The sequence below is a fragment of the Candidatus Woesearchaeota archaeon genome (assembly GCA_020854775.1).
GTDB lineage: Archaea > Nanobdellota > Nanobdellia > Woesearchaeales > 21-14-0-10-32-9 > 21-14-0-10-32-9.
Genome location: JAHKLZ010000019.1, coordinates 1 through 57671 on the forward strand (window position 1 = coordinate 1; position 57671 = coordinate 57671).

A 57671-nucleotide genomic window follows, 5' to 3' on the forward strand; every position below is an offset into this window, starting at 1 on the left:
AAATTATTTCATTTAACATAGATTAAGTCTACTTCGTTGTGGTGTTCGTGTTTTGTTTTGGGGAAAGTTTTATATTGTGTTTTGTTTTGTGTTTGATGAAAGGTTTATTGGTGTTTGGGGATAGTATAACTCTTGGTAGGGGTGTTGCTCCTTGTAGGGGTTGGGCTGGGTTTTTGAAGGATTATTTTGAGGCTCAGGATATTCATAATGTTCTTTATAACTTGGGTGTTCCTGGTGATTCTTCTCGTGACTTGTTGGGTAGGTTCGGGATTGAGGCTGAGGCTCGTGTTAAATATATTCGTGAGTCTGATAAGTACATAATATTAATTGGTATTGGTGTGAATGATTCTAGGGGTATGGGTTCTCCTGATGATTTTTGTGTTTCTTTGGATGAGTATTTTTTGAATGTTAAGAAAATTGTTGGGTTGGCTAAGTCTTTTACGAAGGATGTTGTTCTTGTTAGTTTGGTTCCTGTTGATGAATCCTTGATGCCTTTTGAGAACACTTTTTTTAGTAATGAGGTTATTAAAAAATATAATGAATCTCTTTTAAGTATTTCTGAGGAGTTAGGTGTTTTGTATTGTGATGTTTTTAATGAATTTGTTAATAGGGATTATTCTGTTTTGTTATTTGATGGTGTTCATCCTAACAAAGATGGTTATGAATTTATGTATTCTGTGATTAAGAATTTCTTGGTGGAACACAAATTAATTAATTAGTCTTATTTGTCTTTGGTGTTTTAAGAAATATTTATTTTGCTACTATGAGTGTGCTTGTTAGTCTTACTTCTTCTTTGTTTCTTACTTTTTCTAGTACGAATCTTGCTACTGATTCTGGTTCTGGTGCTTTTACTTTTATTATTAAGTCCCATTCCCCGAATAATATGTGTGCTTCTTGTACTTCTTCTAAGTCTCGGAATTCTTCGACTATGTCTTCTACTCCTGATTCATCTAGTGCTACTAATATGTATGCATACATGAAAAACCACCTCGCTTCGTTATTAATAATTCTTTTTGAATTATAAAGTTTATCTAATTATTATGTTTTTTTTTGGTTTTTTTCAAAATGTTTTTATAATATCGCGAATTCCTTTTTTTTTGTGAGGTTGATAACATGATGATAGGAAAAAAAGTTGATGATTTCTCTGCGGAAGTTTTTCATAATGACGAAATTAAAAAGATTAAATTATCTGATTATAAAGGTAAGTGGTTGGTTTTATTGTTTTATCCTGCGGATTTCACTTTTGTTTGTCCTACTGAGTTAGAGGAGGCTGCTGATTCTTATGAGGATTTTAAGAAGGAGAACGCTGAGATTCTTAGTGTTAGTACTGATACTGCTTTTGTTCATAAGGCGTGGCATGATAATTCTCCTGCTATAAAGAAGATTAAGTATCCTATGATTGCTGATCCTACTGGTAATATTTGTAGGCAGTTTAATACTTATTTGGCTGAGGAAGGATTATCTCTTAGGGGGAGTTTCATCATTGATCCTGATGGTATTTTGAGAGCGATGGATGTTCATGATAATAGTATTGGTAGGAATATTCAGGAAATTCTTAGGAAGCTTCAAGCTTCTAAGTTTGTTAGTGAGAATCAGGGCTTGGTTTGTCCTGCGAGTTGGAAGCCTGGTTCTAAGACTTTGAAGCCTGGCATGGATTTGGTTGGTAAATTATGAAACAAAGAATGGCTGTTGTTACTGGTGGTGAGCAAGGTCTTGGTTTTGCTCTCTCGGAGTTATTGTTAAGTGAAGGATTTAAAGTTTTTAGTTTTGATTTAAAGAAGTCTTCGAGTAGGGATAACAAGTTTTTTTTGAAAGTGGATGTTTCTGATGAGAAACAAGTTATTGGTGCTTTTAAAAAAATTAGTAGCGTTGATGTCTTGATAAATAACGCAGGGATTATGCGTCGTTCTTCTACTTTTAATTCTTCGGTTAAAGATTTTGATTTATTATTTGATGTGAATGTTAAGGGTGCGTGGTTAGTGACGAAGCATGCTTTGCATAAGTTGAATAAGAACGCTCGAGTATTAATGATTTCTTCAAGGCATTCTTCTCTTCCTAATAATCCTGGTTTGTATGGGTTGTCTAAGAAGACTCTTGAATTATTAGGAGAGTTGTTAGAAAAGGAGCCTTTGGTTTTAAAGAATAATGTCGTTGTGAAAACCGCGATTCTTGGTCCTTTTAAGACTAAGCTCTCTATGGTTGGTTATACTAAGGATGAGTATGCTAGTCGTAAGAATTTGCTTGATAAAGAAGTTGTTGCTGAAAAGGTTTTTAGATTAATTTTTTCTAAGAAGAAAAAACTGGTTTATAAGAATGGTTTGAAAAAATAAAAGGTCCTGCTTTTTATTATTGGTGAGGGTTTTAGCAGGACCGTCATAGCTGTGTTCTTATAGGGTATTCTTGTTTTCCGGATAGGAATTCTTCTCTTTTCAGATCTTCCATTATGAAGAACTCTTTTTTTTGTAATGGCTCGAATGCTTCGAGGCTCTTCATGAATTCGTCCATCTCGTTCATGTTTTTAAATATTGTTTCGACGAGGAAGTCGTATCCGTTATTAATTCTGTATATTGTGTTTACCTTCGTATTTTTTATTAAGAATCGTTGTAGTTCTTCTTTGTTATTTTTGCTCGCACTTATTAATATTTGGTTTCTGATTTCGTATCCGAGTTTTCTGAAGTCTATTATGGCTGTGCTTTTCTTAATTAGTTGTCTTGTTTCGTAATCTTTTAGTTTATCGAATATTGTGCTTACAGGTATCTTGGTGAGCTTGCTTAGTTTTGTTAGGCTTATTCTGGCGTTGCTTCGGAAGTGGCTTAATAAAATCATTTCTTTTTCTTTTAACACTTTTTTTCAACCTCCTTGGTTAGTTTTTGTGTTTCTCACCTTTTTTGTGTTTACTCAAATTATTTTGATATTGAAACATATAATCATTTTTTCTGAAACTTAAACCGTTGTTTCAACGATTTTCTGAAACAAATTCGTTTTTTCATCTTAATAATAGAAGTAGTATACTTTTTACTATATTATTTAGTCATAACTTGATTTTTTTCTGAAACAAATCTTAGTTTCCTAGTTTCCTAAAGAATGCGAGAAACGCTGTGTGTGAGAAATCTTTTGTTACAGGCCTTGAAACCTTTTCTGAGATGCTCCAATCTCGTTCTATTATTTCGTTGATTTCTTCTAAGAAAAAGTTTTTTGGTTTGTTAATTGTTACTTCTCTTATTTGCATAACGTTAGGAGAATAAACAACTAAGTATCCGCCTATTTTAAGAACTTTAATAGCGGTTTCCCAAGCTTTCCAAGGTTCTGGTACGTCTAACGTGAAAACATCGTATTTTTCTTGAGAAAAATGTTCTGGTTCGTATATGTCTTTAAGTTCTGCTTCTACGTTGTTAAGATTTAATTTTTTTATGTTTTTATTAACAATGTCTAAGTTTTTTTGGGAAACATCGAATGTATGCACTTCTTTTGCTATTTTTCCTAAGAAACAACATAATCCTCCGCTTCCAGCACCTGCATCGATTATTATTGATTCCTTGTTTATGCCTGTCTTCGTAATTATTGGGCCTATGTCTTTCTTTGTTATTGTTTGCGCGCCCCTAGTCATCTTTGAATATTCATCATTAAAATCTGATTGTATTAAGTAAACATCGTGTTTATTCACTTTGATAAAGCCTTCTTTTGTCAAATCTTCTTTTGTTAGTATTCCTGCTCCGAAATTGAAGTCTTTATCAGTATTTACGACGTGTTTTTCAAAAGAATCAAGATTTCTTTTTCTGCCTTTATCGTCTTCAAAGGAGTATGGTAATTTGTATATTGTTTTCTTAGTCATTTTGGTTAAGTAATTCTGTGAGTTTTATAAAATTTTATAAATAAAACAGGATTTCAGGAATTTAAGGGCCGGTAGCCTAGCCTGGATAGGGCGACAGCCTTCTAAGCTGTAGATCGGGGGTTCGAATCCCTCCCGGCTCATTTTTTTTAAGTTTTGCGTAAAAAAATTAGTTTGGGAGGTTTCTCAAGTTTTTTTTTGGATTTGAGTTTATCTCCCGGCTCATTTTTTTTAAGTTTTGTTTTTTAAATTATAAGAATCCTCGAACAATCACAAGTGGTGTATTTGCATCTCCACTTCCTGTAACTAAATCGGCGAGTGATGCAACTAAGTTTTCTATTTTTCTTGGTGTCGTGCCTTGTGCTGCGAATCCGTTCTTATTTTGTTTTTCAACAAACATCCTTTTTTCATCTTCGATAATGCTTTCAATTTCTTCTCTTGTTTTTCCTTCATTGTATAATTTTTGCATGAGATATTTTGTTTTTACGCCGAGTCTGTTTCTATTTTTTATATTAGATGTGCATCCAAAAGCGGACACTGGGTCTGCGAGCTCATATATTCCTGATTCTGGATCTTTATACGCGCCATCCCCATTTATTATAACTTCTATGTTTTTTCCGAATTTTTCTTTAACCATCATTTTTATTTCTTCACATATTAAATCCGCGCTATGTGGGCATAATTTTAATTGTTCAGTTACAGGATCTAAAATGTTCGAACCGAGAAGTCCCCATTCAGAATATACTTTTTGTTTAGGATCTGAACAAATATCTCTTAGTGTAATAACATTAGTGTAGCCTTTGCTTTTTATAGCTTCAACAAATTCATTTCGAACATGAACATTACTAACTAATATTCCGTCAGGATTTTTATTAACTATATAATTAGTGGAATTTGCAAGATATATTTCAACATCACATCCTTCTTCTCTAACGATTTTTTCATAAAAATCAATATAATCCATTCCAGTCTCAGGATGGTATAATCTATTATTACCTAGCTCTTTCGTCGTTATAATATCATCATAAGTCTTATTTAACTTTTTTAGTGTGTTTTTTGTTGTGATTGGATTTCCTTGTTCATCATCAATAAATTTTAGTTGTATTATTACTTTTCCTTTTGGTACTGCTTTTGCTATTGCTTTTAATATCATTGAAAATCTATTTCTTGAAAGAATAGGATGAACTATGCCTATAGTCGAATCTTTTTTTAAATTTAATTTTTGTCTTATCTCTAAAGATACATCTTCAAGTTTTACAACGTTTTGTTGCGTAATTGCGACTACTGCTTCAGTCACACATAAAATATCTGTATCTTTAATCATATCAGGATTTTTTTCAATAGTTCTTTTCACAACATCTAGAATATTATCGTCAAAAGTTATTATTCCTGTTTTCACACCGAACGCTACTACACCTACATTATCTGTTATGTGCATATCATTTCCCCCGTCGTTATTAATTGCTTAACAACCCGATTATTATTTTATTATTATTTTAAAAACTTTTCTTTTATTATCTCAGCAGACTTATACATTTATAATTAATGCTTATTTTCTAATTTTTATCATGAAGAAATTATTGTTTGTTTATCCTCCGTTTTGTACTCCGGCGAGTCCGCCTTATTCTATTACTAATCTTTATTCTTTGTTTAAAGATTGTGTTGATGTGTCTGTTCTTGATTTAAACGTTGAGTTTCATAACACTTTTTTTCTTGATTACAAAGATTATTTTAAAAAAAAGGAGTGGGTTGATTATAATGATGTGTCTAAGAAGTGTAGGGAGGATTTTGCTGATTGTTATTTTAGGAATCATGAATTAATTCTTGCTAATAAGGATCCTCAAGGTTTTGAAGAATTACTAGGTTTAATACTTGAGAAGAAACCTGATTTTGTCGCGTTTAGTATTGTTTATTCCAGTCAAGTTTTTTATGCTTTTGCTTTGATAAAGAAGTTGAAAGAGCTTAATATTAAGACTGTTGTTGGTGGCCCCGCGGTTAGTGATAAATTGAAGGAAACGTCTGATTTGTTTTTTAATAACGAAGAGGATTTGGCTAATTATTTGAATGTTAATATCAAAAAGTCTTTTTTGGATTTTTCTATTTTTGATTTGGATAAGTACTTTGTTCCTGAGACTGTACTTCCTTTAAAGACGAGTTCTACTTGTTATTATAAGGGGTGCGCGTTTTGTTCTCATTATTCTAATGATAAGTACGTTGAGTATGATTTGTTGTTTTTGGATAAAACGTTAAGTAATAATTCTGCTAAGAATTATTTTTTGATTGATGATATGATTCATTCTAAGCGTTTATTGGATTTGGCGAAGCTGTTTAAGAAACACGGTGTTAATTGGGCTTGTCAATTAAAACCCACTAAGGATTTTTCAAAAGAAATACTTCAAGAGTTGAAGAGTTCTGGTTTGAAATTCGTTATGTGGGGTGTTGAGTCTGGTAGTAACAAGGTTTTGAAAGCGATGAATAAATTTTTAACTAAAGAGGAATCTTCCTTGATTCTTAAGAATTCTAAAGAATCAGGCGTTATTAATAGTGTTTTTATCATGTTTGGTTTTCCTACTGAAACCAAGCAGGATTTTCTTGAAACCATTGATTTTTTGAAAGAAAATAAGGATTATGTTGACTTAGTTTCTACTTCTGTTTTTGGTCTTCAACGTGGAACCTTAGTTTATAAGAATCCTGAACGATTTAGCATAACTAAGATATTTGAGGAAAAAAGAACTTTGCTTGGTTCAAAAATATCTTATGAGGTTTCTGAGGGTTTATCTACTGTTGAAGCTATGAGGCTTAGAAAGTCTCATCTTAAGTTTATTGAGTCTGTTAATAAGCTTCCTAGGAAGTTGAGTTTTTTTAGGGAGCACATGTTTTTTTATTAGTTTTTCAAAACATTTATTAAGTTCTTTTTTTGTTTTCTTTTTTTATGAGTGATGTTCCCAGGGTGGGTGTTGCAGTTATTCTTATTAAGGATGATTTGGTTCTTGTTGGTAAGCGTTTGAATTCTCATGGTTCTGGTTGTTGGGGTTTTCCTGGTGGTCACTTGGAGTTTAATGAATCAATTCATGACTGTGCTGTTAGGGAGGTTTTTGAGGAGACTGGTTTGGAAGTTAAGAATGTTAGGGATTTTGTTTTTACTAATGATTTTTTTGTTGATGTCAGAAAACATTTTGTTACTCTTTTTGTTCTTGCTGATTATGTTTCTGGCACTCCTAAGGTTTTGGAGCCTGATAAGTGCGAGGAGTGGTGTTGGTTTTCTTGGGATGATTTGCCTAAGCCTCTTTTTTTACCTATTGAGAATCTTTTAAAGAAAAATGTTAATCCTTTTAATTAATTTTTTTTTGGGGTTAATTAGTTGTTTTGAAGAAACATTTATATAAATATGTTGCTTGCTTATAATGGTTGGGGGTGTTTTTATGAAGTTAATTGTTCCTATGGCGCGTAAAAAAATCAAGGATACTTCTAAATTTATGCCTCCTAGTCCTTTGCTTTGTTTAAGTGGTAAGCCTGTTCTTGTTAGGGTTCTTGAAGTTGTTAAATCTTTAAAGATTTCTGAGGTTATTTTCATTGTTGATAAAGATGATGTTGATCTTAAGAGGATTGTTTCTAAGAATTTTAAGTTTAAAACAAAGTATATTCTTCAAAGAGATCAGAAAGGTGTTGCTCACGCGATTTATGGTGCTAAAAAGTTTGTTGGTGATGAGCCTTGTTTGATTTTGTTTGCTGATTCTATTGTTAAGGCTGATTTGAAATCTTTAGATAAGGTTAAGGCTGATGCGGTTATTTGGACTAAGCAAGTTCATGATCCTAGGGACTTCGGCGTTGTTTTTATTCATAATGGCTCGGTTTCTAGGTTGATTGAGAAGCCTGATTCTCCTGTTTCTGATTTGGCTATGGTTGGTTTGTATTATTTTAAGAAATCTGATCAATTATTTGAGGCTATTGCTTATTTGATTAAGAATAAGATTTTAACTAAAGGTGCTTATCAATTAACGGATGCTCTTCAAATAATGATTAATAAGGGTAACGTGATAGTTAATAGGAATGTTGTTTCTTGGCTTGATTGTGGGTCTAAGAAAAGATTGTTGGATGCTAATAAGTTTTTGTTGAAAGGTAATAAGTTTTCTTCTAATTCTAAGGATTCTGTTTTTATTAATCCTGTTTTTATTGGTAAGGGCGCGGTTATTTCTGGTTCGGTTATTGGGCCTAATGTGTCTGTGGGTATGAATGCTAAGATTCATAATTCTGTTGTTAGTAATTCTGTGATTTGTGAGGATTCTGTTATTGATAGTAATATTTTGGTTGAAAGTTTTATTGGTCGTGGTTCTAAGATTTATGGTTCTTCTAAAATAGTTAATGTGAGGGATCGTGGAGTTGTGCGTGATGAATGAATCTTGTTCTTTTTATACGTGTGAGCAAGGTAGTTATTTTATTCATTCTTTGAAGGATTTCTCAGCTTATCAAGGGTGGTGTGTGTTTTTTGATAAGAATTGGGATTTGTTTAAAGTTATTGATTTGATTTCTTCTGATTTTAATGTTTTTTTTTCTGATAAGACTTTGTTGTTGGAGCGTGATTCTTCTGCTGATTTCTTTGTTGATTTAGATTTTAGGTTTGTTCATGATTTTGATTCTAAGGGTAGAATTTATGAGGTTTATGAGAAAAATGATTCTTTAATTGTTAAGTACACTAAGTTCTTTGATGATTCTTTATCAGAAGTTGTTTTTTCTAGGTTCTTAGCTATTAAGGGTTTGGGTTCTTATGATTTGTTAAAGAATTGGATTAAGAAATTTTATTCGTATGATGCTGAGCGTGGTTCTTTGTCTGAATTGTTTGTTTTTCGTTTGCTTCGTTCTAATTCTAAAAAGATTAGTTTTGGTTTTGGTTTAAATGAGGAAGAAGCAATTGTTAATTCTTTGGTTAAGCCCGTTGTTAAAAAAAGAAACGATTTATTTGTGGATAATAATGTTCAGAAGAAATTATTTGATGAGTACAAGCAAGCTTTGTTATCTGTTGATAATGCTTTTTCTTCTTGTGTGAAAAATGTTAATCATGAGTTCATGATTTTTGCGGGTTATCCTTGGTTCTTCCAAGTTTGGGGTAGGGATGAATGTATTTCTTTGGTTGGTTTGTTTTCTCAGAAAAAGTTTGATGTTGCTAAGAAAATCATGATTAGGAATCTTAGAAGTGTTAATAAGGGGATTTTGCCTAATCGTCTTCCTGAGAGTGTTCTTGGGAGTGCGGATGCTACGGGTTGGTTATTTCAGAGAATATTTTTGTTTTTGAAAATTTCTAAGAATAAGGATTTTGGTTTTTCTGATAAGGAATTGTTGTTGGTTGAGGAGAAGCTTGATGAATTCATTGCTTATTGTAGGAATAATTCTTCTAATGGTTTGGTTTTGAATGGTCCTAAGGAGACTTGGATGGATACTGATGTTGGTGTTGATTCTAGGGAGGGTGCTAGGGTTGAGATTCAGGCTTTGTTTTTGTCTGCTCTTGAATTAAAGAAGTATCTTAGGAGTTTGGTTGGTGATTCTGATTCTGTTTTTAAGTTTAGGAACAAGATTCGTAATAGGAAAACTTTGATTAGAAAACAATTAATTAAAGATAAGGTTATTCGTGATGGTATTAATGATGGTTCTTTGGATTTGTCTGTTAGACCTAATGTTTTTCTTGCGTATTATATTTATCCTGGTTTGGCTATGAAGCATCAGTGGTCTGAGACTTTTGATTTTGTTCTTAAGGAATCTTGGCTTGATTGGGGTGGTGTGTCTAGTATTGGTAAGAATCATGATTTGTTTGTTGATACTTATTCTGGGATGAATAATGAGAGTTATCATCATGGTGATTCTTGGTTTTTTATTAATAACGTTGTTGCTTTGGTTCTTTATGATTTTGATGCTAAGAAGTACAGGAACAAGATTTTGAAGATTAGAAAGGCTAGTGTTCATGAATTGTTGTATTCTGGGTTTGTTGGTTTTTGTGCTGAGGTTAGTTCTGCTAAGAAACTTGAATCTAAGGGTTGTTTGTCTCAGGCTTGGAGTTCTGCTACTTTGTTAGAATTGTTGTTAAAAACTAAGAATATTAGAATTTGACTAAGTCTCCTATATTTGCGTGATGATTAGTTCGTATGTTGTCTATGCTGTATACTTTTTTTTCTTCTTTGTTGTATAATTTTACGTCTATTATTTTTCCTGGTGTTAGTTTTTGTTTTAGTTGTTCTGCTTGGTTTTGGTAACTTTCTGCGTGTCCTAATAGTATTTTGAATTTGTTTGTTGTGTTAAAGTATAATGTGTCTTGTTTTCCGTTGATTATGTCTTTCACGTATAGTTCTGTTAAATCTTTGTTTGAGAATTTTCCTCCTATAACTTCGACTCTCGTTGTGGGTCTTGAAATGTGATATCCTGTGTTTAGTAGTAGTGCTAGAGCTATTGTTAGAAGTATTTTTCCTGAGTAACTTTTTTCTTTTTCTTCTTGTTTCTCAGTAGTTATTGGTTCGCTTATTAATTCAGAAATTTCCGAGCTCATAAGCACCCTTAATGAATATTACTATATAAATATTTCTATTTTTTAAGAAGTTTTGTTATGAATTTAAGCACTAAAAAGTAATTTTTGGTTTTAAAAGATGCTTTAAATGATTTTATGGTTATTTTTTTTGTTTTTAAAATGATGAAAAAGGCTTATTAAACTTTTATTTTTTCAAAATAAGCTTTTTTAAACTTTTTATGCTTTTTTTATGTTTACTGATTAAATATTCTAGTATACATTTTTTTACTTTTTGTTTTTTGTTGTATTTGTTTATTTTCTTGTTTTTTTGTATTTGTTAAACAAAGTTTTTTATACGCGCAGTTTTTTCTTTGTGTTAAAATGCATGTATTAACAACTAATTTTAAAGGAATACACAACATAGGTCTTTATGGTTTTGCTAATGACAAATTCGCGTTACTTGGTAAAGAAATTCCTGATGATGTGTCTGAAGAAATAGGCAAAGTCTTAAAAGTGCCTGTTCATAAAATTTCTATTGCGGGAACTTCTTTGATAGGTGTTTTTGTTGCGGGAAACAATAACAGAATAATTGTGCCTAGTATAATTTTTGATGAAGAAAAAAATGCTTTGAAAGAAGCAGGTATTGATTTTGAAGTTTTTGAAACTAAATTGACTTGTCTTGGTAATAACATGATAGTTGGTGAAAATAAAGCTATTGTTAGTAAAGAATTCAGTGAAGCTGAAGAAAAAAGAATTGCTAAAGCTTTAGAAGTAGAAACTCTAAGAGAAAAGCTTGGTGGTATTTTTTCTATTGGTAGCTTAGTTGTTCTTAATTTGGCTAAGAAAAAATCTTTGATGAGTAATGATTTTGATAGGGAAGATCAGAAATTAATCGAGAAAACTTTTGACGTGGTGGCTACGCCTGGCTCTGTTAACATGGGTAGTCCTTATGTTAGGGCGGGCATTATTTGTAATGGTAATGGTTTCATTGTTGGTTCTAATTCGGGAGGTCCTGAGATTACTAACGCGGATGAAGCCCTTGGTTTTTTGGAGTAAAAAATGAATCAGCAAGAGTATCAACAATTAGTTGAGGAAATTAATTATTATCAGGATTTGCTTAATCAAGTAGAAGCCAGTCTTAACAATCTTAAAAAAACTAGGGAAGACTTAGAGGAATTTAAAAAAGAACAAAGCAAACAAGTTCTTGCACCTATTGCTACTGGTGTTTATGTTGAAGCTGAATTAAAGAATAAGGATTTGTTTGTTAATGTTGGTTCAGGTATTGTTTCTAAGAAATCCGTTGATGAGGCTATTGATATAATTAATAGGCAAGAGCAAGAAATTCTTGTTGATCAAGATAAAGTTATTAAGAAAATCGAAGAGTGTTATGGTTTTTTGCAAAAAAAGGGTGATTGATTTTGTTTGGTTTTTTAAAGCGTAAACTTGGTGACGTTGTTAAAAAATTTTCTAAGGAAGTAGAAGATGAATCTGAAGTAATTGAAGTAGTTGATGAACTTAAAAGTGATGAAGTTGTTGCTCAGGATTCTAAGGATGTTAAGAAAAAAGGTGTTGTTAAGGATTCTTCTAATGTTAAATCAAAGAAAAAAGTTTCTAAGCCAATAGTTGAGAAAGATGTTGTTAAAGAAAAGGTTGAAGAAGATGTCGTTGAAGAAGTAAGTGAATCAGCTGATTCAATTGATGAATCAGTCCAAGAAAAAAGTGTTGAAGAAATTAAAAGTGATGATGTTGTTGAAAAAGAAGTTGTTGATGTTGAATCTTCTAAGAAAGGTTTTTTTTCTAAGTTCAAAGAGACTTTTACTAAGATTAAGTTGTCTGATGAAAAATTTGAGGAATTATTTTGGGATTTAGAAGTTGCTCTTTTAGAGAATAATGTCGCGTTAGAAGTTATTCAGAAAATCAAGGATGATTTGAAGAATGATTTGACTCAGGATAAGATTTCTAGGAAGAATGTTCAAGATACTATTCTTGATTCGCTTAGGAATTCCATAAAAGAAGTTTTGTCTGTTGAAAAAATTGATTTTTTGAAAAAAGTAAATAGTAAGAAGCCTTTTGTTATAGCGGTCATTGGTGTTAATGGTTCGGGTAAGACTACTACTATTGCTAAGCTTTGTTATTATTTGAAAAAGAATAATAAGTCTTTAGTGCTCGCGGCTGCTGATACTTTTAGGGCTGCTGCTATTCAGCAAATTGAGCATCATGCTCAGAATCTTGATGTTAAATTAATTAAGCATGATTATAATTCTGATCCTTCCGCTGTGGCTTTTGATGCGATTAGGCACGCTGAAGCTAAGAATCTTGACGTCGTCGTGATTGATACAGCGGGTAGACTTCATAGTAATGATAATTTGATGAATGAGTTGAAGAAGCTTGTTCGTGTTAATAAGCCTGATCTTAAGTTGTTTGTTGGGGAAAGTATTACTGGTAATGATTGTGTTGAGCAAGCTCGTAAGTATGATGAAATTATTGGTATTGATGCTATTGTTCTTAGTAAAGCTGATATTGATGAGAAAGGTGGCGCGGCTCTTAGTATTAGTTATGTGACTAAGAAGCCTGTTTTGTTTATTGGTACTGGTCAGAATTATGAGGATTTGGAGATTTATGATGAACAAAAAATTCTTAGTAATCTCGGAATTTAGTTGTTTTGATTCTTATTTTGCTTAAATAAACCATAAAATTTATATTGTATTATTTTTTTCAAGGTGTATAGTCCAAAATTTTTTTGATTAAGATTTTTGGGGGTCAGAGGTGATCTTTTGAAAAAAGTTAAATACGCAAAGAAAAAAAATAGTTCTGTAAAAGTAAGTGAACATAAGCACAGCGGTGTTTGTTGTGGTCATTCTGTTTGGATGATTGCTTCAGTTGCTTTAGGTGTTTTGTTTGTGGCTTCTTTGATTCTTGGCTTGACTGGTGTTCTTTCAAGTAAGGAGTCTGGTTTGTCTCAGTCAAGAGCTGAAGCTAAGGCTAACGAATACGTTAATTTGTTGTCTAATCCTGAAATGCCTCTTAATATAGTTGGTGTTGAGAAAGATAGTGGTTTATTCAGAATTGATTTAACAGTGCAAGGTCAGCGTTTAGCTTGGTATATGTCTCCTGATGGTTCTTTGTTCATTCCGGATGTTTTCTCTTTGGATGATATAAGAATGATTGTGGGTCAGCAACAATTACAAGAGCAACAAGCTCAACCTCAACTTGCTAGTTATTCTAATGAGGAAGTTGAATCTTTAGTTTCTTGTTTGGCTGATAAAGACTTCGTTATTTATGGTGCTGACTGGTGTGGTTATACTAATCAAGTATCTTCTTTATTTGGTGGTGCTGATATTAGTAGTATTTACGTTGAATGTACCGTTGAGGATGCTTTGTGTAATGAGAATGAAATAACGGGTTATCCTACTATTAAGATTGGTGGTCAAGTAGTGAATGTTCAACGTTCTCTTGCTGGTTTCGCTGAAGCTACTGGTTGCGCAATTTAATTCTTTTTTTTTCTTTTTTTTCGTATTTTTTCTGGTGACTTAATCAAAAACCTTATTAATGAGTTTTTATTCTTTTTTTGTTATGGTTACGTATTCTCATTCTAGGCTTTCTACTTATGAGCAATGTACTTTGAGGTATAAATATGCTTATATTGATAAAATAAAAACAGAAGTGAGTACTACTGTTGAGGCTTTTATGGGTGATATGGTTCATCAGTCTTTAGAGAAGCTTTACAAAGATTTGAAGTTTGAAAAATTAAATTCTTTGCAGGACTTGTTAGATTTTTTTGATGATCTATGGGTTAGTAATTGGTCTGATGACATAATAATTGTTAAAGAGGATTATTCTCAGGAGAATTATCGTGAGTTGGGTAAGCGCATGATTTCTGATTATTATAATAAGTTTGTTCCTTTTAATCAGGCTAGGACTATTGGTTTGGAAACTCAGAATTATTTGGATTTGAGTGATGATTATAAGATTCATGTTCGTATTGATAGGTTGGCTAGTCCTAAGGAAGGTGTTTATGAGATTCATGATTTTAAGACTAATTCTAATCTTAAGACTCAGGAGGAATTGGATCAGGATAGGCAACTTGCTATTTATGCTTTAGGTGTTAAGAGTATGTATCCTGACGCGAAGGAAATTATTCTTGTTTGGCACTTTTTGGCTTTTAATAAGGAGATGCGTAGTAGTAGGACTGATTTGGAGTTGGAAAATCTTAGGTGTGAAACGATTGATTTGATTAAGAAGATTGAGTCTGAGACTGTTTTTGTTCCTAAACCTTCTGGTTTGTGTGATTATTGTCAGTTTAAAAGTATTTGTCCTGAGTGGAGTCACTTGTTTGAGGAAGATGAAATTAAGAAAGAAGAAGGTTCTAAGTTAGTTGATGAGTATGGAGAATTAAAAAAGCAGGAGAAGGAGTTACAAAAAAGAATTGAGGATGTGAATAAAAAAATTATGGCTTATGCTGATAAGTATGATTTTAAAAGAGTTCACGGTGATAAGTATTCGGTTCTTATTTGGTCTAAGGAAGCGATGAAGTTCCCGGGTAAGGATGATGAGCTTCGTTCTAAGTTTAAGGATGCTTTGAAGGCTCTTAATTTGTTGGAGAAGTATTCTGATGTTAGTAATTGGGATTTGGAAAAAGATTTTGAGTATTTGAATGAGATTGAGAAGCAAGTTCTTTCTCATTTTGGTAATAAGCAAAGAATTTCTAGGTTGTATGTTTCTGATAAGAAATAATTCATAGAGTTTTTAGTGTTTTGTTTTCTGAGCTTACTATTCTTATTCCTGTTCCTATTCTTAGTATCGCTGATATTATTGCCATGTGTTCTTTTCCTGTTCCTGATGATAAATTTATTGCTACGTCGTTGAAGCCTATTTCTTTTTTTAGTTCTGTGAGTCCTATGACTATTTTATCTCTTAGTATTTCTATGGGTTCGCTTAGTTCTATTTCTATGAACTTTATTTCTTTGTTGGTTTTGTAGTTTTCTTTTCCGAACTTGTTAGTTATTAAGTATATTTTTTTCCATTCTTCTGAGTTTATTAATTCTTTTACGTTATTCCAAGTTCCTTTTCCTGTTGTTAGGCAAGCTACTAATATTCCCATTCTTGTTATTTGTGAATTTGTTTTATTTAATAAATATTGTTAGTTTTTTTTTTCAAACATTTTAAATAGTGTTTTTGTTTTCTTTTTCTTTATGAAGGTCAGAATTGGTGGTCAAGCAGTTGTTGAAGGAGTAATGATGCGTTCTGATAACTTTATCAGTACGGCGGTTAGAACTGAGAAAGGCGAGGTTAAAAAAAGGACTAGGCGGTTCAATTCTTTGACTGAGAAACATAGATTTCTTGGTTTGCCTTTTGTTCGTGGCGTATTTATGCTCTTCGAATTGATGGGTATTGGTTTAAAAGAGATTTCTTGGTCTGCTGAGCAAGCAGGTGAGGATGAGCCTCTTACTAAGAAGGAAATGTTTTTTACTTTTGCTTTGTCTTTATTATTGGTTTTATCTATTTTTAAGTTGCTTCCTTGGTTCTTGGCTAATTTCTTTACTGGTTCTTCTTCTCTTGTCGGGGTTAATGTTGTTGATGGTATTTTAAAATTGCTTATTTTCATTATTTATTTGTTTTTGATTTCTTTACTTCCTGATGTTAAGCGTTTATATGAGTATCATGGCGCGGAGCATAAGGTTGTTGCTTGTTATGAGTCTGGTTTGAAGCTTACGCCTAGTAACGCGAATAAGTTTTCTAGGCTTCATCCTAGGTGTGGTACTACTTTTGTTTTCGTTGTTTTTTTGATTGGTATTCTTGTTTATTTGTTGATTCCTCTTAATACTGGTTTTTGGGGTAATTATTTTATTAGGATTATGTTGTTGCCTTTGATTGCGGGTATTTCTTATGAGTTGTTAAGGCTTGAGGGTAAGTATTATTGTAAGAGTAGAATTGTTAGGATTTTGATGTGGCCGGGTATTCAGTTTCAACGTTTAACTACTAGGAATCCTTCTTTGAAGCAGTTGAGCGTTGCGATTACTTCTCTTAATGAATGTATTAAGTCTGAGAATTCTTTGAAGAGCAAGAAGTCTTTGAAGAAAAAATCTTAATTTTTTTGTTTTTTTAATTGTCGGTCTAATTCGTCTCTGTATATGTATTCTTCGTATTTTGTGTTGTCTATTCTTTTATCTAATTTGTCTAGTAGTGGCTTTTTTACTATTTCTTTGAAGTCTTTGCTTATTTCTTTTTTTAATTTCTCTGTTTTTATTATTAATTCTTTTACTTGGTTTATTGTTTGTTTTTGTTCTTCTAAGTCTTGCTTTGTAATTTTTTTGAAGTCTTTTATTCTTATTTCTTTTTCTTCGAAGTCTTTATCTAATAGGTTTACTTGGTCTACTAAGAAATTGTGTCTTTCTATTAGTATTTTTAATTGTTCTATTTTTTTTTCTCTTTCTGGATTACTAGGATATTTTTTGGGTGGTTGTTTTTGTTCTTCGTTTTGTTCTGTTTTTTGTTGTTCTGGTTCCATTTAGGGTTTATTGATTTTCTCTGATATAAAAACGTTGTTTATAAACTTTTGAATGGTGACAAATCTTTTTATACTCTTTAATAAGTTATATTTTAAAGACTTTTTTGATTTTTTTTTTAGTTACATTTATAAAGAAAAAGATAAATCAAGTTTTTGTTATAGTACGATTGATTTTTTCGAAAAAAAAGGGTGGTGAGTATAGTGGACGAGATTATTCCTCCGAAGCCTCCAGAGGGGCAAGATGAGAATTTAACTGATGTTAACGAAGTAAAAGAAGAAGGTTCTTCTGAGGGTGATTCTAAGCCTAAAAAAGGATTGTTTGGAAGATTATTTGGTTCTAAAAAAGAAGATGATAAAAGTTCTGAGAAACTAGTTGAGTCTAAGAAACAAGAAGAAGTTGTTAAAGATGAAAGTTCTGATGATAAGTCTGATGTTTCTATTCCTGATGAGTCTAAGGATTCTGAGGATGATTTGTTTTCAGAAAGTGAGTCTGATAAAGAAATAAAAATTGAGGGTTCTGAGGATGATTTGTTTAAGGGTCCTAGCGAAGTCTTAGAAGGGGATGATGTTTCTGAGTCTTCTGATGTTATTGTTAAGCAAGAGGATCTTGAGAATATTCGTGCTGCTCTTGGTGTTTATGAAAAATCTAATAAGTCTGTTAGGGAAAAATTTGAGGATGATCCTGATAGTTTTTCTGATGATAAATCTGGTGAAGCTAATGATGAGGGTCATGATTGGCTTGGTGAAGCTAATAATGATGATTCTTTGTTTACTGCTGAGTCTACTGAGAAGTCTAAGGCTGAGGTTGTTAAGAAGCCTGTTAAGAAAGTAGAGAAGAAAGTTGAAAAACCTAAAGAGTCTAAGAAAGACGTTGAGAAGTCTAAGGCTGAGGTTGTTAAGAAGGTTGAGAAAAAGGTTGAGAAGAAAGTTGTTAAGCCTGTTAAAAAAATCACTCCTAAAAAAGTCGCTAAACCAGTTAAGAAAGCAAGTGGTGATGATTTGCCTGTTTTTGATTCTAAGAAGATTAAATCTTCAAAGTCTAGTGTTAAGATTTCTAAGGAAATCGTTAAGGACGCGGATTATTCTTTTGATAATTTGAGGAATTTGTCTGAGAAAAGAATTGAAAAACTAATTAAGACTGCTGCATCTAAGAAGAAGAGTGATTTCTTAGATAAGAAGAGAGAAAAATTATTGTTGATGAATTTTGAGAAGCAAGTTAAACAAATTGTTTCTAAGAATATTAACTTGGTTGCTAAAGAAGAAAAGAAGTTCTTAGGTGTTATTGATAAGAAGTCTGTTGAGCTTGATAAAAAGGTTGATGTTGCTGATAAGAAGCTTAATGATTTGTTGAAGAAGGAAGAATCTGTTAAAGTTAGCATTGTTAAGCTTAATAAGGATTTGTCTGATTTGAACAAGAATATTTCTTCTAAGAAAGTTGATGTTCAGAAGCTTGATAAAGTTGTTGCTTCAAGGAAGGATGAGTTGAAGAAGCTTGATGTTAAAAAAGTTGATTTGAATAAACAATTAACTGCTTTGGATAACGCGTTAAAAACTGCTAAGGTTAATAATAAGAAGGCTTTGGATGAGTTGAAGAAGGATTTTGCTAATAAGAAGTTATCTTTAGAGAAAGAACATAAGAGTCTTTTATCTAAGCTTGTTGGTGCTAAGAAGGATTTAACTTTAACTATTAAGAAGATGGAAGATGTTAAGAAGGAAACTAAGGATGCTTTGACTAAGTTAGCTTTGAAGGAGAGAACTGTTGATGAGAAGTCTTTGAATCTTCAAAAGTTGATTGAGGAAGAGAAGAGGGTTCTTGATTTGTTGAAGGAGTCTGAGGAGGGTCATGCTTATGATTCTGATTTTGATGATGAAGCAGATGAAGGTTTTGATTCTGATGAATTTGATTCTCATGAATTAGATGGTTTGATTACTAAGTGTGATGACTTGGTTAGTGAGGGCTTGATTGATGAGGCTAAGCTTTTGTATAATGATATTAGGCAGGCTTTTTTATCTGTTGAGTTATCATTTGATGAAAAGGAGGATTTGAAGTTAAGGATTAAGGAGCTCTATGATAAGATTTTGAGTTCTTCTTAATTCTTTTTTTTTGGGGGGTGTTTTTTTTTGTCTGGGTCTGATGATAAGAATTTTTATTTGTTGAATGGAATGGTTCTTTCTAGTTTGAAGGATTTGGAAGATGAAATAAAAAGGAATATTGGTGGGTCTAATGTTGAGAATTTTGAGCATCATGTTTTGTCTGGTAGGAATGATTATGCTAGTTGGGTTAGACATGTTTTTCATAAAAAAGAGTTAGCGAATAAGTTGGATAAGTGTTTTTCTCCTGTTGATTTTTTAAAGGTTCTAAGTAAGAATACTGCTAATAAGGGTGTTGTTAAAAAAGTTGTTAAGAAGTCTGTTAAGAAATCTGAGAAGAAGGTTGAGAAGCGTGTTGTTAAGTCTGTTAAAAAAACTGTTAAGAAGCCTGTTAATAAGGTTGATGATATTTCTGATAGTAGGAAAGTTCTTGAAAATGTTAAGAAATTAGTTCATAAAAGAAAGAATAATAAATTTGTTAAGAAGAAAAAAGTTGTTCAGGGTCATTCTCAAGTTGTTTTGTTGAATGAGAAAATTGAGGCTTGTAAAGAATTAGCAACTCTTGGCTTGATGAAAGAATCTATGTTGTTGTATAATGAGTTAAGAAAGCAATTCGTTAAGATGAAGCTTGCTCCTTCTGAGAACGAAGCGTTTAGGAAAGATATTAAGGATTTGTATTTTTTTATTAAAGAAAGGTCTTAGTTGCAAGTTATGTATCCTTCTTTTGTTGTTGTTATTTTTTTATTTAGAAATTTTTCTGCTACGTATATGTTTGATTCTAAGTGTCTTGATAAATGTTTGTCTATAGGTATCGTTTTTATTCTTCCTTTTGTTATTGCTAAGAAAGGTATTACTTGATCAGCGAAGAACTCGTCTATTGGTATGTCTTGTTCAATCAGTTTTTTGAATTCGCTTACTACTTCTTCACTCATTGTTTCTTTCATTTTAGGAGATACTCTGTATGTTCCTGTTCTGAATATTTTTCCTTCTTCTTGTTCAAATATTCCATATAATAAAAGGCCTGAACCCGTACTTTCTGCTTCTGCGTATGTTCTCGTTATGTTTATTGGAACTTTAAAATCTGTTAGTTGTGATATTACGTTGTTTGCTTCTTCGTCTGCGAAGTTTAGTTCTTCTAAGTCTTTTGATGCGTTGCTCGCTCCTTTTATTGTTATTAATCTTCCTGGCTTATCAAGTATTAAGGGGTCTAATTTGAGGTTTTTGAATCCTTCTATTTTCAGTGTTATTTCCCCTCTTCCTTTTGGGTAATACCCTCTTTTTAGTAATTTGCATTCGAATCTTCCTTGATTCTCGAAGAATGGCAAGAATACTTCTTTGAAGTAATCATATCCTGGGCTCCATGCTACGTCGGTTCCTCCTTTTATGTTAAAAGAAAATTTTTTTCCTGATAATATGCATGGTAAGAATATTGATTGTATAACTAAGAATATTGAGCCTGCGCTTCCTATGTCTACGTTCACGTTTTTTGAACTTATTTCTCCTGGGTAAAATTCTAATTCGTACGCGCCTCTTTTTAGACCTACGACTTTCGCGTTGCATATTTCTTTTGCTAGAATAACTGAGGTTAGTCCTTGACTGTTTAGTCCTGGTTTCTTTCTTTGTCGTCTTATATTAGTGATTCTGAAGGGTTGTTTTGTGTGTATGCTTAGTGCGAGGCTCATTCGGAGTATGCTTCCTCCTCCTTCTGCGTGTGATCCGTCTATTTCTATCATTGTTACTTAGAACTTATTTATTATTTATCAATATTATTAATTTTTTTGTTTATGTATTGCATTATGAATGTATTATTTTTCTTTGTTTTGCGTTATTTTGTTTTTTATTATTCTTTTTATTCTTCTTTTTAATTTATAATTTTTTAAGTGTTTCTTAGAATTTATTATTAATAAAATTGTTAATATTAATAGGGTGGTGGTTATTGCTATTATTTGTGTTATCTTTTGTTTTTTGTTTTCTACGTGGAATGATTCTTTTGTTGTTACTTCTCTTTCGTTTGGTAAAATCATTTTTGCGTGCAATACGTATTTTCCGGGTTCGCTGTCTTTGGGTATTTTGAAGGTTCTTACGAAGTTTGCTTGTGTTTCTATTGCTACAGTTTCTTGTTTAGTATATATTATTTCATTTGATGGATTCGTTATTTGGAATTGTAGTATGACATCTATTCTTCCTGTGCTTGCCAGGTTTAATAATTTTATACTTGTTAGGAGTTCTTCTCCCGTGTTTATTTTTTTGTAATTTTCTGGTATTGTTAAGTCTATGTTTGAAGATACGTATTCTTGTGCGTGCACTGTTATGCTTAGTAGCAAGGTCATCAGGATTATTAGTATTGTTTTGTTTTTTTTTCATTTTTTTACTTCGTCGAAAAAGTTGAATATTTTGTTTAGGAGTTCTTCTCCTTTTGTTTTTGGACTTAACGCAATGATTTCTGTGTCTTTGGTGTTTTGTTCGGTTATTTCTTTTATTAGTCTTGCTACTTTGTTTTCGTTATTGTAAATTAGTAAGGTTGATAATGTATCTATTATTAAGTATTTTTTTCCAGGTATGTTTTTTAGAAAATAGTTTATTGCTGTGCTTAGTGTTTCTGTTTCTGTTGGGTGTATCACTATTTTGTCTTGTGTTTGTTCTGTTGATACGCAGTCTATGAAGAATAATCTTTGTGTGTTTATATTTTCTTTTTTTAGCGATGATTCTAATGATTCGTGTGGTTTATTCAAAGAAACGTATAAGCCGTATTCGTTTTTTCGTTGTTTTATTTGCTTATTTGTCTCTGTTTGTATTTTTTCTACGGGCAGGATTATTAGTTCAGAGGTCATCTTAATTTCTTTGTCCTATACGGTTTATATATTTTGTTTTTTTGTTTTTTCATGCTAGCATCTTATTGACTCTGTTTATCAAGTCTGTTTTTGTGAACGGTTTAGTTATGTATTCTGAAACGCCTGATTTCATTAAATCATTTTTTCGTTCTACGGATACGGGTATAGCGCTTAAGAATGCATATTTTGCTTTTATTTTTGATTTTTTTAAGTGTTCAAAGATGTCCCATCCTGACATGTCTGGTAACATTATATCTAGTAATATGCAGTCAAAATTGTGTTTTTTGGCTTCTGTTAGTCCTTCTTGTCCTGTGGGTTTCGTCGTCACGTCGAATCCTGCTTTTGTCAGGATTATTTTTACTGCTTCAGCAGTGTCTTGGTTGTCTTCTACGTACAATATTTTTTTCATTTTTTTGTACCTCCTTTAGGTGTTTTTTTTGTTTTTTTTGATCATTTTTTTTATTCTGTCGTCGAATTTCTCAAATGGATCAGGCAAGTTCTCTTTTGTGGTTTCTGTTTTTTTTATGGTTGTTTTTATTGGTAATGTAAAGATAAATTTTGTTCCTTTTCCATATGTGCTTTCAACTCTTATTGTTCCTCCGTGCGCTTCTATTATTTTTTTGGTTATTGCTAAGCCCAGTCCTGTTCCTCCGTATCGTCTTGATATTGACGCATCTACTTGGTAGAATTTCTGGAATAAATTATTTATTTTGTCTTTGGGTATGCCTATGCCTGTGTCTTCCACGCTTATTTCTACGTTTTTATCTTGTTTCTTTGTTCTTATGGTTATTGTTCCTTTTTCTGTGAATTTTACGGCGTTTGTTAACAAATTGTTTAGAATTTGGTTTAATCTTGTGTCGTCCACGTCTATTATTCCTTCGTATCCTAGTTCTAGTTTTAATTTTAGGTCTTTTTGTTTTACTAGTATTTCTAGTTCTTTGGTTGTATTGATTATTAGTTCTTTCAATAAAATAGGGGAGGTTGTTAATTCGAATTTTCCTGATTCCATCCTTGATATTTCTAATAAATTGTTAATTAATATTTTTAGTTGGTCACTGTTTCTTTTTATTGCGTCTAAGCTTTTTAGTTCTTGTTCGTTTAAGCTTGAGTTATAATCACTTATTACTTCTAGGTGTGCATTCATCGCTGTCAGAGGAGTTTTTAATTCGTGTGATACTATGTTTAAAAATTCTGTTTTTGATTTATCTAATTCTTTTAGTTCTTCGTTCGCGTTTTCTAGGTCTTTGTTTAATTTTTTGAAATCGGTTAATATGTGTAGTATTGCTTTCTTTGTTTTTTCTTCCTTTTCTACTTTATTACTTAATTCTTTTGTGTTTTCAATTATTTCTTTTCTTAGGTGTCTTGTTAAAAAAATATTAAGTATTATTCCTAGTATTAATATGAGTAATATGCTTATTATTGCGAATATTTTTTGAAAATTCATGTATTTATTTATGTCGTTTAGTGTTGTCTCTTTGTGTTCTATATTTATGAATTTCCAATCTTTATTTTTTATGTTAAATTCTTTTATTATTGTTATTGATTCTTCTGTTTTTACATTATCTAAGGAGTTTTGTAGTTGTTCATAAGTTTGTTTATATACTAATATGTCTTGTATGTTTTTTCCTATTTCTTCTTTTTGATTTGAATAAATAATTACGTTGTTTGAATCTACTAAGTATAATTCTTCGTATAATTTTTCTGTGCCTTCAAGGAATAATTCTGATATTTTATCTAGGTTTATTAAATAAGCAATTGTTCCATCATATTCTCCATTTCTTATTACAGGTGCGTGTAGAGTTATTCCTTGGAATCCTTCTACTGCTTCAAAAGAATCGCTTAGCACAGGTTCTAACGTGTTTTTTATTTCTTTCATGTGCTCTTGATAACTTATATCTGCTCCTATTGATCCTTTATCTAAAGGATACATGTTAACTATGTGTCCTGTTTTATTTATTCTATAAGATGCGTAGCTTATTTCTTTATTTCTTTGATGAGAAAAATATAATATGTTTTGTGTTTGTTCAGAACCGGGTTCTTCATTAGTTATTATTGCTGATACTACTTCTAGATCAATTATTAAGTATTCTAGTTGTTGTTTTATTATTTTAACGTTTTTTTCTAGTAATATGTTGTTGAATTCTATTTTGTTTTCTATGGTTAAATCTTTTATGTTCTCTGTTGATTGCCAAGAGCTGTATATGAATAGAACAGATATTATTAAGAAAAATAGTACTCCTATGATTATTGTTGATTTTTGTTTAAACATCATTATTTTTAAGGATATTAAGATTAACCATAAGCTGTAATTTAGTATTATTAAGGAGAATATTAATAAGGGGAAGTCTATTAAGTTAAATGAGTAGATTGTTCCGTTTATTATTATGATTGTTATTATGATTGTTAGTAAATTTATTAACATGTTTTTTTCTTGTTTGGTTATTTTTATTCTTTGTTTTAGCATTAGGTAAATCATTGTTGAAATATATGTTGTTAGGACTATTATTAATAGCGGGTAAAGTGTGCCTGTTATTTCTTGTATGTTGTGTTTATGCACTATTACGTCTGATATGTATTTGTTTGAGAAAAGTATTATGGTGATTGCTGTTACGTGTATTAAGTACAGCGCTTTCTTAAAATATTTGTTTATTGCTATTCTCAGTACTTTGAATAATAAGAATATTAGTGTTAGTAAGAGTGTTAAGCTTAATACATGTAATAGTCTTGCTAAAAATAAGGGTTTTATTAAAAAAGTGGGTGAATAAAATATTTCCATTAGTAAGAATATAAATAAAATGAATGATGTGATGTAATATGTTAAATATTTTTTTGTGTATTCTTTGTCTTTTTTTATTGGTTTCGATGTTAGGAATATGTATTGTGAGAATATGACTATTATTAATATTAATATGTATATTATGTCTTGGTATGTTATGCTTATGAACTTTGTTTTTTGTTCTTTTGTTTCTGTAGTAGGTATCCATTCCTTTTTTATTGTTTGGTATGTTCCGTCAGATATTATTTTTGATAGTCCTTCATTTAGTAAGAATAGTAGTTCTCTGTTTCCTTTTTGTACTGCGAATGTAAAGTCTTGTCTGAAATCATAGAGTGTGAATGCTTTTTCTATGTTTTCTATTTCTAGTTCTTTTAATAGTTGTTGTCCTACTAATTCTTGTATTATGATTGCGTCGTGTTTTCCTTGGTTTAGTAATTGGAATGCTTCTGCGAATGTTTCTGTGCACGTTATTTTATTTGATATTTTTTCTCTTTTTGCGTATTCTTCTGCGTTGTCTTTGCACATGACTAGTACTTCTTTGTTTTTTAGGTCTTCTAAATTGTTGATTTTTTGATTTGTTCTTGTGAATACTGCTCCGTACAACGTGATGTAGGGTACTGTGAAGTCATATATTTGTTCTCTTTCAGGTGTTCTTCCTACTAGGGGTAGTACTTGTATTTTTCCTTCTGCTAAATCTTGTTTTATTTCGTTCCATGGTCCTGCGTAGAAACTTACTTCTAATCCTAAAGAATTCATGGTTGCTTTTAGCAGTTCCACAGAAAATCCTGTGATTGAGCCATCTTCATTAATAACTGAGAAAGGGGGATAATCATATTCTGTTGCTGATTTTATTATTTTTTGTTTATGTGTTTCTTGTTCTTCATCTAAGTATATTGTTACTGAGACTGCTAATCCTGCGTCGTCAACTGTTTTTGTTTGTATGATTTTATTATACATGTACTTTGAACGTTTTTCTCCGTTTGGTTCTATCCATTCATAGTATCCTTTAGCGTCTCGTTTTCCGCTTATTGTATGTTTGGCTATTTCCCAGAATCCAGGAGATGTTTCTTTTAATACATTATAATCTATTCCTTCATATTCAGGGTTATGGTGAAAAATGTTTATCATTGTGTCGTAATCGTAGAGTACTGTGTATCCTTCACCTATTGTTTTTTGTACGGCTATTTCTCTGAATTTTTCATCTTTTTTTAGTTCTTCTAACGTTTTAGTATTAGTTTCTAAGTACATTTCTATTTGTTTTGTTACTTCGTCTACTTTTTGTTCTAACACATTTTTTATTCTATTAGAAAAATCATTTATTGAGTAGTGTTCAACGTATTTTGTTCCTGTTTCTTCATCAACATAATTTGTTACAACTATTAACAATTTTTTTCCGTCTTTGGTTTGTTGTTGTATGCAAGTCATGTACAAAAATTTATTTGTTAATTTATTGTCTTCTTCGTACCACTTATAGAATCCGTAAACGTCTTTACATGTTCCTAGTACTTCTTGAAACAAAGCCCATATATCTGGGAGATCTTCTTTTAATACAGATAAGTTTTTGTTTATGAGATTTTTTTGGGGGTGAAAATATATTTGTCCTGTTTCGGCATCTAGCATAGTTGTGTATCCTGTTTCTCCTACTTGTTGTACGGCTATGCTTTGAAATACTTCGTTTTCTTGTAATTCCTTTATTGTTTCAGGATTATTTTTTAAGTATTCATTTATTTCATAAGCTATGGTTTTGGCTTTAAGTTTTAATTCGAGTTCTTGTAAATCTTCTATTTCTAGTTCTTGTTCTTCTTGTATTTTGAAAGTCGAAGCAGATATTTTGTTAGAACTTTGTTCTTCTATTAAGATTATAGGTATTAATATTATTAAGAAGATTATGCTTAGTGATAACAATCTTTTTTGAGTTTTTTGTTTCATCATTTTTATTTTTTTAATTGTTTTTTTAGTTCTTTGTTTTCTTTTTCTAGTTCTATCATTTTTAATTCTCTGTCAACAGTAGCGTCTTTAAAATCTTCTAATTCTTTTATGTGTTTTTTTAGTTCGTATTCGTATTCTTTTAAGTTGGTGATGTCGTATTTCATAGCTATGTAATTTATTATGTTTTTTTCTTCATCGAATAAAGGAGTTATTGTTACCCTTTCAATGTATTCTTCTCCGTTTTTTCTTTTATTAGTTATTTCTCCTTGCCATATTTTTCCTTCAGATATTGTTCGCCACATTTCTTCGTAGAATTCTTTTGATTGTTTGCCTGATTTGAGTATTTTAGGATTTTTTCCTAGCACTTCTTTAAGGGCGTATCCTGTAATTTTTTCGAAATAAGGATTTACGTATTCTATGCTTCCATTCACTTTAGTTATAACTATGCTTTCTGAAGCTTTTTCTACCATGCTCAAGAATTTTCTTTGTAAATAAATCATGTCTTTTTTTATTTTTTTATCTTGTTCAAGATTCTTTACGAATATTATTCCTTTCCACTTCTTTGGATTTTTTTCTAGTATTCCGCAACTTATTTCTGAAAGAAATGTAGTTTTATTTTTTGTTATGAATTCTAGTTGTTGTTTTTCTGCTTCTGTTTCTAAACAAGTTTTTCTTAAGAATTTGTAAAATGTTTTTTTGTTTTTTAAATTCAGTATTTTTGTTAAGAATATGTTTTTTTCTTTTAATTCATTTTCTTCGTATTTTAACCATTTTATTAGTCTGTTGTTTAATTCTAGGATTTTTCCTTTTCCATTTATGAGAATTATTCCTTCAGGGGAATTGTTAAAAATGTTTTCGAATTTTTTTTCGCTTGCTTCTAATGATTCTTCTGTTATTTTTTTCTCTATTAAATTAGATAAGAACTCAGTTATTAGTTTCAGTATGAATATTTGTTCTTTTGTGAATTCATGTTTTTTATTAACTGAGTCTAGTCCTAGGAATCCGTATATTTCTTCATATTTGTTTATTATTGGAACGCATATTAATGATTTTATTTGTTGTTTTTTGAATATTTTTTTTTCTTTTCTTGCTTGCAGAGGTAATTTGTCAACATCTTTTATGTTTGTTGGTTGTTTTGTTTTTATTTTTTTGAGCCACCAGGGCATGGTGCTTGTTTTTATATTTTGTAATTTGTTTATTTGTGGTTTTGTTTGTTTATTGTACCATTCGTGAGTATTTGTCATATAAGTCATGTCTTTGTTGAATCTGAAAATGTAGCTTCTGTCCATGTTTAGGCTTTTTCCTAGATTTGTTAATGTTGTGTTTATTGTTTTATCAAAATCTTTTAGTGTTGTTTTTACGTACTTAGAAGTTATGTTAATAGCTGTTTTTTGTAGTTCTATTTGTTTTTTCTTTTCTTCTTCGCTTTTTTTTAGTTGTTCTTGTGTTTTGTGTTTTTCTGTTTCATCTATTATTGTGCATATCATTCCGTCATATTTTTTGTTTTTTGTTTTTGGTATTAGCCATCCTGTTTGGTAAGTTTCTTTTTTTGGGGTTATAACAAGCGCTTCATAGTATTGTGGTTTTAGTGTTTTTTTTGCTTTTTTGTAGTAGGGTAAGAATTCTTTTGTTGTTTTTTCAGGAAAATCTTTTATTATATGTAGTCCTATTGCTTTTGTTGTTGTTACATCGCTTATTTTTTCCATTCCTTCGCTAAAAAAAATTATTTTGTCTTCTTTATTTGTTACCCATATTCCTTCTTTTAGTGTGGAAATTGTTTCTTCGTAGAATTGTTTTGTTTTCTCAAGTTCTTGTTTTGTTTTTTCTTGTTCTGTTATGTCTTGATTTACTACTATCGCGCCTAATAATTTTTTTTTATTCATTATTGGTGCTGTGTAATTTGATATTATTTTAGTTTTACCATCGAACGCGTCTATTTCTATTAATTCGTTTGTGATTGTTTTTTTTTGTGTTATTGTTTTGTATAATGCCCATTCTTTTGGTTTTATTTCTTTTCCTGTGGGGTGATGTCTTGCTTTGAAAACTCCGTATTCTGATGGTGGAACTTTTGGTTCGGCTCCCCATATTTTTATGCCTGCAGGATTTCCTTTTATTAGTTTTCCTTTTTCGTCTGCGTACCACAAACCCAGAGGTATTATTTCGAATATTTTGTTTAGCGTTTTATCTGTTAATTCATAACTTTTTAGTTTCTCATCTTCATTCAGGTTTTTTTTGGTTTTTTTCATTTTTTTACTACGGCTTTTTTTGTGGTAAATTTATGTATCTAAAGAAATTTAGTAATATTAAGGTAATGGTTATTGTAAGTGCTAAGAATATATTTAGTAGTATAGTTCTTGTTTTATTATTTATTAATTTATTATCTTGTTCTACGACGAATTCTATTTTTGCTTGTGCGGGTTCTGTTTGTCCTTCATATTCTAAGTTAACAAAAACTGTGTAAGTTCCTGGTTCTAAGTGTTCTGTGTTTATGCTTTTTAAGAATTCGCTTTGGGTTTCTATCATTAATGATTCTTTTTCTTCATAAATGATGTAGTTCTGAGAATTTTTTATTGTGTATTCAACTCTTGCTTCTACTTGTCCTGGTAATCCTAGGTTTATTAATCCAAGTATTAAATCTAAGTTTTTACCTTGTTTTACTAATTTATTTACTGATTCTAAGTATATATCAAACAATACTGGTTTTATTTCTGTTTCGTTTGTTTTGTTTGTTTCTTCAATGATTTCTTCTTCAATGATTTGAGTTTCTTCAATTTGTCTGTTTATTCCTCTTGAAACTGATACGGCTGATCCGCTACTCGTAGGTGTTATTGTGCAAGATTCTGCTTCTGAAGGTCTTGGTCCGGCTTCACAGCTTGGTTCTTTTTTTTCACAACTTCTTGTTTTTAATCCTCCTTCGCATGAGCTCCAAGAAGTACATTGCCAATCAGTTAAACAAATGGTTTCTTCAATTTCTTCATTAATGATGTATTTGTATACTTTATTATTTCTAGTAGTTGTATCAGGAAGTGTTCCTCCTGCTAAATAAATTGTTCCATTAACAGAAGTTACGCTTACTTCACCCATGCGTTGAGGTAGTATGCTGTTTATTGTCCAGGAATCTTTGTTAATATTGTATTTGAATACATAATTAACGATTTCCCAGTCTTCATCCCAGCCTCCTAGTGTGAATACGTTGTTATTCGCGCTTGTTACTCCGTGATACGCTAAGCCTCGTGGCATGTCAGGACCTTGTTTCCAAGAATTATTTTCTATGTTGTATATGAATAATGTTGATTCGGGTAATCCATCACCTTCGTTGTAATTAACACCTCCTACTATGTATATGCTATTATTTTCTCCGATTACTGCTCCTGCTACTCCGTAGTATCCTTCTCTTGATATGGGTAAGTCTGCGCCTTTACTCCAAGAATCAGTTTCTATGTCGTATATGTGTGTGTTGTTTGTTGTTTCATATCCTAAATCTACACTTCCCCCCCTATCAAATATATTTTTCCATTTATTGCTACCATTCCATAATCAAATATGTCATTTGGTGCGTTTTTTCCATAAGTCCAAGAATCATTTTCTATATCATATATTTGCATGATTGATGAGCTTACTGAAGGTCCTATGTATATTTTGTTATCGTAATGTGCTATTCCTGATCCGCTTGCAGGTTCTAACATGTTACTTCTTTGGCTCCAAATCTTTGTTTCTAAGTCATATACCCAATTATTATTCGCGTTTGGAGAAGTTGTTGTGAAACCTCCCATTAAGTATAATTTGTTGTTTGCTTCTGTTAATAGTAACATGCTTGCGCCTTCGCTATAATTTCCAGGAAGATTTGATTCTTGTATCCACGTTTCGTAATAATCACAACTTCCTGGTTCTGTCGCGTTTTCTTTGTAATTAATCGCGTTTGAATATATACAACCTACTATTGTTTGTTCTTCTGTTATTTCAAATGTTATTTGTTGTGTTAAATTCATTGTGTCATTTATCACCCAGATATAATTCTTAGGAGTTAAATTATGGATTGTTGTTGTGTCATTAAAAATTATTATTTCTTGGTTTTCTTCATCATATAAAGTGTAAGGTTTTATTCCTCCTGTCACGTTTATTTGTATAGTTCCATTCTCTCGCTTGACTGTGTAATTTTCGTAGTAAGTAGCATTAACAGTTTTGTATGTTATGTTTAAAGAATAAATACAAGTTTCATCATCTTCATTAGCACTAGGATCATAATTATCTGCATTAATATCTGTGCAACCATATATGATGGGTTCTTCTGCGTAACTATAATTAGACCATCCAAGAACATCGAAACTAATATGATCAGAACCATAAGTAATATTTTCACACTTATCTACATCACATAGTTCTCCGTTTCTATAAATAACATAATTATTAGGTTCAATAACGTTCGTGAAATTTATTTTTGCAGATTGATTTTCAAATTTGGCAGTATTTCCATATACCCAAGTAGTTCCAACTAAGAAATCTGTTTCTTCTATTGTGTTGTTTAACCTATCATTAATCTTAATTTTCACGTGTGTATCCTCGAATACGAAAGAACAAGTGCCCCATTGAGGTTGTAATTGATTTTGATTTTCAAAACCACTATTCAAATCAAAATTAGTAGGTTTGCTTATTATGTTCGTAGCACACCAATCACTAATGTCTTGATTAAAATTATCAGCACCATCAAACATGCTGTGCATGTCGGTGACGCTGCTTGTGTCCCATTTACTGATGTCTTGATTAAAATATGAGGCATAAGTAAACATCCAGCTCATGTCGGTGACGCTGCTTGTGTCCCATTTACTGATGTCTTGATTAAAATGTGTGCCTCCAAACATGCTGTGCATGTCGGTGACGCTGCTTGTGTCCCATTTACTGATGTCTTGATTAAAACCACTGCCTTCAGCGAACATCCAGCTCATATTGGTGACGCTGCTTGTGTCCCATTTACTGATGTCTTGATTAAAAGAAGCTCCTTCAAATAAATAACTCATATCAGTAACGTGACTAGTACAAATAGTGGTATAATTATCAGAATTAACATCCATGGCTCTTAACATAGTATTATCAACAACGGTGTAAGTAATATCGTTGATTATTCTTGTTTCTCCTATGTTTGCTTCAAGACAAAAAATAGTTCCGTTTTCTTCGTTTATAGAATAAGCTGCGCTTAATGTAGTAATTAGACTCATAGTTAATATTATTATAAGCGTTGTTAATATTACCTTATTATTTTTTTGCATGTTCATTTTTTGTTTCGGTTCTAATTTTTTTGTTGAGTTAATTCTTCTTTGTTATTTTTTTAAGGTGTATATTTTTGCCATGCCTACTTTTCTCATGTTTACTTTTCTCGCGCCTTCTAGTTTAGCCAAGTTTAATCTGGTTATGAATCTGTTTTTCTTCATGTGTTCAGATAACTCTGTTATTGTTAATCCGTTCTTGTTTTTTTTAAGAATGGTCACGATGTTGTTAACAATATTGTTGTCATTGTCGTTCATTACTTTGTTCTATTCTTTTTTGTTATTATAAACATTCTCGTTAATTTTTACTTCTTTTTCGAATATTTAGTTGAATTTTTAAACGGTAAATTTATAAACAAAAAAACTTGAGATAGTTTAATAATTAAATAAAAACAAAAGGGATGTGCGTTATGTGGCTTACTAAAAATGAAAAAGCAGTTCTAAATTTACTTTTAGATGATGCTAACATCTCAGACATTTTTATAGCTGAGAAACTTAAGATTTCTAGTCAAGCAGTAGGACGTATAAAAAAGCGCCTCGAAAAAGACATAATAAGAGGCTACACAATTAATTTAAATTCTAAACTTTTAGGGGTTAACATCGTCGCGTTATTTAAAATTTCGTTTAATCAATCAATTGAAAACTTCGATGTTTCTTCATTGGAAAAAAAACTTAAAGAACTGCCTGAGGTAACTATGATGTTTAAAACATTATCTGGTAGTCATGACTATATTTTTCTTGCATCTTTTTCTAACCTGGATGACTTGGAGAAATTTGTAACTGAGAAACGTAATGGTAAGCCTTTTGATTCTTTTTTTATTATTAAAGAATTAATCGCGTTACCTAATAGTTGTGTTTTGAAAAAGTCTGAGAAAAATCTTCTTAAGAAGATGATTGATGATTGCAGAACTAAATCCGCGGATTTTAAATAATCATAAATTAGAAGTTATGTTTATGATTTTGTTTAAAGAATCTCCTTTTTCTAATGAGAATATGAGTGTGTTAGCGCCTTCTTCTTTCGCTATTCTCAGATCTTTTTCGTAGTTGTCTCCTATGAATAAGCATTCATTAGCACTTACGTCTAATTCTTTCAGTACTAATTCAATGTATTTTTTGTTTGGTTTCATTGTTCTTACGTCTTCGCTGCATATTACGCTGTCAAAGAAGCTTCGTAGTCTAAATTTGTTTAACTTAGCTGTTAATAAGTCTTTTGAGTCCTCAGTGACTAAGGCTATTTTGTAATCGCTTAGCACAGGAATCACTTCTTTGAATCCAGGACTTAATACTAAGTTCTTAATGAGTGTTTCTTTGAATAAAGAATAGCCTTTTTCTACGTTATTAAATCCTAGTTTTTTTGATAATAATTCGTATGAATATGTTCTTTTTCGTTTCTTAGGATTTTTTTCTTTTATTAATTCTGATACTATTTTTTTCCATTCATTGTATAAGAGTTCAGGATTTTTTTTGATTTGTTTCGCGAAGAACTTCATCGCTGACATATCCGCGTTTTTAGCACTTGACTTGGTTTGATAAATAGTGTTATCAGCATCAAATATTATTGCTCTTAACAATAAGTCTTTAACGATGTTATTTTTTACGGTTTTGTTTGGAAAAATCATTCTACCTGGTTCACTGCATAAATTATTTTTTATTACGCAGTCAGAAGCGCAGAATAATCCTAATTCGTTTTTTCCAGAAGGTACATATTTGTCTTTACAGTAAACTTCCACGTTTTGTTTCTTAACTTTTGTATAAAAGTTCTTACCGATGATTGTGTTTTTTCCTATTACGCTACTTATTATCTTAGAGTTTTCTCCTATTTTCACGTTTTTATTTATTACTGATTTTGATATGGTGCAATTGTTATTTATGGTTCCTTCAATAGCGCTGTAATTATTTATTACTACGTTATTCTTTATTTCTGCGTCTTTTCCTATAAAAACACCTTTTCCTATCTTAACGTTTTTCCCTATTTTTTTACTTAATATGATTGTTCCAAATTTCTTCGCGAATAATTTATGAGCTTCTAATATGTTCCACGCTCTACCCACATCTACTCTTTCTCCTTTGAATATCCAATACGAAGCTTTTCCTTTCTTTCTCAAAACGTATTCGGCAGGAGGTAGTACTTCTTCAATACCTATTTCATCTACTGCTTTAAAGAATAAAGATCCATTAACTAATACTAAGCCCACGTTTGCTAGGTTTGATGGAAAATTCTTTTTTGGCTTCTCAACTATTTGTACTAATTCATCATTTTTGAATTTGGCAATCCCGTATTCTTCAGGTTTCTTAACTTTTCTTAACGTAACGACACAATCAACCCCTGGTTCTTGATTAAACTTATCTAACAATTCTTGTGTTTGATCCGTTGAAGCTATGCTATCACCGTACTTAACCAAGAAATAATCATTTTCAAGAAAAGAACGTGCACAAAGCAAAGCATTAACAGGTCCTTTTTGTTCTGTTTGCAAAAAGAACTTAAAACTCACATTCTTAACGGATCCATTTCTTTTTTTTAGCTCAGAAACATATTCTGTGTTCACATAATTTCTTATGTCATTAATATTTTCGTTATTACAAATAAAAACAATATCTTCTATTCCGTTACTAATCATTTCATCAGCGTGATGAGCTATTAAAGGCTTACCATAGAAACGAATCATTTCCTTAGATTCCTTGATAGAAAAAGGTTTCATCCGGCTTCCTTTCCCTGCAACTAATATTGCTCCTTTAACTTTTTTTCTTGCTAATCCAATAATTGAATTAGCTAACTTCTTAGAATCATGCCTTATATACAAAGGCTTACCATATTCTTCTTCTGCTTCCTCTTGTATTAAGTCATTAACAACGACTTTCTTAACTATTTTAGAAATCTTATTTATCTGCTCATCGCTCACAAACAAATACTTAGAACCCGCGTTTTCATATCTTTTAATAAGTTTTTTCTCAGGAGGCTTACCATTAACAACTACGAAGTCCAAAACGTTTTTTCCTAAGTACTTCTCTATTTCTTTAACGTGCATGAATAAATCAAAATCATCAGTTACGCCTATTTGAGTAGCTGCGTTAACAACATAAATCTTTCTAGCTTTAGAATTCTTAATAGCTTCAACCATTCCTTTAGGTAATAAATTAACAATAACAGAAGTGTATAAACCTCCAGGTCCTACAACTATTAAATCTGCGTCTTTTATTTCTGAAACGCATTCAGGATTAACCTTGGCATTCTTATTTTTTAAAAACAAATTAGTTATTCTTTTTTTTGAATCGTAACTCCTAGAAATACTTGCTTCTCCTTCCAATATTTTTCCATTACTTAATACTGCACAGACATGAGTGTTACTAAGCGTGCTAGGAAGAACTTTTCCATCTATTTTAAGAATCTTAGAAGCATCCCTTATCGCCTTAGAAAAATCATTATTGTTAAGCTTCGTAAGCGCGGTTATTAGTAAATTCCCGAAATTCATTCCGTGATAAGAAGAATCATTTTTTTCAGATTCAAATCTGAATTTGAACAAATCCTTCATTAACTTAGGAGAATTTGACAAAGAAACCATACAATTTCTTAAATCTCCAGGTGCTAATATGTCGAATTCATCCCTTAAAACACCTGTGCTCCTACCACTATCAGTAACAGCTACTATCGCCGTCAAATCAGAAGTATACCTTCTAAGACCTGACAACAAAACACTTTGCCCTGTGCCGCCCCCGATGCACACAATTTTAACCATTAATACTTGTCATTGTTATCTTATTTTTATAATTTGTTCTTTTCAAACAATTTTTTAATAATTCTCGCACTTAAGAGTAAACTTTATATATTCAATAAAATAAAACAATTAAATGATTAATTTTAGGGGTAAGAGGGCTCAAATAACTATTTTTGTTATTCTAGGAATTTTATTAGTTGTTGGATTAGTTTTGTTTCTTTCTTTGAGAAAAACTGATTCTTCGGTTGATTTTACTGGGCAAGCTGATTTAAACGCTGTTTTGGCTAATATTAATAGTTATTCTACTAATTGTTTTGATAATGTTGTTGATAAAAGTGTTAAAGATGTTTTGTTACAGGGAGGATATTATGATTTAAGTGAAGTGAATCATGAATTGATTGGTTCTTTTTCTATTCCTTATTATTTTAAGGACTACACAAAGATCGTGCCTTCTGAGGAAAGAGTTCTTGAATCTATAAGGTTAATGATTATTGATAACTTTGATTCTTGTGTTGATGATTATTCGGCTTTTGATGATTTTGATATTGAAATCGTTAAACAAAGTACTTCTGCAAATATTGAATCTGATAACGGTTTATTAATATCTTTAAATCCTAATTTAGTCGTTGTTAAAAATGATTTATCTATTGATGTTGAGGGTTTAACAAAATTCGTTGTGTTAGATGTTAATTCTTTGCTTTTGGCTGCTGAAGAAATTATTGATTCGCATATTGGTTTTGATCAAGGTTATGTTAGTTTGACTAGGATTTCCGCAGCGGTTAATAATCACGGATTGTTTTTTAATGCTTTAAGTTATGAGGATAGTGTTGTTTTATTATTGAAAAATAGTGTTGATTCAAGTAACGTATTAGTTTTTATGTTTGAGTTAAATAATTAATTATTAGATGTGATGGTTGAAGAAAATGAATGTGAAAAAATTTGTTGATGTGAATTCGTTAAGAACTTTGTTGTTCTTTGTTACTTTTTTTTCTTTGTTTTTTGTTCAAGTAGTTTCTGCTCAGAATTTTGAGTACAGAGTAGGTGCTTATATTGATAAATTAGAACTTGTACTTCATGATATGGGTTGTACTTATGTTGATGGTGGTAAAGAATATAATTTGTTGAAAACTAATCTTGATGCTTATAAGTATCTTAAACCTAAGCCTTTTGGTTCTTCTTGGGAAGAATATATTAGGGATTATGATTTTGAACCTTATGATTGTGTTGGAACTCCTGTTTATTTGGGGGCTAGGACTTCTGTGAAAGAAGTTGATCATGGTAGATATCCTCGTTGGATAAGATTAGATAATGATGATACTTATGATAGGTTTTTAGAAGGAGAATTAATGCCTGAAACTGAGCAAGGTCCTATTGAATACGTGATTTTAGATACTAGAAAAGTTGATTTGAAAAGTGTAACTAATGAGTTGTTGTTTGATTTAATAATTGGTGAAGGTGTATTTGAGCTTCCTAGAAGAAATGTTTCTTATAGGTATGGTCCTATGATTACATCTGTACCAATTAGTAGTGCGCCTTTTGTAGTTACGTTGACTTGGGATTCTATTAATGATCAAATCTTTGTTTATGAAGTGGATGATGAATCTGTTTTGTTAAATGAATTAACTAAGAGGCTTGAATCAAATCAGAATCAAATTATTGATTTGTTTAATTATTATAAGGATGATAATTTGTATATGGCTAAGGGCGCTGAAGTTGTTAGAAGAAAGTTTTGGGAGCATCATGGTTTTTATGATTATGATTCTGTTTGTTCTTATGATAAGGATTCTTTGAAAGATTTGAAGTATTATGATTATTATTTTTGTGATGGTAATCAAGTAATTCTTCCTTCTAAACAATATGTGGATTGGATCGCGGATGCTAGTACTAATCAAGACTTAAAAAATGATATAAGGTTTAGTTTTTATCATGAATTATTGGCTGATGAATTGGTTAAAAAAAATCCTAACATTGTGAATGCTTTGAATGAGTTACGCAATTTAGATTTTTGTGAAAGGGTTTTAAGGGCTGATATTCTTGGTAATGATCCTAGTTTTAGAGGGGCCTTTTTAGAGTTGGATGATATGAGACGAATTTTAGGGAATCATATAACTCTTGAAGAGTTTGATTTACTTAGAATTAATTCTTTTAATAGACACGTTTTATTGGAAGGATGTGATTTGAGCAAAGTTACTCTTGCGGGTGCTGGAGAAACAACTATTGTTGGAGGTACTAAGTTCGGTGTTAGAAATTATGCTTTTCTTCCTAGTTTGTTGTTGAGGAACTTAGATTTGTACATTTATGAGGATGTGAATCCTAGTAATCTTATTGCTTGGGCTAAGTTGAATTATTCTGCGTATAATGCTTCCAATATTAACAATCCTTTTGAAATGGTTTTTACTCCTCTTTACAAAGGTAATTATCCTGTTATTGATTCTGGATTAAAAACAGAGGTTCTGCCTAGGCCTTTAGTTGTGTATCAAGATAATTTTAAGCCTTCTTTTACTTTTTTTAGTGATGCTAGAATAGTATCTATTGAAAAAGGCGTTGTTAATCTTCAGGATAAGTTTATTAATAATGATAGAAAGATTTCTTTTAATTTGGCTGCTTTAAGTCATACTGGTTCTGCTATAAGGTCTAATCCTGAAGTTGTTACTGCTGGTTGTCTTAGGGTTTTAGATAATGATTTTTGTGATTCTTTTATTAATATAAGGTTTGAAAATGATTTTTTAGTTATTAATATTGATGGTTCTTCGGGTGATGTTGATATTAATAATTATATTAATTCAGGTTCAGGCATGGGTCGTTATAAATTAGAGCTTTCAGGTTCTGTTGATAATCCGGTTACTTTAATTAATGGTGATAAGACTTATGAGATTACTGGCGATGTTGAAATAAATATTGCTTCTGTGACTTCGAAAGCAGGCAGTACTGATCTCACTGTGAATAAGGATTTTAGATTGCAAGAAATGACTGTTAGTGTTAATAAGGGTGATTTTATTGTTTCTGAAAGTAATAATAAGTATATTTTGGCTGAGGGTAGTGACGCTAAGATTTATTCAATTTTAGAAAATAAGAATAATGAATGGGTTTTAGAAGGTTCTTCGGGTTCTATTTTGTTAGAGCAAGGTTCTGTTGAGATGATTCAGAACGGGGTATCTGTTATTCATACTAGTTCTACTCAGCCTGTGCTTATTAATGATGAATCTAATCCTTTTTCTCGTAGAGGTATTGATTCTGGTTCTTTGAGTGTTCCTGAAATAATTGCTAATTATGATGATCCTTTGAATGTTATTTCTTTGAAACAAAATAATTATGTTGTTAGTGAATTCTCAGATTTTAAAGGAGTTTTTAGAACGAGTTTTGATCCTTTGACGTATATGGAATTACATGGTAATTTGGGTGAAGGCGCAGTTATTGGTTTTAATAATGGTTGGGATATTTATAGGGATGGTGAGGAACTTGTTTTTGTTAATTCAAAGTTTCATGCTACTAATACTGGTGGTGCTTTGGAAGATGAGTTATTAATGTTTATTTCTCCTCCTCCGCCTGACGCGATTATTAAGATGGGTGATAAGAATACTAAATTGAATCAGGATACTTTTAGTCAATTATTATCTCTTTTGGCTCAATAACTTTTTTTTCTTTTTTTTTCGAAACTTTTTTAATATCTTTTTCTTTCTAGTTGTGTAGGTGGTATTTTTATGAGTGATGAATCTAATAAGTCGTCCGGCGTTGCTCTTGTTGAGGAGCGTTTGAGGAAGCTTGATGAGTTAAGGAATCAGGGTATTAATCCTTATCCTTATACTTTTGATGTTACGTCTTTTGCTGATGAGATTAAGAAGAAGTATGCTTATTTGAAGCCTGAAGAAAAAGTTGAGGATGTTGTTTCTGTTGCGGGCAGGGTTGTTTTGTTTCGTCGTATGGGTAAGGCTTCTTTTATTACGATTCGTCAGGATTCTGGGGATTTGCAGTTATATATTAGGAGTGAGGATGTTGGGTCTGATAATTATGATTTGATTAAGAAGTTTGATCTTGGTGATTTTATTGGTGCTTCTGGTTCTGTTTTTAAGACTAGGATGGGTGAAGTAACTGTTTATGTTCAAAAGTTTGAAATGCTTTGTAAGGCGATTAAGCCTTTGCCTGATAAGTATCATGGTTTGCAGGATCAGGAGTTGAAGTATAGGAAGAGGCATTTGGATTTGATTATGAGTCCTTCTTCTAAGGATGTTTTGACTAAGCGCATGCTTATTCTTAAGTATATTCGTGAGTTCTTGGATGCGCGAGGTTTCTTGGAGGTTGAGACGCCTGTTCTTCATACTCTTTATGGGGGGGCCGCGGCGAAGCCTTTTAAGACGTTTCATAATACTTTGAAGATGGATTTGTTTCTTAGGATTAGTCCTGAGTTGTATCTTAAGCGTTTAATTGTTGGTGGTTACGAAAAGGTTTATGATATTAATAAGAATTTTCGTAATGAGGGTATTGATGCTACTCATAATCCTGAGTTCACGATGCTTGAGTTGTATGAGGCTTACGCGGATTATCAGGACATGATGCGTTTGACTGAGGAGCTTTATGAGTTTGTTGCTTTGAAGATTAATGGTTCTACTAAGGTTAATTTCAAGGGTAAGGAGATTGATTTGAAGGCTCCGTGGAAGCGCGTGACTATGCTTGATTCTGTTAAGGAGCACGCGGGTATTGATGCTTCGTCTATGTCTGTTGATGATTTGAAAAAATTTGTTAGGGATAAAAGGGTGGAGTTTGATAAGGAGGAGACTTGGGGTAATTTCGTTTTGGCTATTTTTGAGCATTTCTGTGAGGATAAGTATGATGATCCTGTTTTTGTTATTGATCATCCTGAGGAGTCTACGCCTTTGTGTAAGAAGCATAAGACTGATTCTCGTTTGATTGAGCGTTTTGAGCCGTTTTGTTGTGGTATGGAGCTTGCTAATGCTTATTCTGAATTAAATGATCCTTTGCATCAGCGTAAATTATTGGAGGATCAGGCTCGTCAATTAAAGTTGGGTAATGAGGATGCTAATCCTTTGGATGAGGATTTCTTGGAGGCTATTGAGCAGGGTATGCCTCCTACGGGTGGTTTAGGTATTGGTGTTGATAGGTTGGCTATGCTTATTCTTGGTCAAGAATCTATTCGTGACATCTTGTTTTTTCCTACTATGAAGCCCGAGAAAAAATAGTTATTTCTTTATTTTTTTGTTTTCTTTTTTGTTTTTTAGTCCTTCGTATAGGTGAACTGCGAAGATTACTATGAATAATGTTACTAGTAGTTGAGTCGCGTTTGTTATTAGTATAGATATTATTTGTGACGTTGTGCTTAGTCCGGTTGCTATCGCTGTTTTTCCTTCTATTGCTATTAGTGTTGTTCCTATGGTTATGGTTATGGTCATCATGATTATCATCGCGATTAGACCTATTAGTAGTATTTTTCCGAATGTTTTCCACCAATTATTTTTTACTAAATAGAAGCTTTGTTTCATGCTTTTTATTATTTTTTCGTCTTTGTCTACTATTATGTATTGTGCGAACATCCAGTAAACTGAGAATATTATTCCTGGTATTATTAATAACGCGTACAAAGGTATTAATAATATGAATACTAGTGCTGTCAGGCCTATTAGTCTTAAGTAGTACTTTGAGCTTTTTTTTACTGCTTCTTTTATTGTTTTTGTTTTCTTATTTTTTAACAATATGTATAGTATTGTTACTAGTCCTACCATGTTTATTAAGAATAATATTAGGCTTAAAGCGCTGTGTTTTATTAGTTCTTGTATTATGATGTTCCAGTTAAGTGTTTGTGTTAATTCATTAACTATTAATGATTCATCTATTTGTGTTAGTATTGAGTATATGTTGTATATTGTGTAGGGTAAGAATTGAAATATTAAGAGTATTATTGAGAATGTTTTGAAGTTCTCTTTATATGTTTTCCAGGTTTTATTAAATAAGTATTCTAATTTTGTTTTGTTTTCCATGTTTTTTTTATTTGTGGTTCTTTGTTTATAAATTTTTCCAAATAGTAGTCAACGACAAAAATAAGTTATAATGTCTAGCGAACCCTCTAATATATATTCGACACGTATAAGACTCGTTGGTGTCATCAAAAGAATAAATAGATGTGAGCACATTATAAGAAACTTAAGTTGCTGAACTATAGTAATTTCACGAATGTTGAATAAGTTGTTTATAAATTATTATTTAGCATTTCTTTGTAGAACGGTTGCCAAAAGTTTATTTTGTTAATATCTTCTTTTTTGTACCATTTAAAGGATTGGTGTTCTTTGCTGATTATTACTTCGTATGGTTCTTTAACTTTTGCTAAATAAAAAACTCCGTACTTTTTTTCATCAGTGAAAATAGTTGTGTGTATTGGTTTTAAATCATGAACTTCTAATCTTGTTTCTTCTTTTATTTCTCGTATTAATCCTTCTTTTGCTTGTTCTCCTTCATCTAATCTTCCTCTTGGGAAGTGCCAAGAATTTATAGGTTCGTTAAATTGCAACATTAAGAATTCATTCTTAGAATTAGTTATTATTGCGTATTCTCCTATTTTTGTTTTCATATGCGTCATTTTACATGTCTTCTATTACTGGTTCATCATTTACGAATTCTGATTCTAATCCTAATTCTTTAAAATAAGTAGTCATTGATATACAAGCAAATTTCTCCGTTGAGTAATGCGTACCTCCTAGTATGTTCATCTTGTTTTTCTTTGCGAATTCATGTGCTGGTTTTGATCTTTCATTTAATAGAGTTATTCCGGTTATGAAAGTATTAGTATTTTCTCTTAATGCGTCATCTAAGTATTCTGCTTCGTTTCCTCCTCCAGCTATTATTGCGATTCTTCCATTCTTTATTTCTTTTGTTCCGTATTCATAAAGACTTACTTCGTGCCCTAACACTTCTAACATTTTTTCTTTTAGTTCTTGAACATCAACAAGATTGGTTTTGGCGATTACTCCGCTCATTCCTCCTAAGTAAGGCGAGAAGGGTTTTTCAACTATTAATCCGAGTGCTTTAGCTAAACTATTACTAGTAGAATGCTCTCCATAATTATCTAAAGGTGAATGCAAGTTATATATTGATATTTTTTGTTCTTTGAATTTTTCTAGTAATTCAGGTTTCATTTCTTGAAACACATTCGGCGCTTTGGTTATATCCCAATCAGCTGGGTGGTGAACAAATAATAACGCGTTAGTCACGTTTTCAGCTATTATTTTTTGCATTACTTTCTCTGATGGAAAAACAGAGGTGTAAACTTTATTAATTTCATCTGTGAAATCACATACTAAGCCTATGCTTCTTTTTTTGTATTCTTCAGTCACGTATCTTTGTATGTTCTTTATGTTTTCTTCCCAGTCATCACTCATTTCCTGAGTTATGAAGTCTTTTTCAAGTCTTTCATATAATTTTTTTGATTTCATATATTTGTTTAAAGTTAGTTGTTTTTAATATTTTTCCTGTTTTTTCCGAAATTCTTCCGATTTTTGTAATCAAAACATTTTTAAGGTTCTTATTTAATCTTTGTTTCTTATGTCAGAATTAATTATAACAGAAAAACCTAGTTCGGCAAAGAAAATAGCTGAGTCATTAGCCGACGGTAAACCTAAGAAAGAAGTTGTTAATGGAGTTACTATTTTTTCTTTAACTCATGGAAAAACAGATATAAGAGTTGTTAGCGCGGTTGGTCATCTTTATACTTTAGCTGAGAAAGTTAAGAGTTTTGCTTATCCTGTTTTTGATATTGAGTGGAGACCTATTCACTTAGTTAATAAAAAAGCAGTTTTTTCTAAGAAGTACTTAGATGTTATTAAGAAAGAATCTAAAAAAGCTAAGAGCTTCGTTGTTGCTTGCGATTATGACATCGAAGGAGAAGTTATTGGTTTGAATATTGTTCGTTTTGTTTGTAATCAAAAAGACGCGTCTCGTATGAAATTCTCCACATTAGTTAAAGAGGATGTTATAAAGTCTTATGATAATAAACTTCCTAGTCTTGATTGGGGTCAAGCTTTAGCGGGTGAAACTCGTCACTTTCTTGATTGGCTTTACGGTATAAATATTAGTCGTGCTCTTTCTACTTCTGTTAAGAAAGCTGGCGCGTTTAAGATTCTTAGTAGTGGTCGTGTTCAAGCTCCAGCTCTTAAAATAGTTGCTGATAAAGAAAAAGAAATTCAAGCTTTTAAGCCTGTTCCATTCTGGCAAGTTGTTCTTGAACTTAACAAAAAGATTAAGTTTGACGCTATTCATGAAAAAGACAAGTTCTGGGATGAAAAAGAAGCAAAAACTGTTTTTAACAAAGTTAAAGATAAAAAAGATTGCGTCGTTGAATCTTTATCTAAGAAGAAGTTTGCTCAACAAGCACCTTTTCCTTTTGATCTTGGTTCTTTACAAAGTGAGGCTTACAAATTATTCGGAATTTCTCCTAAGGCGACTTTGCAATGTGCTCAGAGTCTTTATCTTCAAGGTTTAACATCGTATCCTAGAACTTCTTCTCAGAAGCTTCCTAAAGAACTTAATCTTAGTAAAGTGATTAGTGATTTGGCTAAGAATCCTGAGTACAAAAACAGCGCTGAATTTTTGTTATCTAAGAAGTTATTAAAGCCTAATGAAGGTAAGAAAGATGATCCTGCGCACCCTGCGATTTTTCCTACAGGTTCTAAGGGTAAGATTAGTGATGATCGTGAAAAAAAAGTTTATGATTTAATAGTTAAGCGTTTCTTTGCGTGCTTTGGTGAGCCTGCGATTAGGGAAACTGTTACTGCTAAATTCGTTGTTGCCGAAGAATTATTTGTTTCTAAAGGTACGTCTACTCTTGTTAAGGGTTGGCATGAATTATACGAACCTTATGTTAAACTCAGCGAGGATGAATTACCTGTTCTTCAAAAAGATGATGTTGTTGTTATTAAGAAATCTGATTTGTTATCTAAGGAAACTCAACCTCCTAAGCGTTTCACACCTGCTTCTTTAATTTCCGAACTTGAAAAGAAAGGTCTTGGTACTAAGGCTACTAGGGCGGACATAGTTGAAGCTTTGTATGATCGTGGTTACGTAATTGAGAAATCTATTCAAGTTACTCAACTAGGTATGCACACGGTTCACGTAATGGAGAAATACTTTAAAGAACTAACTGATGAAGAATTCACTAGGGATGTAGAAGATCAAATGGAGCTTATTCGTAGTAAAAAAAAGAAGCCTGAAGATGTTCTTGATGATGCTAAAAAGAACTTAATGGTTATTCTTGATAAGATTAAGAAGCACGAAAAATCTATTGGTGAAGAATTATTAAGTGCTAATAAAGAAACTCAAGATACTAAGAATTTGCTTGGTCCTTGTCCTCTTTGCGAGGAAGGTTCAATCATGATTAAGCGTGGCAAGTTTGGTTTGTTTGCTGCGTGTAGTAAGTATCCTGATTGTAAAGAAACTTTTAATTTACCTAAGCAAGGATTAGTTAAACCAACAGGTAAGATTTCTCCTCTTGGTTATCCTATTATTAGTTTATTTGTTAAAGGTAAAAGGCCTGTTGAGTTAAGTTTGAATCCTGAAGAAAATAATCATCTTGATGAAAAAACAGAAGAAGAATATCGTTCTATAAAAGAAGGTAGTGTTGATAAGAATTGTGAGAAGTGCGGTGCTCCTATGCGTGTTATGAACAGTATTTACGGAGAATTTCTTGGTTGTACTAATTATCCTAAGTGTCGTCACACGGAAAGTCCTAATGGTCATAACAAAAATGGTTCTAATGGTGTTGTTAAAACTGAGAATAAGGAATCTAAAGAAATTATTAAAGATTAATCATTTTGTTGTTGTTTTATACGCTTAATTATTATCGCGCTTATTATAATTAATTGTGTTGTTATTACAAATATCAAAAAAATCTTATTTGTTTTATCAGTTTTTATTTTCTCAATTTCTTCTCTTTCTTCATGTGTTAATTTAGGGTCTTCTATTTGTTTTTTTGTTTCTGTCTCCTTTACTCCTATAATGAAATAACTGAATCCTTGCGTTATTGAATTATATTTTATTGTTGTTTCTGTTTCTTCTTTTATTATTGTTATTAATTCTTCCCATTCTTCGTTGTATCTGTAAAGTCTTATTTTTTCAGCGCTAGTATTTTCTTTCTTTATCCATGTTTTTTCCACTTCGAATTCTATTATTGTTTCTGTTTGATTTAATTCATTAAGGTTGTCTAATGCTTTTATTTCATATAATTTATAGATTCTTCCCTGAAAAAAATTTATTTCTTTTATTTTTTCCTGAGTTATTTCTTTTATGGTTATGCTGTTTTTATTATCGGATAATATTTTTATTTCTTTTTCTTCATCAACTTGTTGTTCTTCTGTTTTCTTTTCAGCAGGGGGTATTGAAAATGAAGTTGTCGTTGTTTCTCCTCCACCTCCTGATGAACTAGAAGAAGGTTTTGTTATTATTTTTATGTTGAAGTAATTACTTTCTTCACTTAGATTATTTTTATTTGATAATATTTTTGTTTCTTGGTTTAATTCATCCTGACTTAATATTACTAGTTCATCATTATTTACTTCATAAGGTATTTCTTCGTTGCTTAACTCATAATTTGGGTATTCTCCTTGTAAATAATAATCAAAATATTCTTTTAAATTTATTCTTAATTCTTCATTTTTATATCCTTCTTTATCCGTCAAGTTTTTTATTAAAATCATAAAAGGTTCTGGCATGATTTGTATATTCCAAGTATTGTTAGTCTTTGTTTTATTATTTGTGGATTCAACGAATAATGTATGATTTCCTGTTTCTTTTATTGTTGCATTAAATAAATAAGTTTCATTGTTGTTCTTGGTTTCGTTGTTTAGTTTCCAAGTAGTATTTATAGTTCTATTAAAAACGTCTCGCGTTTCAAAAACAAATAATTTTGTTTCATTAAATTCTAAAGTTATATTGTTTGTTTCTGGCGTAACGTTAATTATTGTGAGGGGTGCTGGGTTTATAGTTATGTTCCATTCTTTTGTTGAATTTCCTTCATCATTAATAACTATTAATTGTAAAAAAACATTTTCTTTTCCAGTCGCATTAAAAACATAAAATTCAGAGATGTTTTCTGTGTTGTTTTCAATCCACATAATTGTCAGGTTTCCAGCTATAGGATTATAACTTTCTTGAGTGAATAGAATTGTTTCATTTTCATAAATTTCTAGGATGGTTTCGTTAGGATCTGTGCTTGTTATTATAGGTATGGGGTTTATCACGTTTATAACTAAATTAATGGTTTTATTAATTAAATAATCAGTTTTTTGTTGTTCTGCACTCACATTGTATGTTCCTACATTTAAAGAAATATTTTCTGCTTCTGTTTTATTTTTTATTTCATTATTTATTTTTATTATTTCATTTCCTGATGATTTGTTGATGCTGATGTTATAAAAACCAGGATAACCGGTAAAATTATTTTTTTCTCCATTAATAAATAATTCAAATAAAGGTTCTGTTTTATAATAAATTTCATTCAAATTATTAGTGAAGCCGTGTTCATTCAAAGAAGTTAAATTAAGGATGTGTTTTCCTAGATTCGTAAAATTATTAGTTGTTAAATTTATTTGTCCTGTTTTTTCAGTTATGTTAATTAAGGTAATATTGTTTTCATCAATTAAAAAAAGGTTGGTTTCATAGTCTTTATTGCTTTTTGTTAACCATTGAATTAAAGAATAATTATTTGTGTTGTTTATTAATAAATTAGAACTGATATTTATTTCTACTTCAGGTGTTCTGTTATCAATGATTAAAACAGATGATAAAGCTTGCAAGAAGGTATAATTATGATTTGTTTCCGAATCTTCTAATAAGTTTCCTTCATTTACAAGTATGTTTTTTACTTCACTATTATTTAACTGTTTTTGATTTATTAAGATATTTGCTTGTTGCATCAAAGATATTACTCCTGATACGTGAGGGGTGGCCATAGAAGTTCCTGAACTAGTCTTTGTTCCTGTTAAATGAGTTGATGTTATGCTAGCTCCTGGTGCCGCAATTAAATAATCATAATTTACGCCTCTGTTCGCACTCGAAGCATAAGAATTATTGCCTTGTGTTGAGGTTACAGGTATGACTCTGCTTATGCAAGCAGGGAAATTAACACCTGTGTAATTACCATTATTTCCTGAAGCAACTACAACACTCATATTCTTATTTATGGCTGTATGTATTATTTCTGCTTCTCCAGGATAAGAAGAATCACAATGATTAGGAAATGTTATATTTGCGCCTGCACTTATACTAATTACGCTTATGTTATATGTTTCTTTGTTATCTGAACACCAAATTATTCCTAACATCAATGTGGATAATGAACCTCCACCTGTACTATTAAACGCTTTAACTGCTAAAAGACGAGTATCTGGAGCAACTCCTATTACGGATCCGTTCGCAGCTATTATTCCCGCAACGTGAGTTCCATGCCCTTGATCATCTAAAACATTATTAGATCCTTCTATTGTGTTTCTTCCACCTAACACTTTTGAACAATTACCTGACTCGTACTCTTGAGTTGTACAACCACCTAAAGATTCATGCTCATAATTTATTCCGGTGTCTATTACGCAAACTGTTTGATTTCTTCCTGTTATGTTAGTTCCTAATATTTGTAATTTATTTGTTTCTTTACTACTTATAAAATGAGTGCTTTGACTTAAAAAAACATTTATAGGTTCATCATATCTTATTCTTTTTATGTTTCTTTGATTTTTTAATTCTTCTAATTCTTGCAAGGTTAATTCCACTACGTACATATTGCTTTTTTCTTCTATTATTAACGCGTTTATACCTTTATTACTCAGAGTATCTTTTACTTTTTCATTATTACTCATTATCAAGCTTTTTCTAGGTAAATCATTTTCAGATATTATTACTCTTACTCTTTCTTGATTTTCTAACTTTTTTATTATTAAATTATCTATTATAGGTTTTTCATCTAGAACTACATATCCTAATATGTCTCCTATCATAAAAGCACTAATTACTAGAAATGTCAAAGCCACATAGGAACTAATTATTTTTTTTTTCTGATTCATAAAACCTCCTTAAAATTTTTCTTTTCTTTAATAAGAAATATTAAAATAAATATATAATTATTGTCATTTTATTAATCTAAGTAATTAATTATTTCGTCTGATACTTTAATCATTGTTTCTAATTCTTTTTTTAATTCGTTTTTGTCTTCTTCTTTTATGTCGCTGGATTTGAAGAAATTCATTTTTGTTTTTCTAAGTATTCTTCCGGGAGCGTAGAAAACAACTGCGTTTTCTGCAAACAAAACAGATAATCCGTTCGTTGAGCGTCTAGTAAAGAATCCATTTCCTTTTTTTTTGTAATCAGATATTTTTACTAGTTCTTCTTGCACTCTAGGTGTTAATATCTGGGTTATGTTCATGTGTTTATCTGTTTTTTTTCCTTTGTATGAGAAAGCGAATGTGTCGTTAAACTTTATGGATTCTGTTTTTATTTTTTTGTTCGTGAAAAAATTTGCTATTTTGCTAATCACTCCTTCAGGGTATAAATAAAATCTTGATTCTAGTCTTCTTGGTAGTTTTATTATGAAGTAATGATCTGTGAATTTTTGATGCTTCGTGTTTCCTTTGTTGTCTCTGCTTACTCTTGTGTAATTAAATAATCCTGATGTGAAATTGTGTTTTTTCCCGTTTATATTAGTGGTTCCCCAGAATATGTCTTCTAAGTTTTGATCTTGATCGCCTCTGTTGAAGACTTCGGTGTATTTATGGGCGTAATCTCTCCATAATTTGTGATTTTTATCAGGCCAATACAAGTAATTATTTTCTTTTGCTACTTCTAATTTTATTAAGTCTCTTCTTATTGATTGTACTTTGAAGTGAAATACTATTAATAAAATAAATGATCCTATGATTATTAATGTGTTCATTATGAAAAAAGATGTTTGGGTATAATGGCTTAGAAGTCTTGATATTGTAAAGGCTAGTATTATTATTCCTATTATTTTTAAAAAAGTTTTTTTTACGTATCCGGGATTATTTTTTAGGAATAAGTACTTAGCGTGATTCTTTACGTTTTTTTCTTTTATTAAAGAAACAACTGGTGATTTTCCTGTGGGGTCCCATTCTTCGTGGTTTTGAGGTAAGTTAGAATATAGTTCTTTTTTTGCTTGTTCTATATGTTCTTCTTTTGCTAAGTTTAGAAATCCGAAAACCATGTTTATTCATTCACCAATATTTTTTTAGATTCTCTTTCTTTAGTTTCATATAATTTTTCTTGTTTGAAACTAAAAAGTTTAGCTAATAAGTTACTAGGAAATATTTCTATTTTGGTGTTGTAACTCGTTACGTTCTCGTTATAAATTCTTCTTGAAGCAGCGATTTGATCCTCTGTGTTTCTTAATTGTTTTTGTAAATCCAAAAAATTCTTGTTAGCTTTTAAGTCAGGATAATTCTCTGATACTGCGAATAATGATTTGACTGCGCTGTTTAGTTCACTTTCTGTGTTGGCCATTTTTTGGACGTCTTTTCTTTTTCTTGCTTCTTCTAAGTGCGATCTTGCTTTCGTAACTTCTTCCATGATTGTTTTTTCGTGTTTTGCATATCCTTTAACAACGCTTACAAGGTTAGGTATTAAGTCTGTTCTTCTTTTTAATTGAACATCTATTCCTGAGAATGATTTTTTCACGTAATTCTTCATGGTTATTAAGCGATTATAGGTGAATATGAACCATGCTAGAATTATTAGTAGTATTATTAAAATTGTTTGGTTATCCATGTAAGGTTTTAAACAAGGTTTATTTATAAATATTATTTTTTCCACACACATATTTTAACCATTATTAAGTGATTAAAAAAAACATATTTAAATACTTGGTGTCTTAATATTTATTTATGATGAACAACAGAATACTAAACAAATTCATTAATGAATATGATTTAGATAAAAAAATGTTTTATCAATAGTATCAACAAAAGAATTAGCTCAACTAAAAACTTGGGGTTACAACGTAGAAGACTTACTTAATCATTTAAGTGATAATCACAATAAATTATTACATGGCTCAAGAAAAGAAATTAAAGAAGGATATCTTATGTCTAAAGCAGGAAATATTTACGCATCAAATATAGCGTCTACAGCTATGATGAAAGCAATAATATCGAACGAAGACCTAAGTTTTCCGGGCTTAGAATATTCTTATTTCATTAACAAATTAAACCTTTTAAAAATAAAGATTCACGGAATAAACAATCAAACAATAGGGGAATCAGGATTCGTTTACGTAATTAATAACACTCAAGGATTTAAGAATAGTCCTGCTTATTCCTGGCAATACGTAAGTAAAGAAGAAAAAATACCTATCGCTGCGATAATACCAATACAAAGAAAAGATTTCACATATCAAATAATTGACGTAACTAACAAAAAAATAATACAATAATTACTAATAAAAAATTACTGATCAAAATATTCATTTTTTCTTAAATAGTCCAATAATTTAAAGAAAACACTTTTCAACTCAAGGAATTATTCAGACCATCCTTTCCAATCTTGCTTATAATCCAATTCATGAATTTCTGCATCTAAAGCATCTATTGCTTTTGCGAATTTCGATTCTAAAGTTTTTTGTTCTTCATATTCAGTAAATAGTTTTAGGAATTTATTGTTTAATGGAGTTGGTAATTCTGTATGTAATAATTTCATTGCTTTTTTTTCTTTCTCAGATTTATCTAATCTTTTAATTTCAGGATGTAATGGTGAATCTCCAGCTTCAATTTCTACAACATCATGATACATTAAAAGTTCATAAACTTTTAATCTGTCTAAATTAAAATTATTTCTAGAAAGAAAAAAATCAGCAAGGATTAAACAACTCCAAGAATGTTCAGCAGTACTTTCTTTTCTATCTTCAACTGAATTGAAACGATAAACTGTTTTTAATTTATTAAAGATTCTGAATTTGTGAATATCTTCCATATAAATAGATTATTTGAAACTATTTAATAAATATATAGAAAGCCTTTAGAAAAATATATTTCATTTAACATCGGGGTTTAGAGAAGTTTTTGTGACAGCAAAAATTTGGGTGTAGTGAGGTACAACCGAACGAAACCTCTAAATCCTTGTTAAATACTTCCGATAGGAACGAGGGATAACTGCGAGTGGTTTTTTGCGAAGCAAAAAAATCCTGAAGAGTAAAATTTCCATTTTTAATAAATTCGACCGTAGGGAGTGTATATGTGCGTAGCACTGGGGAGTTCCGTTCCTTCAAAAGAGCAAATGCGACACATCAAGAACAAGTATCTGGGGGCGAGAAGAATATATCAAAATAAATAAATTAAAAAATAGTGATCCTTAGATCACTATCGCAGTTGTTTTCTCATCTTTTTCTTCATCAAATTCTGTTACCAATGCTTCTGTTGTTAGAATCATTGCAGAGATTGATGCAGAGTTTTGTAGTGCGTTTCGAACAACTTTTGTTGGATCAATAACTCCTGCTTTGAATAAGTCTTCATAGCAGTCTTTTTTCGCATTGTATCCTACTTTTATGTCTTTTTCTTGTTTTAGTCTTGAAAGGACTTCTGCTCCTTCTTTTCCTGCATTTTTAGCAATTTGTCTTATTGGTTCTTCAAGAGCTCTCTTTACAATTGTAACTCCTATCTTTTGGTCGTTTTCAAGTTTTAGTTCTTCAAGACTTTTAGTTGCTCTATAAAGAGTTACTCCTCCTCCCGGAATCACACCTTCTTCAACTGCTGCTTTCGTAGCGTTAAGTGCATCATCAATTCTCATCTTTTTTTCTTTGAGTTCAGTTTCTGTTACAGCACCTACTTTAATGACTGCAACTCCTCCTCCAAGTTTAGCAAGCCTTTTTTTCAGATCTGTTTTTTTGAAATCTGAATCTGCTAGTTTTACTTGAGATTCAATTAATGCTTTTCTAGCTTGAAGATGCTTTTTTTCTCCTTTTCCTTCAACAATGATTGTTTTTTCTTTATCTACTTTTATTTTTCTTGCACTTCCAAGCCAATCAGCAGTGAAGTTTTCAAGTTTCATCCCTTTATCTTCTGAGACGACTTTTGCTCCTGTTAAAATTGCTATATCTTCAAGCATTTCTTTTTGTTCATCTCCAAAGCCAGGAGCTTTAATAGCACATACTTTGATTGCACCTCTAATAAGGTTGAGTATGATTGCTGCTTGAGCATCTCCTTCAATATCTTCTGCAATGATGAATAGAGGTTTTCCTTCTTGAGCAACTTTTTCAAGAACTGGTACGAGTTGTTTCATTGAAGATAGTTTTTTATCTGTGATTAAGATGTATGGTTCTTCTTGTTCACAAATCATTTTTTCATTATCTGTTGCCATGTAAGGTGATATGAATCCTCTATCAAATTGCATGCCTTCAACAACTTCAAGTTCTGTTTTCATGCTTTTGCCATCTTCAACAGTTATGACTCCGTTATTACCTACTTTTTCCATTGCATCAGCAATAAGTTTTCCAATGACTTCATCATTATTTGCAGAGATGGTTGCAACTTGTTGTATTTTTTCTTTATCACTCACATCAACACTTTGTTCTTTTAAGAAGTTAACAACTGTCTCTGTTGCTTTCTCAATTCCTTTTTTTACTTCTATTGGATTTGCTCCTGAAGTAATATTTTTTAATCCTTCATTAACCATGATTTGAGTTAGTAGGGTTGCGGTTGTTGTACCATCACCTGCATTATCTTGCGTTTTTGATGCTACTTCTTTGATGAGTTTTGCACCCATATTTTCAAACTTATCTTTAAGTGCTATTTCTTTTGCAATAGTTACTCCATCATTTGTTACTAAAGGATGTGCAGATTTATCTAGCACAACATTTCTTCCCTTAGGACCAAGAGTGACTTTTACAGTATTTGCTACTTTATCAACCCCTCTAATAAGCGCTTGTCTTGCGTTTTCATCAAACATTATTTGTTTTGCTTCTGCCATTTTTTTCACCTCACTCTATTTTTGCAAGCACGTCTTTGAAATCGATGAAAATGTGCTTTTCTCCATTTATTTCGATATCTTCTGAGCTGTAACCACCGTAAAGAACTTTGTCTCCTTCTTTTAGTGGAAGCTCTTTTCCGTCTTTGTACTGTCCAACTGCTACGACAACTCCTTCTTTTCTTTCTTCTTTAGCAGAGTCAGGTATGTAGATACCGCCAGCAGTCTTTTCTTCTTTTTTGTGCTGTTTGATAAGCACTCGTTCACCCATTGGTTTTATGTTCATTTTTCATACCTCCAATTATTTTTTTAAATGTTTAATTCCCTTTTTGGTGAGATCCACTTTTGTACATCGTTTTCCTCAAGCATTTTGAATTCAAGTTTGTCTAATGACTATTTGTATAGTTTTCCAGCTAGTTTTATGTTGTAGTTGCTTTTTCTTTGTTCACACATATTGACTGCCTCTTTGAAATTGATTGATAGAATTTGAAAAGAAAACATTAGGTTTTGAATTTTGAATCGTTGATTCCAGCAACACTTCAAGTTCCAAGTTTTGCAATACATCTTCTACTGCGTTGTATTCATCAATTCCTTGACCCGTTACAATTACTGTCTTGTTATTTATCTTGACATGAACATCGCATCTGATGATGTTTTTTTTAATTGGCTGTTCTGTGAAATAAATAGAGATTTCATTTATAGAATTAAGATTATTCTGTTCTTCCAAAAATTGTTTAATATTTTGTTTAACCCACATATAATCAATAGAGGGCACTTCTGATTCTATTTGTATATCTTTTTTAGAAATAGGTTCTGTCATTATTTTTTTTAAACTTTGTAATTGCGTTAGTTGAGTCATATAAAATCACCTCCTAATATTATGATTTTGTATGTTTCAAATAAAGCAAAAAAGCAGAAACAGGGTTTCTGCTTTGCTAAAATTTTTTGTGGAGTCTAGAAATTTTTAGTTTTAAATCCCTAAACAACCATTTTAATTTTAATCTCCAGTTTGACAGTTTCATTTTTATCCCTCTATTTAATTTGTAGGAGTTTCTTTTTCTTCTCTTCAATTTTCAATTTTGGAACTGTTATTTTTAGGACTCCGTCTTTGTACTCCGCATTTGCTTTGTCGGGGTCTACACTATTTGGCAGTGCAAAGCTTCTGTAAAATCCTGCAAAGCTTCTTTCGAGTCTATACATGCCTTTTTTCTTATCTTCTTCTTTAAGCTCATTTTTCTTTTCTGCTTTAATTTCAATAGCATCTTCCGTAACGTTTACTTTAATATCTTTTTTATCAACGCCGGGCATGTCTACTTCTGCAATAACTTCTTTATCTGTTTCATATAGATCAGATACTGGTGCTTTATAGTTACTTGATACTAATCCTTTGTTTTTCCCAGACCCATCTTCTAGTAAAAAATTGTTTCCGATTAATGGTTCAGTGTCGAAAAAATTGCTAAATATTGAGTCCATTTGTTCTTGCATTCTTCTCATTTCATCCCAAATTGAATATCTTCTTTGCATTGTGATGCACCTCCATTTTGTTTTGAATTGTTTTGGTTGAGCTTAGCTCAACAAATAGTATAAATTAACTTTTATTTAAATTTTTCTATTTTTAATGCTATAAATCAAGTTATAATTAATTCATTTCATTATTTTAGCGAAACATTTAAATATTATTTATGTAATAAAAATTTTTATGTCTCAACAAATCATACTAAGAAATTTGCAAAGACCAAAAGATATCGATGTAACTGAAGATATTGAATGGCTTGGAAATAGCTTTGGCTTTAGTGCAGGAAGAGATACAGAGAAAGTAACTGCTCAAATTTTAAAGAACGTGCTTCAAGAGGTTGCACTCGAGGGGTCAACTTCAACAGAAAAGATAGCTGAAGACCTTGATCTATCCAGCCAAAGAGTAAATTATCATTTAAGAACTCTGATGGATGCGGGATTTTTATTTAGGGAAAAAAGACTTATTTTTGTAAGACAAGGAAGTGTAAAGTCAGCTGTTGAAGAAATGAGACGTGATGCAAACAGAATCTTTGACAATCTTTCAAAAATAGGAGAAGAAATAGATGAAGCACTTGGCTTTAGAAACCGACAAAGCTAACTATTTCCAAAAATGATGCTAATAAGACTTTAGCATTTTCTCTTATGTCAAAGGAGGTGTATGGGCTTGAATAAGGAAATACAGGAGTTAAATGAAAAGGCAAAAAAATACTCGGAAAAATTACAAAAGGTCCATTCTGAAATAAGTAAAGTAATTGTTGGACAAGATAAAATCATAGAGAAATTACTTATTGCATTAATTTCTAACGGTCATGTTCTTATTGAGGGAGTGCCTGGTCTTGCTAAGACTTTAATGATTAAAACTTTATCTGAATGTCTTGATAGCGATTTTGCAAGATTACAATTTACACCAGATCTTCTTCCAGCAGATATAACTGGAACAAAAATTTATGATCACAAAAACGGAACATTCAAAACAGTACAAGGACCAATATTTACAAACTTCATTTTAGCTGATGAAATTAATAGAGCCCCGCCAAAAGTTCAATCAGCACTTCTTGAAGCAATGCAAGAAAAACAAGTAAGTATTCAAGGAGAAACAATAATTCTGCCAAAACCGTTTATGGTGTTAGCAACTCAAAACCCTATAGAAAGTGAGGGAACATACAAATTACCAGAGGCACAAATAGATCGTTTTATGTTTAAACTATTAATTGATTATCCCGATATTAATGGTGAAGAAGAAATAATTGAACGATTTACAGAAGGTATTAAAATAAGCATTTCTAAAAATTTAACTGCTAAACAAATACTCGAAATGCAAGAATTCAATCAAAAAATATATGCAGATAAAAAAATTAAACGATACGTAGCAGAACTTGTAGATGCAACAAGACATCCAGAAAAATACGGACTTGACTTAAACGGAAGTATAGAGTATGGCGCTTCGCCAAGAGCCTCGCTTTGGCTCATATTAGCTGCTAAAGCTCATGCAATTTTGAAAGGAAGAGGGTATGTAAAGCCTGAAGATGTAAAATCAATTGCGTATGATGTTTTAAGACACAGAGTTCTTTTAACATATGAAGCTGAAGCAGAAGAAAATACGAGTGATGAAATAATAACGCACATACTTGATAAAGTAAAAGTTCCATAACAAGTGAGGTTTGTTTAGAATGCTTCAGACAAAAGAGGTAATTGCACAAGTAAAAAAAATAGAGATTGCAACCAAACATTTAGTTGATGGTTTAATGGCTGGCAATTACCACTCCATCTTTAAAGGACAAGGAATAGAATTTTCTGAAATAAGAGATTATCGACCAGGAGATGATATAAGAGCAATTGACTGGAAAGTAACTGCAAGATTTAATCATCCATTTATTAAAGAATTTATTGAAGAAAGGGATTTAAGAGTTTTTTTTGCATTTGATTTTTCTGCTTCTGGAAACTTTGGGAACATTGTAGAAAAGAGAAGAAAAGCAATAGAAATGACTGCCACACTCATGTTTTCAGCATTAAGAAACAATGACAATGTCGGTTTGTTCGTATTTACTGATGGTGTTGAAAAATATATTCCTGCAAGAAAAGGCAGAAGACACGTTCTAAAACTTATCAGTAGTTTAGTAACTCATGAACCTCAATCAAAAGCGACTAATATTAAAAAATCTTTATCTTACATTACTAATGTAATAAAGAAAAGAAGCATCTTATTTATCATATCCGATTTTTATTCTGAAGATTTTGCAGGAGCCTTAACTGCTCTAAGAAATAGGCATGATGTTATTGCAATAAAAGTAGGAGATAATAGAGAATCTGAGCTTCCCGATATTGGACTTATTCAATTGGAAGATGAAGAAACAGGAGAGCAAATTCTTTTGGATACTTCAGATAAAGAATTTAGAGAAAATTATACTAAAGTTATGAAAACACAAAACAATAAACTTGAAGTTCTTTTCAAAAAACATAAAATAGATACAGTAGAAGTAACAACTGATGAAGCTTATGAAATACCTTTACGTAAATTCTTTAGAACAAGACAAAAAAAGGTGATATCATAATGGCAGGATTTGAATCACCTTGGGTATTAGTATTTTTGTTTTTTATTCCCTTGTTGTTTTATGTTTATAAGAGAATTATTGATAAAAAGAAAAAAGATGCTATAAAATTTAGTAATATTGGGTTTATTAAATCTGCCCTTGGAGATAAAAAGAAATCAAAAAGAAATGATGTATTATTTTATATCGCACTTTTGGTTTTAGTGTTTATGATTATTGGC

At 31.2% G+C, this 57671-nt stretch carries 53 protein-coding genes, 1 tRNA gene and 1 pseudogene (1 of these 55 running past the window's edge); 26 read left to right on the forward strand and 29 right to left on the reverse strand.

From position 1 onward, the window contains the following. Positions 1-110 precede the first annotated feature (110 nt). Entirely contained in the window at positions 111-719 is a 609-nt protein-coding gene (locus KO361_04030; GenBank protein ID MCC7574734.1) for an SGNH/GDSL hydrolase family protein, read from the forward strand. Between the two features lie 31 nt (positions 720-750). Here KO361_04030 and KO361_04035 read toward each other — a convergent pair whose 3' ends face one another. Beyond that, entirely contained in the window at positions 751-978 is a 228-nt protein-coding gene (locus tag KO361_04035; GenBank protein ID MCC7574735.1) for an Lrp/AsnC ligand binding domain-containing protein, read from the reverse strand. Between the two features lie 138 nt (positions 979-1116). Here KO361_04035 and KO361_04040 point away from each other — a divergent pair, with 138 nt between their 5' ends. Continuing rightward, positions 1117-1674, forward strand: a complete 558-nt coding sequence (locus KO361_04040; protein ID MCC7574736.1) for a redoxin domain-containing protein — start codon at positions 1117-1119, stop codon at positions 1672-1674. Then, positions 1671-2330 (forward strand): SDR family oxidoreductase, encoded by a 660-nt coding sequence (locus KO361_04045; GenBank protein ID MCC7574737.1) that lies wholly within the window; start codon positions 1671-1673, stop codon positions 2328-2330. Before KO361_04040 ends, KO361_04045 begins: the two co-directional genes overlap by 4 nt. 43 nt (positions 2331-2373) lie before the next feature. Here KO361_04045 and KO361_04050 read toward each other — a convergent pair whose 3' ends face one another. Beyond that, positions 2374-2844, reverse strand: a complete 471-nt coding sequence (locus tag KO361_04050; GenBank protein MCC7574738.1) for an Lrp/AsnC family transcriptional regulator — start codon at positions 2842-2844, stop codon at positions 2374-2376. A gap of 217 nt (positions 2845-3061) precedes the next feature. After that, a complete protein-coding gene (locus tag KO361_04055) occupies positions 3062-3832 on the reverse strand; it encodes a methyltransferase domain-containing protein (protein MCC7574739.1) in 771 nt (256 codons plus the stop codon). 65 nt (positions 3833-3897) lie between these two features. Here KO361_04055 and KO361_04060 point away from each other — a divergent pair. Continuing rightward, positions 3898-3972 (forward strand) — tRNA-Arg (locus KO361_04060). A gap of 107 nt (positions 3973-4079) precedes the next feature. Here the strand turns inward: KO361_04060 and KO361_04065 are convergent. Further along, positions 4080-5267 (reverse strand): coenzyme F420-0:L-glutamate ligase, encoded by a 1188-nt coding sequence (locus tag KO361_04065; GenBank protein MCC7574740.1) that lies wholly within the window; start codon positions 5265-5267, stop codon positions 4080-4082. Between the two features lie 130 nt (positions 5268-5397). Here KO361_04065 and KO361_04070 point away from each other — a divergent pair, with 130 nt between their 5' ends. From KO361_04070 to KO361_04085, 4 genes are all read left to right on the forward strand, one after another. After that, positions 5398-6717: a radical SAM protein gene (locus KO361_04070; GenBank protein MCC7574741.1), complete on the forward strand. Its 1320-nt coding sequence runs from the start codon at positions 5398-5400 to the stop codon at positions 6715-6717. Positions 6718-6761: 44 nt separating this feature from the next. Further along, positions 6762-7169: an NUDIX domain-containing protein gene (locus KO361_04075; protein ID MCC7574742.1), complete on the forward strand. Its 408-nt coding sequence runs from the start codon at positions 6762-6764 to the stop codon at positions 7167-7169. Positions 7170-7251: 82 nt separating this feature from the next. Continuing rightward, positions 7252-8226: a hypothetical protein gene (locus KO361_04080; GenBank protein MCC7574743.1), complete on the forward strand. Its 975-nt coding sequence runs from the start codon at positions 7252-7254 to the stop codon at positions 8224-8226. Further along, positions 8219-9928, forward strand: coding sequence for a hypothetical protein (locus tag KO361_04085; protein ID MCC7574744.1), 1710 nt, complete (start codon positions 8219-8221; stop codon positions 9926-9928). Before KO361_04080 ends, KO361_04085 begins: the two co-directional genes overlap by 8 nt. Here KO361_04085 and KO361_04090 read toward each other — a convergent pair. Then, on the reverse strand, positions 9918-10361 hold the full coding sequence (locus KO361_04090; GenBank protein ID MCC7574745.1) for a hypothetical protein: 444 nt from the start codon (positions 10359-10361) through the stop codon (positions 9918-9920). The genes KO361_04085 and KO361_04090 overlap by 11 nt on opposite strands. A gap of 339 nt (positions 10362-10700) precedes the next feature. Here KO361_04090 and KO361_04095 point away from each other — a divergent pair, with 339 nt between their 5' ends. The 5 genes from KO361_04095 to KO361_04115 all read left to right on the forward strand — a co-directional run bounded on the left by KO361_04095 (position 10701) and on the right by KO361_04115 (position 15053). Further along, positions 10701-11375 (forward strand): translation initiation factor IF-6, encoded by a 675-nt coding sequence (locus KO361_04095; protein ID MCC7574746.1) that lies wholly within the window; start codon positions 10701-10703, stop codon positions 11373-11375. A gap of 3 nt (positions 11376-11378) precedes the next feature. Continuing rightward, on the forward strand, positions 11379-11735 hold the full coding sequence (pfdA, locus tag KO361_04100; GenBank protein MCC7574747.1) for a prefoldin subunit alpha: 357 nt from the start codon (positions 11379-11381) through the stop codon (positions 11733-11735). Positions 11736-11737: 2 nt separating this feature from the next. Then, positions 11738-12976: a signal recognition particle-docking protein FtsY gene (gene ftsY, locus KO361_04105; protein MCC7574748.1), complete on the forward strand. Its 1239-nt coding sequence runs from the start codon at positions 11738-11740 to the stop codon at positions 12974-12976. 117 nt (positions 12977-13093) lie between these two features. Beyond that, a complete protein-coding gene (locus KO361_04110; GenBank protein MCC7574749.1) occupies positions 13094-13810 on the forward strand; it encodes a hypothetical protein in 717 nt (238 codons plus the stop codon). A gap of 82 nt (positions 13811-13892) precedes the next feature. Then, on the forward strand, positions 13893-15053 hold the full coding sequence (locus KO361_04115; GenBank protein MCC7574750.1) for a PD-(D/E)XK nuclease family protein: 1161 nt from the start codon (positions 13893-13895) through the stop codon (positions 15051-15053). Between the two features lies 1 nt (position 15054). Here the strand turns inward: KO361_04115 and KO361_04120 are convergent, their stop codons facing one another. Further along, complete coding sequence (locus tag KO361_04120; protein MCC7574751.1) at positions 15055-15420, reverse strand: hypothetical protein; 366 nt, start codon at positions 15418-15420, stop codon at positions 15055-15057. Positions 15421-15511: 91 nt separating this feature from the next. Between KO361_04120 and KO361_04125 the strand changes: the two genes are divergently transcribed. Further along, entirely contained in the window at positions 15512-16408 is an 897-nt protein-coding gene (locus KO361_04125; GenBank protein ID MCC7574752.1) for a DUF1385 domain-containing protein, read from the forward strand. Here KO361_04125 and KO361_04130 read toward each other — a convergent pair. Beyond that, complete coding sequence (locus tag KO361_04130; protein ID MCC7574753.1) at positions 16405-16827, reverse strand: hypothetical protein; 423 nt, start codon at positions 16825-16827, stop codon at positions 16405-16407. The genes KO361_04125 and KO361_04130 overlap by 4 nt on opposite strands. Before the next feature lie 201 nt (positions 16828-17028). Here KO361_04130 and KO361_04135 point away from each other — a divergent pair, with 201 nt between their 5' ends. Beyond that, complete coding sequence (locus tag KO361_04135; protein MCC7574754.1) at positions 17029-18921, forward strand: hypothetical protein; 1893 nt, start codon at positions 17029-17031, stop codon at positions 18919-18921. 27 nt (positions 18922-18948) lie between these two features. Next, positions 18949-19620, forward strand: a complete 672-nt coding sequence (locus tag KO361_04140) for a hypothetical protein (GenBank protein MCC7574755.1) — start codon at positions 18949-18951, stop codon at positions 19618-19620. On the opposite strand, the gene rtcA is transcribed toward KO361_04140, so the two are convergent. From rtcA to KO361_04190, 10 genes and pseudogenes are all read right to left on the reverse strand, one after another. Further along, the gene (gene rtcA, locus KO361_04145; protein MCC7574756.1) at positions 19617-20651 is read right to left on the reverse strand and encodes an RNA 3'-phosphate cyclase; all 1035 of its coding nucleotides are present in this window, start codon (positions 20649-20651) and stop codon (positions 19617-19619) included. The two genes, KO361_04140 and rtcA, sit on opposite strands and share 4 nt — an antisense overlap. 72 nt (positions 20652-20723) lie before the next feature. Beyond that, positions 20724-21248 carry a hypothetical protein gene (locus KO361_04150; protein ID MCC7574757.1) on the reverse strand — a complete coding sequence of 175 codons (525 nt, stop codon included), beginning with the start codon at positions 21246-21248 and terminating at the stop codon, positions 20724-20726. A 30-nt stretch (positions 21249-21278) separates the two neighbouring features. After that, positions 21279-21749 carry a hypothetical protein gene (locus KO361_04155; GenBank protein MCC7574758.1) on the reverse strand — a complete coding sequence of 157 codons (471 nt, stop codon included), beginning with the start codon at positions 21747-21749 and terminating at the stop codon, positions 21279-21281. A 49-nt stretch (positions 21750-21798) separates the two neighbouring features. Further along, positions 21799-22158: a response regulator transcription factor gene (locus tag KO361_04160; GenBank protein MCC7574759.1), complete on the reverse strand. Its 360-nt coding sequence runs from the start codon at positions 22156-22158 to the stop codon at positions 21799-21801. Between the two features lie 15 nt (positions 22159-22173). Continuing rightward, positions 22174-26454 carry a transporter substrate-binding domain-containing protein gene (locus KO361_04165; GenBank protein MCC7574760.1) on the reverse strand — a complete coding sequence of 1427 codons (4281 nt, stop codon included), beginning with the start codon at positions 26452-26454 and terminating at the stop codon, positions 22174-22176. A 5-nt stretch (positions 26455-26459) separates the two neighbouring features. After that, a complete protein-coding gene (locus KO361_04170; protein MCC7574761.1) occupies positions 26460-28700 on the reverse strand; it encodes a PAS domain S-box protein in 2241 nt (746 codons plus the stop codon). A gap of 7 nt (positions 28701-28707) precedes the next feature. Next, positions 28708-29694: a hypothetical protein gene (locus KO361_04175; protein ID MCC7574762.1), complete on the reverse strand. Its 987-nt coding sequence runs from the start codon at positions 29692-29694 to the stop codon at positions 28708-28710. After that, a pseudogene (locus KO361_04180) lies at positions 29683-29961 on the reverse strand (hypothetical protein). The gene KO361_04175 and the pseudogene KO361_04180 overlap by 12 nt, the downstream one beginning before the upstream one ends. Then, positions 29937-31724: a BspA family leucine-rich repeat surface protein gene (locus KO361_04185; protein ID MCC7574763.1), complete on the reverse strand. Its 1788-nt coding sequence runs from the start codon at positions 31722-31724 to the stop codon at positions 29937-29939. Before KO361_04185 ends, KO361_04180 begins: the two are co-directional and overlap by 25 nt. A gap of 45 nt (positions 31725-31769) precedes the next feature. Beyond that, the gene (locus tag KO361_04190) at positions 31770-31973 is read right to left on the reverse strand and encodes a hypothetical protein (protein MCC7574764.1); all 204 of its coding nucleotides are present in this window, start codon (positions 31971-31973) and stop codon (positions 31770-31772) included. Between the two features lie 152 nt (positions 31974-32125). On the opposite strand from KO361_04190, the gene KO361_04195 reads away from it, so the two are divergent. Then, the gene (locus KO361_04195) at positions 32126-32647 is read left to right on the forward strand and encodes an Lrp/AsnC family transcriptional regulator (protein ID MCC7574765.1); all 522 of its coding nucleotides are present in this window, start codon (positions 32126-32128) and stop codon (positions 32645-32647) included. Here KO361_04195 and yvcK read toward each other — a convergent pair whose 3' ends face one another. Next, positions 32648-35449 (reverse strand): uridine diphosphate-N-acetylglucosamine-binding protein YvcK, encoded by a 2802-nt coding sequence (gene yvcK / locus KO361_04200; protein ID MCC7574766.1) that lies wholly within the window; start codon positions 35447-35449, stop codon positions 32648-32650. 112 nt (positions 35450-35561) lie between these two features. Between yvcK and KO361_04205 the strand changes: the two genes are divergently transcribed. The 3 genes from KO361_04205 to lysS all read left to right on the forward strand — a co-directional run bounded on the left by KO361_04205 (position 35562) and on the right by lysS (position 40623). Then, positions 35562-36326, forward strand: coding sequence for a hypothetical protein (locus KO361_04205; protein MCC7574767.1), 765 nt, complete (start codon positions 35562-35564; stop codon positions 36324-36326). A 25-nt stretch (positions 36327-36351) separates the two neighbouring features. Next, entirely contained in the window at positions 36352-39060 is a 2709-nt protein-coding gene (locus tag KO361_04210; protein ID MCC7574768.1) for a hypothetical protein, read from the forward strand. Positions 39061-39129: 69 nt separating this feature from the next. Continuing rightward, a complete protein-coding gene (gene lysS, locus KO361_04215; GenBank protein MCC7574769.1) occupies positions 39130-40623 on the forward strand; it encodes a lysine--tRNA ligase in 1494 nt (497 codons plus the stop codon). On the opposite strand, the gene KO361_04220 is transcribed toward lysS, so the two are convergent. The 3 genes from KO361_04220 to KO361_04230 all read right to left on the reverse strand — a co-directional run bounded on the left by KO361_04220 (position 40624) and on the right by KO361_04230 (position 42867). Beyond that, a complete protein-coding gene (locus tag KO361_04220; GenBank protein MCC7574770.1) occupies positions 40624-41418 on the reverse strand; it encodes a glycerophosphoryl diester phosphodiesterase membrane domain-containing protein in 795 nt (264 codons plus the stop codon). 209 nt (positions 41419-41627) lie between these two features. Then, entirely contained in the window at positions 41628-42014 is a 387-nt protein-coding gene (locus tag KO361_04225) for an NUDIX hydrolase (protein MCC7574771.1), read from the reverse strand. 1 nt (position 42015) lies between these two features. Next, complete coding sequence (locus KO361_04230) at positions 42016-42867, reverse strand: Nif3-like dinuclear metal center hexameric protein (GenBank protein ID MCC7574772.1); 852 nt, start codon at positions 42865-42867, stop codon at positions 42016-42018. Between the two features lie 109 nt (positions 42868-42976). Between KO361_04230 and topA the strand changes: the two genes are divergently transcribed. After that, positions 42977-45235 (forward strand): DNA topoisomerase I, encoded by a 2259-nt coding sequence (gene topA, locus KO361_04235; protein MCC7574773.1) that lies wholly within the window; start codon positions 42977-42979, stop codon positions 45233-45235. Here the strand turns inward: topA and KO361_04240 are convergent. From KO361_04240 to KO361_04250, 3 genes are all read right to left on the reverse strand, one after another. Continuing rightward, on the reverse strand, positions 45232-48483 hold the full coding sequence (locus tag KO361_04240) for a S8 family serine peptidase (GenBank protein MCC7574774.1): 3252 nt from the start codon (positions 48481-48483) through the stop codon (positions 45232-45234). The two genes, topA and KO361_04240, sit on opposite strands and share 4 nt — an antisense overlap. A gap of 71 nt (positions 48484-48554) precedes the next feature. Then, complete coding sequence (locus tag KO361_04245; GenBank protein MCC7574775.1) at positions 48555-49637, reverse strand: hypothetical protein; 1083 nt, start codon at positions 49635-49637, stop codon at positions 48555-48557. Positions 49638-49639: 2 nt separating this feature from the next. Further along, positions 49640-50197, reverse strand: coding sequence for a LemA family protein (locus KO361_04250; protein MCC7574776.1), 558 nt, complete (start codon positions 50195-50197; stop codon positions 49640-49642). A 316-nt stretch (positions 50198-50513) separates the two neighbouring features. On the opposite strand from KO361_04250, the gene KO361_04255 reads away from it, so the two are divergent. Beyond that, on the forward strand, positions 50514-50861 hold the full coding sequence (locus KO361_04255) for a hypothetical protein (GenBank protein ID MCC7574777.1): 348 nt from the start codon (positions 50514-50516) through the stop codon (positions 50859-50861). Between the two features lie 86 nt (positions 50862-50947). Here KO361_04255 and KO361_04260 read toward each other — a convergent pair whose 3' ends face one another. From KO361_04260 to KO361_04280, 5 genes are all read right to left on the reverse strand, one after another. Then, on the reverse strand, positions 50948-51397 hold the full coding sequence (locus KO361_04260; protein ID MCC7574778.1) for an HD domain-containing protein: 450 nt from the start codon (positions 51395-51397) through the stop codon (positions 50948-50950). Positions 51398-51775: 378 nt separating this feature from the next. Continuing rightward, complete coding sequence (gene groL, locus KO361_04265) at positions 51776-53389, reverse strand: chaperonin GroEL (protein MCC7574779.1); 1614 nt, start codon at positions 53387-53389, stop codon at positions 51776-51778. Between the two features lie 10 nt (positions 53390-53399). Then, positions 53400-53672 carry a co-chaperone GroES gene (groES, locus tag KO361_04270; GenBank protein ID MCC7574780.1) on the reverse strand — a complete coding sequence of 91 codons (273 nt, stop codon included), beginning with the start codon at positions 53670-53672 and terminating at the stop codon, positions 53400-53402. A 159-nt stretch (positions 53673-53831) separates the two neighbouring features. After that, a complete protein-coding gene (locus KO361_04275; GenBank protein ID MCC7574781.1) occupies positions 53832-54245 on the reverse strand; it encodes a hypothetical protein in 414 nt (137 codons plus the stop codon). A gap of 173 nt (positions 54246-54418) precedes the next feature. Further along, the gene (locus KO361_04280; GenBank protein ID MCC7574782.1) at positions 54419-54910 is read right to left on the reverse strand and encodes an Hsp20/alpha crystallin family protein; all 492 of its coding nucleotides are present in this window, start codon (positions 54908-54910) and stop codon (positions 54419-54421) included. Between the two features lie 175 nt (positions 54911-55085). Here KO361_04280 and KO361_04285 point away from each other — a divergent pair, with 175 nt between their 5' ends. The 4 genes from KO361_04285 to KO361_04300 all read left to right on the forward strand — a co-directional run. Beyond that, positions 55086-55499, forward strand: coding sequence for a winged helix-turn-helix transcriptional regulator (locus tag KO361_04285; GenBank protein MCC7574783.1), 414 nt, complete (start codon positions 55086-55088; stop codon positions 55497-55499). A gap of 66 nt (positions 55500-55565) precedes the next feature. Beyond that, on the forward strand, positions 55566-56552 hold the full coding sequence (locus KO361_04290; protein ID MCC7574784.1) for a MoxR family ATPase: 987 nt from the start codon (positions 55566-55568) through the stop codon (positions 56550-56552). Between the two features lie 19 nt (positions 56553-56571). Beyond that, positions 56572-57453: a DUF58 domain-containing protein gene (locus KO361_04295; protein ID MCC7574785.1), complete on the forward strand. Its 882-nt coding sequence runs from the start codon at positions 56572-56574 to the stop codon at positions 57451-57453. After that, positions 57453-57671 carry the 5' end (the start) of a VWA domain-containing protein gene (locus tag KO361_04300; protein MCC7574786.1) on the forward strand. Its footprint extends 732 nt past the window's final position, so the window shows 219 of its 951 coding nt (coding positions 1-219); the start codon lies at positions 57453-57455; its stop codon lies beyond the right edge, outside the window. Before KO361_04295 ends, KO361_04300 begins: the two co-directional genes overlap by 1 nt.

Excerpts from the sequence above, each read along its gene's own strand:
- KO361_04225 (MCC7574771.1), bottom strand. The coding sequence starts at position 42,014 with ATGACGCATATGAAAACAAAAATAGGAGAATACGCAATAATAACTAAT.
- KO361_04295 (MCC7574785.1), top strand. The coding sequence starts at position 56,572 with ATGCTTCAGACAAAAGAGGTAATTGCACAAGTAAAAAAAATAGAGATT.
- KO361_04085 (MCC7574744.1), top strand. The coding sequence starts at position 8,219 with ATGAATGAATCTTGTTCTTTTTATACGTGTGAGCAAGGTAGTTATTTT.
- rtcA (MCC7574756.1), bottom strand. The coding sequence starts at position 20,651 with ATGATAGAAATAGACGGATCACACGCAGAAGGAGGAGGAAGCATACTC.
- KO361_04285 (MCC7574783.1), top strand. The coding sequence starts at position 55,086 with ATGTCTCAACAAATCATACTAAGAAATTTGCAAAGACCAAAAGATATC.
- KO361_04035 (MCC7574735.1), bottom strand. The coding sequence starts at position 978 with ATGTATGCATACATATTAGTAGCACTAGATGAATCAGGAGTAGAAGAC.
- KO361_04045 (MCC7574737.1), top strand. The coding sequence starts at position 1,671 with ATGAAACAAAGAATGGCTGTTGTTACTGGTGGTGAGCAAGGTCTTGGT.
- KO361_04160 (MCC7574759.1), bottom strand. The coding sequence starts at position 22,158 with ATGAAAAAAATATTGTACGTAGAAGACAACCAAGACACTGCTGAAGCA.
- KO361_04150 (MCC7574757.1), bottom strand. The coding sequence starts at position 21,248 with ATGACCTTGCTACTAAGCATAACAGTGCACGCACAAGAATACGTATCT.
- KO361_04095 (MCC7574746.1), top strand. The coding sequence starts at position 10,701 with ATGCATGTATTAACAACTAATTTTAAAGGAATACACAACATAGGTCTT.
- KO361_04240 (MCC7574774.1), bottom strand. The coding sequence starts at position 48,483 with ATGAATCAGAAAAAAAAAATAATTAGTTCCTATGTGGCTTTGACATTT.
- KO361_04275 (MCC7574781.1), bottom strand. The coding sequence starts at position 54,245 with ATGACTCAACTAACGCAATTACAAAGTTTAAAAAAAATAATGACAGAA.
- KO361_04185 (MCC7574763.1), bottom strand. The coding sequence starts at position 31,724 with ATGAACATGCAAAAAAATAATAAGGTAATATTAACAACGCTTATAATA.
- KO361_04175 (MCC7574762.1), bottom strand. The coding sequence starts at position 29,694 with ATGCCACGAGGCTTAGCGTATCACGGAGTAACAAGCGCGAATAACAAC.
- lysS (MCC7574769.1), top strand. The coding sequence starts at position 39,130 with ATGAGTGATGAATCTAATAAGTCGTCCGGCGTTGCTCTTGTTGAGGAG.
- KO361_04070 (MCC7574741.1), top strand. The coding sequence starts at position 5,398 with ATGAAGAAATTATTGTTTGTTTATCCTCCGTTTTGTACTCCGGCGAGT.
- KO361_04230 (MCC7574772.1), bottom strand. The coding sequence starts at position 42,867 with ATGAAATCAAAAAAATTATATGAAAGACTTGAAAAAGACTTCATAACT.
- KO361_04255 (MCC7574777.1), top strand. The coding sequence starts at position 50,514 with ATGTCTAAAGCAGGAAATATTTACGCATCAAATATAGCGTCTACAGCT.
- KO361_04130 (MCC7574753.1), bottom strand. The coding sequence starts at position 16,827 with ATGGAACCAGAACAACAAAAAACAGAACAAAACGAAGAACAAAAACAA.
- KO361_04055 (MCC7574739.1), bottom strand. The coding sequence starts at position 3,832 with ATGACTAAGAAAACAATATACAAATTACCATACTCCTTTGAAGACGAT.
- KO361_04125 (MCC7574752.1), top strand. The coding sequence starts at position 15,512 with ATGAAGGTCAGAATTGGTGGTCAAGCAGTTGTTGAAGGAGTAATGATG.
- groES (MCC7574780.1), bottom strand. The coding sequence starts at position 53,672 with ATGAACATAAAACCAATGGGTGAACGAGTGCTTATCAAACAGCACAAA.
- KO361_04040 (MCC7574736.1), top strand. The coding sequence starts at position 1,117 with ATGATAGGAAAAAAAGTTGATGATTTCTCTGCGGAAGTTTTTCATAAT.
- KO361_04245 (MCC7574775.1), bottom strand. The coding sequence starts at position 49,637 with ATGGTTTTCGGATTTCTAAACTTAGCAAAAGAAGAACATATAGAACAA.
- KO361_04195 (MCC7574765.1), top strand. The coding sequence starts at position 32,126 with ATGTGGCTTACTAAAAATGAAAAAGCAGTTCTAAATTTACTTTTAGAT.
- KO361_04165 (MCC7574760.1), bottom strand. The coding sequence starts at position 26,454 with ATGAAACAAAAAACTCAAAAAAGATTGTTATCACTAAGCATAATCTTC.
- pfdA (MCC7574747.1), top strand. The coding sequence starts at position 11,379 with ATGAATCAGCAAGAGTATCAACAATTAGTTGAGGAAATTAATTATTAT.
- KO361_04090 (MCC7574745.1), bottom strand. The coding sequence starts at position 10,361 with ATGAGCTCGGAAATTTCTGAATTAATAAGCGAACCAATAACTACTGAG.
- KO361_04190 (MCC7574764.1), bottom strand. The coding sequence starts at position 31,973 with ATGAACGACAATGACAACAATATTGTTAACAACATCGTGACCATTCTT.
- KO361_04250 (MCC7574776.1), bottom strand. The coding sequence starts at position 50,197 with ATGGATAACCAAACAATTTTAATAATACTACTAATAATTCTAGCATGG.
- KO361_04220 (MCC7574770.1), bottom strand. The coding sequence starts at position 41,418 with ATGGAAAACAAAACAAAATTAGAATACTTATTTAATAAAACCTGGAAA.
- KO361_04155 (MCC7574758.1), bottom strand. The coding sequence starts at position 21,749 with ATGACCTCTGAACTAATAATCCTGCCCGTAGAAAAAATACAAACAGAG.
- KO361_04080 (MCC7574743.1), top strand. The coding sequence starts at position 7,252 with ATGAAGTTAATTGTTCCTATGGCGCGTAAAAAAATCAAGGATACTTCT.
- KO361_04075 (MCC7574742.1), top strand. The coding sequence starts at position 6,762 with ATGAGTGATGTTCCCAGGGTGGGTGTTGCAGTTATTCTTATTAAGGAT.
- KO361_04260 (MCC7574778.1), bottom strand. The coding sequence starts at position 51,397 with ATGGAAGATATTCACAAATTCAGAATCTTTAATAAATTAAAAACAGTT.
- KO361_04210 (MCC7574768.1), top strand. The coding sequence starts at position 36,352 with ATGAATGTGAAAAAATTTGTTGATGTGAATTCGTTAAGAACTTTGTTG.
- KO361_04120 (MCC7574751.1), bottom strand. The coding sequence starts at position 15,420 with ATGGGAATATTAGTAGCTTGCCTAACAACAGGAAAAGGAACTTGGAAT.
- KO361_04280 (MCC7574782.1), bottom strand. The coding sequence starts at position 54,910 with ATGCAAAGAAGATATTCAATTTGGGATGAAATGAGAAGAATGCAAGAA.
- topA (MCC7574773.1), top strand. The coding sequence starts at position 42,977 with ATGTCAGAATTAATTATAACAGAAAAACCTAGTTCGGCAAAGAAAATA.
- yvcK (MCC7574766.1), bottom strand. The coding sequence starts at position 35,449 with ATGGTTAAAATTGTGTGCATCGGGGGCGGCACAGGGCAAAGTGTTTTG.
- KO361_04065 (MCC7574740.1), bottom strand. The coding sequence starts at position 5,267 with ATGCACATAACAGATAATGTAGGTGTAGTAGCGTTCGGTGTGAAAACA.
- KO361_04170 (MCC7574761.1), bottom strand. The coding sequence starts at position 28,700 with ATGAAAAAAACCAAAAAAAACCTGAATGAAGATGAGAAACTAAAAAGT.
- groL (MCC7574779.1), bottom strand. The coding sequence starts at position 53,389 with ATGGCAGAAGCAAAACAAATAATGTTTGATGAAAACGCAAGACAAGCG.
- KO361_04205 (MCC7574767.1), top strand. The coding sequence starts at position 35,562 with ATGATTAATTTTAGGGGTAAGAGGGCTCAAATAACTATTTTTGTTATT.
- KO361_04115 (MCC7574750.1), top strand. The coding sequence starts at position 13,893 with ATGGTTACGTATTCTCATTCTAGGCTTTCTACTTATGAGCAATGTACT.